The 56396-nt window shown below is 67.8% G+C and carries 51 protein-coding genes and 2 pseudogenes (1 of these 53 running past the window's edge); 26 read left to right on the plus strand and 27 right to left on the minus strand.

The window, feature by feature from the left end:
* Window positions 1–799: 799 nt before the first annotated feature.
* The 3 genes and pseudogenes from AB4Z47_RS01485 to uppS all read right to left on the minus strand — a co-directional run.
* Window positions 800–916, minus strand: a pseudogene (locus tag AB4Z47_RS01485) (IS5/IS1182 family transposase); the annotation flags it as partial.
* Window positions 917–923: 7 nt separating this feature from the next.
* Entirely contained in the window at window positions 924–1913 is a 990-nt protein-coding gene (locus tag AB4Z47_RS01490; RefSeq protein WP_441947346.1) for a terpene synthase family protein, read from the minus strand.
* 50 nt (window positions 1914–1963) lie between these two features.
* A complete protein-coding gene (gene uppS / locus AB4Z47_RS01495; protein ID WP_441947347.1) occupies window positions 1964–2953 on the minus strand; it encodes a polyprenyl diphosphate synthase in 990 nt (329 codons plus the stop codon).
* Window positions 2954–3682: 729 nt separating this feature from the next.
* Here uppS and AB4Z47_RS01500 point away from each other — a divergent pair.
* A complete protein-coding gene (locus AB4Z47_RS01500) occupies window positions 3683–4246 on the plus strand; it encodes a hypothetical protein (RefSeq protein ID WP_441947348.1) in 564 nt (187 codons plus the stop codon).
* Window positions 4247–4350: 104 nt separating this feature from the next.
* On the opposite strand, the gene bla is transcribed toward AB4Z47_RS01500, so the two are convergent.
* Complete coding sequence (bla, locus tag AB4Z47_RS01505) at window positions 4351–5262, minus strand: class A beta-lactamase (RefSeq protein WP_441947524.1); 912 nt, start codon at window positions 5260–5262, stop codon at window positions 4351–4353.
* A 168-nt stretch (window positions 5263–5430) separates the two neighbouring features.
* On the opposite strand from bla, the gene AB4Z47_RS01510 reads away from it, so the two are divergent.
* Both AB4Z47_RS01510 and AB4Z47_RS01515 read left to right on the plus strand, forming a co-directional pair.
* Entirely contained in the window at window positions 5431–6306 is an 876-nt protein-coding gene (locus AB4Z47_RS01510; RefSeq protein ID WP_441947349.1) for a LysR family transcriptional regulator, read from the plus strand.
* A complete protein-coding gene (locus tag AB4Z47_RS01515) occupies window positions 6303–7256 on the plus strand; it encodes a serine hydrolase (RefSeq protein ID WP_441947350.1) in 954 nt (317 codons plus the stop codon). The genes AB4Z47_RS01510 and AB4Z47_RS01515 overlap by 4 nt, the downstream gene beginning before the upstream one ends.
* A gap of 233 nt (window positions 7257–7489) precedes the next feature.
* On the opposite strand, the gene AB4Z47_RS01520 is transcribed toward AB4Z47_RS01515, so the two are convergent.
* Together AB4Z47_RS01520 and lexA are read right to left on the minus strand one after the other, a co-directional pair.
* Window positions 7490–9511, minus strand: coding sequence for an ArnT family glycosyltransferase (locus AB4Z47_RS01520; RefSeq protein ID WP_441947351.1), 2022 nt, complete (start codon window positions 9509–9511; stop codon window positions 7490–7492).
* Window positions 9512–9646: 135 nt separating this feature from the next.
* Window positions 9647–10375, minus strand: coding sequence for a transcriptional repressor LexA (gene lexA / locus AB4Z47_RS01525; RefSeq protein ID WP_441947352.1), 729 nt, complete (start codon window positions 10373–10375; stop codon window positions 9647–9649).
* Window positions 10376–10652: 277 nt separating this feature from the next.
* On the opposite strand from lexA, the gene AB4Z47_RS01530 reads away from it, so the two are divergent.
* From AB4Z47_RS01530 to nrdR, 3 genes are all read left to right on the plus strand, one after another.
* The gene (locus tag AB4Z47_RS01530) at window positions 10653–11114 is read left to right on the plus strand and encodes a hypothetical protein (RefSeq protein ID WP_441947353.1); all 462 of its coding nucleotides are present in this window, start codon (window positions 10653–10655) and stop codon (window positions 11112–11114) included.
* A 263-nt stretch (window positions 11115–11377) separates the two neighbouring features.
* Window positions 11378–11530, plus strand: a complete 153-nt coding sequence (locus AB4Z47_RS01535; protein WP_441947354.1) for a hypothetical protein — start codon at window positions 11378–11380, stop codon at window positions 11528–11530.
* A gap of 209 nt (window positions 11531–11739) precedes the next feature.
* Entirely contained in the window at window positions 11740–12210 is a 471-nt protein-coding gene (gene nrdR, locus AB4Z47_RS01540) for a transcriptional regulator NrdR (protein WP_327119445.1), read from the plus strand.
* On the opposite strand, the gene hrpA is transcribed toward nrdR, so the two are convergent.
* Window positions 12211–16398, minus strand: coding sequence for an ATP-dependent RNA helicase HrpA (gene hrpA, locus AB4Z47_RS01545; protein WP_441947355.1), 4188 nt, complete (start codon window positions 16396–16398; stop codon window positions 12211–12213). It lies immediately after the preceding gene.
* 340 nt (window positions 16399–16738) lie between these two features.
* On the opposite strand from hrpA, the gene AB4Z47_RS01550 reads away from it, so the two are divergent.
* From AB4Z47_RS01550 to AB4Z47_RS01565, 4 genes are all read left to right on the plus strand, one after another.
* Window positions 16739–17962, plus strand: coding sequence for an aminotransferase family protein (locus AB4Z47_RS01550; RefSeq protein ID WP_441947356.1), 1224 nt, complete (start codon window positions 16739–16741; stop codon window positions 17960–17962).
* Between the two features lie 421 nt (window positions 17963–18383).
* Window positions 18384–19076, plus strand: coding sequence for a DUF5134 domain-containing protein (locus AB4Z47_RS01555; RefSeq protein ID WP_441947357.1), 693 nt, complete (start codon window positions 18384–18386; stop codon window positions 19074–19076).
* A 119-nt stretch (window positions 19077–19195) separates the two neighbouring features.
* Window positions 19196–19831 carry an ECF RNA polymerase sigma factor SigK gene (gene sigK / locus AB4Z47_RS01560; protein WP_441947358.1) on the plus strand — a complete coding sequence of 212 codons (636 nt, stop codon included), beginning with the start codon at window positions 19196–19198 and terminating at the stop codon, window positions 19829–19831.
* Window positions 19824–20558 carry an anti-sigma factor gene (locus AB4Z47_RS01565; protein WP_441947359.1) on the plus strand — a complete coding sequence of 245 codons (735 nt, stop codon included), beginning with the start codon at window positions 19824–19826 and terminating at the stop codon, window positions 20556–20558. Before sigK ends, AB4Z47_RS01565 begins: the two co-directional genes overlap by 8 nt.
* Window positions 20559–20568: 10 nt before the next feature.
* Here the strand turns inward: AB4Z47_RS01565 and AB4Z47_RS01570 are convergent, their stop codons facing one another.
* The 3 genes from AB4Z47_RS01570 to AB4Z47_RS01580 all read right to left on the minus strand — a co-directional run bounded on the left by AB4Z47_RS01570 (window position 20569) and on the right by AB4Z47_RS01580 (window position 22580).
* Window positions 20569–21243 (minus strand): PhzF family phenazine biosynthesis protein, encoded by a 675-nt coding sequence (locus tag AB4Z47_RS01570; protein ID WP_441947360.1) that lies wholly within the window; start codon window positions 21241–21243, stop codon window positions 20569–20571.
* 103 nt (window positions 21244–21346) lie between these two features.
* Window positions 21347–21886: a carboxymuconolactone decarboxylase family protein gene (locus AB4Z47_RS01575; RefSeq protein WP_441947361.1), complete on the minus strand. Its 540-nt coding sequence runs from the start codon at window positions 21884–21886 to the stop codon at window positions 21347–21349.
* Window positions 21887–21992: 106 nt separating this feature from the next.
* Window positions 21993–22580: a peroxiredoxin gene (locus AB4Z47_RS01580; protein WP_327119429.1), complete on the minus strand. Its 588-nt coding sequence runs from the start codon at window positions 22578–22580 to the stop codon at window positions 21993–21995.
* Window positions 22581–22751: 171 nt separating this feature from the next.
* On the opposite strand from AB4Z47_RS01580, the gene AB4Z47_RS01585 reads away from it, so the two are divergent.
* From AB4Z47_RS01585 to AB4Z47_RS01610, 6 genes are all read left to right on the plus strand, one after another.
* A complete protein-coding gene (locus tag AB4Z47_RS01585; RefSeq protein WP_441947362.1) occupies window positions 22752–23660 on the plus strand; it encodes a hydrogen peroxide-inducible genes activator in 909 nt (302 codons plus the stop codon).
* 83 nt (window positions 23661–23743) lie between these two features.
* Window positions 23744–24247 carry a gamma-glutamylcyclotransferase family protein gene (locus AB4Z47_RS01590; RefSeq protein WP_441947363.1) on the plus strand — a complete coding sequence of 168 codons (504 nt, stop codon included), beginning with the start codon at window positions 23744–23746 and terminating at the stop codon, window positions 24245–24247.
* 65 nt (window positions 24248–24312) lie between these two features.
* Window positions 24313–24903 (plus strand): TetR family transcriptional regulator C-terminal domain-containing protein, encoded by a 591-nt coding sequence (locus AB4Z47_RS01595; RefSeq protein ID WP_441947364.1) that lies wholly within the window; start codon window positions 24313–24315, stop codon window positions 24901–24903.
* 77 nt (window positions 24904–24980) lie between these two features.
* Complete coding sequence (locus tag AB4Z47_RS01600; RefSeq protein WP_441947365.1) at window positions 24981–25400, plus strand: SDR family NAD(P)-dependent oxidoreductase; 420 nt, start codon at window positions 24981–24983, stop codon at window positions 25398–25400.
* Window positions 25340–25714 carry an SDR family NAD(P)-dependent oxidoreductase gene (locus tag AB4Z47_RS01605; protein ID WP_441947366.1) on the plus strand — a complete coding sequence of 125 codons (375 nt, stop codon included), beginning with the start codon at window positions 25340–25342 and terminating at the stop codon, window positions 25712–25714. The genes AB4Z47_RS01600 and AB4Z47_RS01605 overlap by 61 nt, the downstream gene beginning before the upstream one ends.
* Complete coding sequence (locus AB4Z47_RS01610) at window positions 25714–25875, plus strand: tautomerase family protein (RefSeq protein WP_441947367.1); 162 nt, start codon at window positions 25714–25716, stop codon at window positions 25873–25875. The genes AB4Z47_RS01605 and AB4Z47_RS01610 overlap by 1 nt, the downstream gene beginning before the upstream one ends.
* Before the next feature lie 136 nt (window positions 25876–26011).
* On the opposite strand, the gene speD is transcribed toward AB4Z47_RS01610, so the two are convergent.
* From speD to AB4Z47_RS01630, 4 genes are all read right to left on the minus strand, one after another.
* Complete coding sequence (gene speD / locus AB4Z47_RS01615; protein WP_441947368.1) at window positions 26012–27214, minus strand: adenosylmethionine decarboxylase; 1203 nt, start codon at window positions 27212–27214, stop codon at window positions 26012–26014.
* Window positions 27215–27222: 8 nt separating this feature from the next.
* Window positions 27223–28338 (minus strand): type III PLP-dependent enzyme, encoded by a 1116-nt coding sequence (locus AB4Z47_RS01620; RefSeq protein WP_441947369.1) that lies wholly within the window; start codon window positions 28336–28338, stop codon window positions 27223–27225.
* 163 nt (window positions 28339–28501) lie between these two features.
* Window positions 28502–31000, minus strand: a complete 2499-nt coding sequence (locus AB4Z47_RS01625; RefSeq protein ID WP_441947525.1) for a DEAD/DEAH box helicase — start codon at window positions 30998–31000, stop codon at window positions 28502–28504.
* 71 nt (window positions 31001–31071) lie between these two features.
* Window positions 31072–32016, minus strand: a complete 945-nt coding sequence (locus AB4Z47_RS01630; protein ID WP_441947370.1) for a proteasome assembly chaperone family protein — start codon at window positions 32014–32016, stop codon at window positions 31072–31074.
* A gap of 277 nt (window positions 32017–32293) precedes the next feature.
* On the opposite strand from AB4Z47_RS01630, the gene AB4Z47_RS01635 reads away from it, so the two are divergent.
* Complete coding sequence (locus AB4Z47_RS01635) at window positions 32294–32998, plus strand: sensor domain-containing protein (RefSeq protein ID WP_441947371.1); 705 nt, start codon at window positions 32294–32296, stop codon at window positions 32996–32998.
* A gap of 461 nt (window positions 32999–33459) precedes the next feature.
* On the plus strand, window positions 33460–34545 hold the full coding sequence (locus AB4Z47_RS01640) for a DUF4192 domain-containing protein (RefSeq protein ID WP_441947372.1): 1086 nt from the start codon (window positions 33460–33462) through the stop codon (window positions 34543–34545).
* A gap of 212 nt (window positions 34546–34757) precedes the next feature.
* Here the strand turns inward: AB4Z47_RS01640 and galE are convergent, their stop codons facing one another.
* Together galE and AB4Z47_RS01650 are read right to left on the minus strand one after the other, a co-directional pair.
* Window positions 34758–35738 carry a UDP-glucose 4-epimerase GalE gene (gene galE / locus AB4Z47_RS01645; RefSeq protein WP_441947373.1) on the minus strand — a complete coding sequence of 327 codons (981 nt, stop codon included), beginning with the start codon at window positions 35736–35738 and terminating at the stop codon, window positions 34758–34760.
* Window positions 35739–35741: 3 nt separating this feature from the next.
* A complete protein-coding gene (locus AB4Z47_RS01650; RefSeq protein ID WP_441947374.1) occupies window positions 35742–36428 on the minus strand; it encodes an iron dependent repressor, metal binding and dimerization domain protein in 687 nt (228 codons plus the stop codon).
* Window positions 36429–36634: 206 nt separating this feature from the next.
* On the opposite strand from AB4Z47_RS01650, the gene AB4Z47_RS01655 reads away from it, so the two are divergent.
* Window positions 36635–37906: an acetoin utilization protein AcuC gene (locus tag AB4Z47_RS01655; protein ID WP_441947375.1), complete on the plus strand. Its 1272-nt coding sequence runs from the start codon at window positions 36635–36637 to the stop codon at window positions 37904–37906.
* Window positions 37899–40574, plus strand: a complete 2676-nt coding sequence (locus AB4Z47_RS01660; RefSeq protein WP_441947376.1) for a bifunctional acetate--CoA ligase family protein/GNAT family N-acetyltransferase — start codon at window positions 37899–37901, stop codon at window positions 40572–40574. Before AB4Z47_RS01655 ends, AB4Z47_RS01660 begins: the two co-directional genes overlap by 8 nt.
* A gap of 149 nt (window positions 40575–40723) precedes the next feature.
* On the opposite strand, the gene AB4Z47_RS01665 is transcribed toward AB4Z47_RS01660, so the two are convergent.
* From AB4Z47_RS01665 to AB4Z47_RS01675, 3 genes are all read right to left on the minus strand, one after another.
* Window positions 40724–41692 carry a sigma-70 family RNA polymerase sigma factor gene (locus AB4Z47_RS01665; RefSeq protein WP_441947377.1) on the minus strand — a complete coding sequence of 323 codons (969 nt, stop codon included), beginning with the start codon at window positions 41690–41692 and terminating at the stop codon, window positions 40724–40726.
* A gap of 198 nt (window positions 41693–41890) precedes the next feature.
* On the minus strand, window positions 41891–43411 hold the full coding sequence (locus AB4Z47_RS01670) for a DUF7782 domain-containing protein (RefSeq protein WP_441947378.1): 1521 nt from the start codon (window positions 43409–43411) through the stop codon (window positions 41891–41893).
* Between the two features lie 147 nt (window positions 43412–43558).
* Entirely contained in the window at window positions 43559–44299 is a 741-nt protein-coding gene (locus tag AB4Z47_RS01675) for a VOC family protein (protein WP_441947379.1), read from the minus strand.
* 206 nt (window positions 44300–44505) lie between these two features.
* Here AB4Z47_RS01675 and AB4Z47_RS01680 point away from each other — a divergent pair, with 206 nt between their 5' ends.
* Window positions 44506–45741 (plus strand): MFS transporter, encoded by a 1236-nt coding sequence (locus AB4Z47_RS01680; protein ID WP_441947526.1) that lies wholly within the window; start codon window positions 44506–44508, stop codon window positions 45739–45741.
* A gap of 41 nt (window positions 45742–45782) precedes the next feature.
* Here the strand turns inward: AB4Z47_RS01680 and AB4Z47_RS01685 are convergent, their stop codons facing one another.
* Entirely contained in the window at window positions 45783–46136 is a 354-nt protein-coding gene (locus AB4Z47_RS01685; RefSeq protein WP_441947527.1) for a DUF3099 domain-containing protein, read from the minus strand.
* A gap of 138 nt (window positions 46137–46274) precedes the next feature.
* Between AB4Z47_RS01685 and AB4Z47_RS01690 the strand changes: the two genes are divergently transcribed.
* A complete protein-coding gene (locus AB4Z47_RS01690) occupies window positions 46275–46520 on the plus strand; it encodes a DUF3039 domain-containing protein (RefSeq protein ID WP_406279822.1) in 246 nt (81 codons plus the stop codon).
* A 68-nt stretch (window positions 46521–46588) separates the two neighbouring features.
* Here the strand turns inward: AB4Z47_RS01690 and AB4Z47_RS01695 are convergent, their stop codons facing one another.
* Window positions 46589–47626 (minus strand): YihY/virulence factor BrkB family protein, encoded by a 1038-nt coding sequence (locus AB4Z47_RS01695; protein ID WP_441947528.1) that lies wholly within the window; start codon window positions 47624–47626, stop codon window positions 46589–46591.
* Window positions 47627–47916: 290 nt separating this feature from the next.
* Between AB4Z47_RS01695 and AB4Z47_RS01700 the strand changes: the two genes are divergently transcribed.
* Entirely contained in the window at window positions 47917–49668 is a 1752-nt protein-coding gene (locus AB4Z47_RS01700) for a DEAD/DEAH box helicase (RefSeq protein WP_441947529.1), read from the plus strand.
* Window positions 49669–49691: 23 nt separating this feature from the next.
* Here AB4Z47_RS01700 and AB4Z47_RS01705 read toward each other — a convergent pair whose 3' ends face one another.
* Window positions 49692–50294, minus strand: a complete 603-nt coding sequence (locus tag AB4Z47_RS01705) for a TetR/AcrR family transcriptional regulator (protein WP_441947380.1) — start codon at window positions 50292–50294, stop codon at window positions 49692–49694.
* A gap of 107 nt (window positions 50295–50401) precedes the next feature.
* Between AB4Z47_RS01705 and AB4Z47_RS01710 the strand changes: the two genes are divergently transcribed.
* The gene (locus tag AB4Z47_RS01710; RefSeq protein ID WP_441947381.1) at window positions 50402–51142 is read left to right on the plus strand and encodes an SDR family NAD(P)-dependent oxidoreductase; all 741 of its coding nucleotides are present in this window, start codon (window positions 50402–50404) and stop codon (window positions 51140–51142) included.
* Here the strand turns inward: AB4Z47_RS01710 and AB4Z47_RS01715 are convergent, their stop codons facing one another.
* Entirely contained in the window at window positions 51143–51433 is a 291-nt protein-coding gene (locus tag AB4Z47_RS01715) for a helix-turn-helix domain-containing protein (protein WP_441947382.1), read from the minus strand. It lies immediately after the preceding gene.
* 136 nt (window positions 51434–51569) lie between these two features.
* Window positions 51570–51854, minus strand: a pseudogene (locus tag AB4Z47_RS01720) (AraC family ligand binding domain-containing protein); the annotation flags it as partial.
* A 179-nt stretch (window positions 51855–52033) separates the two neighbouring features.
* On the opposite strand from AB4Z47_RS01720, the gene AB4Z47_RS01725 reads away from it, so the two are divergent.
* On the plus strand, window positions 52034–52531 hold the full coding sequence (locus AB4Z47_RS01725) for a class I SAM-dependent methyltransferase (protein ID WP_441947383.1): 498 nt from the start codon (window positions 52034–52036) through the stop codon (window positions 52529–52531).
* Between the two features lie 531 nt (window positions 52532–53062).
* On the opposite strand, the gene AB4Z47_RS01730 is transcribed toward AB4Z47_RS01725, so the two are convergent.
* Both AB4Z47_RS01730 and AB4Z47_RS01735 read right to left on the minus strand, forming a co-directional pair.
* Window positions 53063–53617 (minus strand): hypothetical protein, encoded by a 555-nt coding sequence (locus tag AB4Z47_RS01730; RefSeq protein WP_441947384.1) that lies wholly within the window; start codon window positions 53615–53617, stop codon window positions 53063–53065.
* Window positions 53617–55374, minus strand: coding sequence for a DEAD/DEAH box helicase (locus AB4Z47_RS01735; protein WP_441947385.1), 1758 nt, complete (start codon window positions 55372–55374; stop codon window positions 53617–53619). The genes AB4Z47_RS01730 and AB4Z47_RS01735 overlap by 1 nt, the downstream gene beginning before the upstream one ends.
* Window positions 55375–55531: 157 nt before the next feature.
* Between AB4Z47_RS01735 and AB4Z47_RS01740 the strand changes: the two genes are divergently transcribed.
* Entirely contained in the window at window positions 55532–56248 is a 717-nt protein-coding gene (locus AB4Z47_RS01740) for a TetR/AcrR family transcriptional regulator C-terminal domain-containing protein (RefSeq protein ID WP_441947530.1), read from the plus strand.
* Window positions 56249–56352: 104 nt separating this feature from the next.
* Here the strand turns inward: AB4Z47_RS01740 and AB4Z47_RS01745 are convergent, their stop codons facing one another.
* On the minus strand, window positions 56353–56396 hold the 3' end of the coding sequence (locus AB4Z47_RS01745; RefSeq protein ID WP_036538000.1) for a DUF7455 domain-containing protein. The gene runs 151 nt beyond the window's last position; only the last 44 of its 195 coding nucleotides appear in the window; the start codon falls outside the window, past its right edge; it ends in the stop codon at window positions 56353–56355.

Consider the following 56396-nt stretch of genomic DNA (forward strand, 5'->3'; position numbering starts at 1 on the left):
GGCGATTCCTACCGGCTCCGCGATCACCAAGCCACCGCCGACAACCTCCGCCGCGCCACCACCGGCAACCGTGAACCCCTATAATCGACACCGCTCACGGGTGGGGAATTTCGGCGAGTACGGGTGGGGCGTTTCGGCGAGCACAGTCATCAGCCACGACTTCAGTTGTGCTCGTTCGGGTTCTCCTGTCGGCGGTGAGTGCCAGCCGTTGCGTCATCTCGCGCATGTGCGCAGGTTGATGCCGACGATTCGGCAGGCTTCTCGGCTGTTGTGTAGCCCTGACGCATGAGCTGGAAGTATGCCTCCCCGCTCACGCGTCAACCGGCGAACTCTTCCCCACTGCGGTCATCCAGGATCCGGGGCTCCATCCCACCCTCGCGCTGGGGTGTTGCGACGACCACTAGAATTCGAGTGCTCAGAGGGGCTTTCTAGCCTGTGGGGCTGACAGGCGTCGAACCCGCGGCCACTTGACCCCCAGCTATCCCGGTCCAGTGCCTGCGCATGTCAATCACAATGCGCACCATGCGGATTCGCTGACTTCACCTGCTCTGTGCAGGGCCGCTCACAGCGTGCGGCCCAAGTTGGCCCCAGATTGCGCGGCCACGGAGCCCTTGAGCATAGAGCAGGATTGCGGTGTCTGCGACTGAGATTGGAAGCCACCCAGAACGAACGATGCGACCTCGAGAGGCTGCGAATCGCTGTGACGGAGGGTCGCAATGTATCCCCGACCGCTATGGGCCCACCCGCATGCGTCTCCGCGCCTGATTCGGAACTCGTTCTTGTCCTTGCCTTTCCAGTGCGTGGGACCAGGTTCGGACACCCGGTCGGTGTAGATCAGGATGCCGTCGAGCATCACGAGCTCGTAGCCGGCGGCTTTCGCCGCCAGCAGAGCCGAGTGCAGGCCCGGGGCCTGCGTTCGCGAGTCACACCGTGCTGTCCTGATTCGCATATCTCGGTGATTCCCGGTGTAGTCGCACGTACATTCCCAACCCGTTCCGTACTGTTTGCACCACAATGTCGACCGCATCGCGCTCACTGTCGGTGCCATTTCGATATGCGGCACTATCTTTCAAAGAGCGCTCGGCCTCAATCAAATCGGTGACACGAGATTCGATCATGTCGGCCACTTCGTCGAATGCCGCGTCGAGTGACAGATTTTTCTCTGCTCGAACGACGTGTATCAAGTTCACTTCACCGGCTGCGTCTTCCTTATGATATGACGCCATGTCGTTCACCCAGGCCGTAATGTCGACCCAGCTTTCGCGAAGATCACACATTTCGCTGCTGTCGTACAGTGTGTCCGATAATTCGATGCGGTGCATGAATTCTGCGAAATCCAGAAGAAGATATAAGGCGACGGTATTTCGGCGCATCGAAATATACTCTTGGAGGCCCGGAAAATGTCCTTCTCGCCGGTTGTCCAGTTCGATTCCCATGGCAAAAATGCTGTCGAGAAAATTTTGCCGCATTCGTCTCCGCCAGCTGTGCGATTGCCTGGGGTAAATCTTCTGCATGCACTCGGCGAGGGCGGTTTCGAGCCCGAGGTCGGGCGTTTCGGCCTGCCCTGTTTCGAGTATGTGGTCGAGGCGCGTGATATGGTTTTGTAAGTCCTCCGGTGAGTCGTATTCATCGAATCCGATTCGATCGTCGATCAGGAAGCTGCATTCGCAAAGTATCGTAAATATGGCCAGGTCTTCGGGATCGGAGTCCGGAAACAGCTGACACGCGATCTTTGCGCCGTCTATTCCGCGCAACCGCTCTTCTTCGGTAGCGGTGAGCGGCCCCACCCATTTCGTACGCAATGACCGTACTTTCTCATCGACCTGCTCCCAGAAGGGGCTGATGTGAGAACTTTCGATATAGGGATCCTCGAACGGTAGGTTCGGGATCTTAGTTGTCCAATCTATGCTCATGAATACCTCCAAATGATCAGCTGAGGGTGGTGTGGGTTTCATCCGGGGGCCTATTGTAGCTGCGTATCCAATTCTCTATTGCCGTCGTCGATGCTTCCGAATTTTCGATCGCGTCGCTGATAATCGCGGATTGCATCCAACAGGTGATCAACGGTGAAATCCGGCCAGAGAGCAGGTGTGAACACCAGTTCGCTGTAAGCGAGCTGCCAGAGCAGGAAGTTGGAGATCCTGCTCTCGCCTGATGTGCGGATAACGAGATCTGGATCGGGCATATCCGGTGCGTACAGATATCTACTCACCAGCTCGCTATTCAGATCCGCGGCATCTACGCCGTCCTCGATTATTTTGCGGATAGCATCGAGGATTTCATCCCGGCCGCCGTAATTGAAGGCGATAGTGAATGTCATTCCGGTATTGTTCTTTGTCGTCGATATCGCATAGTCGATCGCCCTGCGCAGAGCGCGGGGTATGCGCATCTCCGCGCGCCCGATCCATCGGATCCGTATATTGTGCCGACCGAAATCGTCGAGCCACCGGTAGATGGCTCGTTCGATCGTACTTGCAATGAATCTGACCTCGAGCTCGGGACGTTGCCAGTTCTCCGTGGAGAACGCGTATACCGTGAACCATTCGATTCCCAAATCGGATGCGCCTATTACGAGATTGCGAATTACTCGTGCGCCCTGGTTGTGTCCTCCGATCCGGGAGCCATTTCGCAGCTGGGACCACCTTCCATTTCCATCCGGAATACATGCGATATGCCGGGGAATATTGTCGGGGTCGAGAGGTGATTTATTCTGCAATATGGACTCCGTGTGTAATCGGGGGCGTCGATGCGGATGCGCCGCGGCACAAACTCGCGGCCTCTTTGTATGTTTGCCGGTGCTCAGGGGATGCTGGATGTGGTTCGGGTGCGGATGTGGAAGGCGAACAATGCCACCCGTAGAACCCGACGAACCACAGTAGATGGATAGCGAGATGGGGATCGCCAGCAGTGTAAAGCCACCGTCATACCCAGGTCTCGACCCAATCAGGTTCACGACCGATACAGACCTTCTGCCGCAGACCTTGCGCGGTCAAGCCTGGCCTGACGTTCCGTGGCGGCTGCAGTGTCCATCTGATCAGGGGTGCTCAGGACAGTTCTCCAGTAGCGTTCTGCGGCAGCGTAGAACGTGCTGTAGGCCTCCAGCTGGCGGTCTCGCCAGTGGCGTCGCTCGTCGCACGCCGTTTCCTTGTTCCACCGCCGGTCTTCGCGACACACGTTGACGAGCTGACCAGCTACCGCACCGATGATTCCAAGCTCGCCAGCTACCACAGGCGCCCGAACTGAAACCTGTCCAGAACTCATGCGGTGGAACGCACCTCCCCCTGGCCAGCGCTCATTGTGTGTCGAAGCGATCCGTAGTGACTGTTTCAGAGTAGCCGTCACACCTCCAGTCGGAAGCACCAATTCGACAGGCGCACACCCACTCTGGGTGCGGGCTGCCGGGGACGGACAGTGGTCCGTGGGGAACAGTCCATCTGTTCACCCCTACCACCAGCGGTTTTCGAGTGTGGCCACCTGCCCCGTGCAGGGACACTAAACACACCCTGCGGGCGCATCAGAGGTCGCGCAAATTGGTTCCGAGTCGATCTGGGGTGCGGTGCAGGCGCGGGCTTGGTGATCACGAAGTTGCTTCCAGCCGAACCGCTCCATTGAGCCTGCATCTGCCTGACCGACCTGGTCGAATTCATTGGTGCTTCTGCGCGGAGCCGGCGATGATTGGTGGGTGGATGTCACCACCTCGAATGGCAGTTCCTGGCGAATCGGAACCGAGGCGGAGACCGCATGGATCGTGGATGGTACGTCGGTCGGCCTGACCATCGTCTCGGCGATCCCGCCGGTCTTCGACAGGTACGCCACGATCGTCGTGCCGGAGGACGACGATGTGGCCTGGGAAGCGCTGGACCGAGCGCTGGTGTCGGTCTTGCGCGTCGAGTCGGCGAACCAGCGTTGGTGGTTGGGATACCTCGATAACGGCGCCGACGACATCGTCTTCCCTGAAGCTCCCCGGGTGACCTTGTACGCCGATTGGCACTACGTGTTGGTCGAGGCGGGGCCGGAGCAGGCGCTCACCTGGCGCACGCTGACTTGGCGTCAACGCCGTAGCCTGCCCGACCTAATTTTTCCGACCGACCGCCGCTGGCTGGTATCGCGGCTGTTCGACGACGACTGGATCTGTGTCGGCGGGCCTGCCGGACTGGTGCTCGAGCTTCTTCGCCATCCCGACCTCGACACACGTCGAGTGGAACTCGGGCAGGACGCGACTCCCCCCGGCCACATCGCCACGTAGCCGGATTCGGGGTTCGCGGTCGCGCGGATTGGTGACCTTCATGGGCGTTTCCGGGGTCGGGTGTCCCAACGGTAGAGGGTCCAGGCTTTGCGGATCAGCGTGCTTTACTCGAGCGCCCCGACGGCAGCGCGGGTGGCGTCGGCGACCAGCGGGTTGTCGGCCTTGGCTTGCTGCTCGAATTTCGTTGTCAGTACGGCTATGACGAGCGGGGCGCGTCCGGGCGGCCACGCGATGGCGACGTCGTTGGCGCCGCCGTAGGCGGGGCTGCCGGTCTTGTCTGCGACGGTCCAGCCCTCGGGCAGTCCTGCGCGGATGCGCTCGCCGCCGGTCTTGCTGGCCATCAGCCACGACTTCAGTTGCGCTCGTTCGGGTTCGGCGAGCGTGTCGCCGAGGACGAGGGTGCGGTAGTCGGCGGCGAGCGCGGCGGGCGTGGTGGTGTCGCGCTGGTCGCCGGGGATGGCGGTGTTCAACTCGGTTTCCCAGCGGTCCAGGCGCGTGATGTTGTCGCCGATGGACCGCAGGAACGCGGTGAAACCTTCCGGGCCACCGAGGAGTTTCAGCAGCTGGTTGCCTGCCGTGTTGTCGGACACGGTGATCGCGGCATCGCACAGTTCAGCAACGGTCATACCGCTGTCGACGCGCTTCTCGGTCACCGGTGAGTTCTCGACGAGATCGGTACGGGGATAGTGGATCACCTGATCGAAGTAGCCCGTCGACAGCGGATGATCGCGTAGGAGTGCGCCGCAGGCGAGCCCCTTGAACGTGGAGGCGATCGGGAACCGCTCGCTGTCTCGATGGGCGACGGTGTGCCCGGACGCGGTGTCGATCGCGTACACGCCCAGTCGGGCGGCGTGGTCGGTCTCCATCTCGGTGAAGGACAGGGTCGCGGCGGGTGTCGAATTCGAGGCCGCCGTGTCGGTGCCGGACCCGCAGGCGGCGGCGACCGACAGAGCGGACACCGCCGCTGCGGCGAGGGCTTGGCGAAGCAGGACACGGTGGGCACAAGCTGAGAGGATCACCGCCGCACCACACCATCGCCGCGGCGGCGGGCGCAAATATCCGACCCGGGGACGGATGAGTCGATTTCGATATCGTCGCAGGTTCGCCCGCATGATCCGGCTCCGGTGCGGACCACGGCCGGGCAAGAACGCCGGGGCCGGCGCACCCGCTGGTTCAATGACCGCATGGACCTGATCCGCCACCTTCGCTACTTCGTCTCTGTCGCGGACGAAGGACACTTCGGCAGGGCGGCGGCCGCGCTGGACATGACCCAGCCACCGCTGTCGCAAGGACTTCGGCGGCTGGAGCGGCATCTCGGTGTCGACCTCATCCACCGCACTCGGCAGGGCGCCGTCCTCACCGCGGCCGGGCTCCAACTGCTCCCTCGCGCCCGGCTGCTCGTCGATGACGCCGAGCGTCTGCTCGCCGAATCGCACCGCATCGCGGACGCCCACGGCGTCGTGCACTGGGCGGCGATCACCGCGCTGCCCGACCGGGTGGTCACGGCCTGCGTCGGCGCGCTGCGCACCGTGATCGCACCGGATGCCACGGTGTCCACGATAGGGGGGACCACCGTCGATCTGGTCGCCGATGTGCGCGCCGGGCTGTGCGATGTCGCGGTGATCGAGCATCCGGCCCTCGTCGACGGTGTCGAGGCCCGCCCGGTCGTCAAACTGCCACGCTGGCTCGTGGTGCCGTCGGATCACCGCAGCGTCGCCGCCGAACGCCGCACCTTCCCGATGCTCGTCGGACTGAGTTTCGCCGGTCCACCGCGCGCCGCCAACCCGCCCGCCTTCGACACCGTGCTGGATCTGCTGCGCGAGCGCGGACTGGACGCACCGACCGTGCCGGCGCCAGACGATCGCGCCGTACTCGCCGCGGTGGCGGCCGGAACATGCTTCGGGCTCACCGCGATTCCCCCGTCGTCCACGCCGGGCGTGACGTGGCTGCGCATCGCGCCGCAGGCGGTGGCACTACGGGTCCGCGTCATCCACCGTCCCGGCGCCGATATCCACGCCCACGCGGTGGACCGCGTGTTGTACCGGGAGCGGCTGCGATGAGCAGCACGTCCCACGGCGACACGACACGCGGTGGCGGCCGGACGCCGGGTGGGCACAGCGTTGCGGAGAGGATCCGTGCCGTGTTCGCCGATGCGGGCTGCACCGGCTGGCTGCACGCCCGCCGCTGTGACGACTCCGCCGCCGAGATCTCGATCGGCGGTCACGAACGTGTGGTCGTCGCGTCGGTGTACAAGCTGCCGCTGTTCGTCGCGTTCTGCCGCCTCGTCGACGCCGGGCGTATCGACCCCACCGCCAGGCTCACGGTGACCCCGTCCGAGTGCACGCCCGGTCCGACCGGCATCGCCGTGCTGCGCGATCCGGTGACCATGAGCCTGCGCGACCTCGCGGCGTCGATGATGACCGTCTCCGACAACGCCGCGGCCGACATCCTGCTCGGCGAAACCGGTCTCGGCGCGGTCGAGGACCTGCTCGATCATCTCGGCCTCACCCAGACCCGGATCGTCGGCGGCACCGTCGATCTGCACCGCAGCCTGGTCCGCGACACAGACACCCACACCACCGCCGAGGCGTTCGCGGCACTCGCGGAGAACGACGACGCCTGGACGGTCTCGGCGTACGACCCGTCCTATGCGAGCGCGACCACCCCGCAGGAGATGACCCGCTTCCTGCGCTCTCTCTGGGGCGGTACGGTGCTGTCGGCCGAGCAGACCGAGTTCGTCCGGACCGTCATGCGTCACCAGGTGTGGCCTCATCGCATCGCCGCCGCGTTCCCGCACCGCAGCGTGTCGGTCGCGGGTAAGACCGGAACCATCGGGGTGATCCGCAACGAGGTCGCTGTGGTGGAGTTTCCCGGCGAATCCCCTGTCGCCGTGGCGGTTTTCACCCGCGCGGCACGCTCGGATCCGGAACTCCCCGTTGTCGACGCCGCCATCGCCGAATCGGCCCGCATCGCCGTCACCGAATTGCGCCGCCCCCTGCCGCAATACTGACGACACGACAGAACCCCGCCTCCAACAAGCGACGCAAGTGACAGCTCTCGCGTCGAAACGACAGGACGGCGGCGGTTGCACCCACGGCATTCTTGGAGGTGCCAACAGTCCGGGTGGGTAGTGCTGCGCACCGTGCTGTGATGCGCTGCGTCGCGTGAGTATCCAAGGGTGGGAATGGACTGACATCAGGGTTCTGTTATCCCTGTCCAGGGCAATCGCGCGTCGCGGCCCCGTCAGTGAGCCGGGATGGTGAGGTCGTAGACGGCGACGTTGCCGAGACGCACCGGGGTGTAGTGCGCCGAGACCCAGTCGGCGATGTCCTTGTGCCCGGCCGGACGCCACAACCCGTTGTCCGGGGCGCTCGCCTGCCCCGCGCCGGGGGGAACGCCCGGTTGGTTGCGCACGCGCCATGAGTCGGGGAGTTTCACCTCCTGCGCGAGGTAATACGTCACCTGGTGGGAGCGGACCATGGTCTGGAAATCATCGAGGGTGGGCACCGGGTCGTCGGAGGTGAAGCCGCCGATCGCGATGACCGAGGTGTGGCTGGCGAGCTCGAGGGATGCGGCGACCGAGGAACGATCCACTGCCGCCGACCAGGTCGTTGTCGTGTTGCGTAGCAGCGTGGCGACTTGCGGCTCGGTGTCGCCGTTCACGAACGACATCACCTCGCTGCGCATATCGTTCGCCGGCGTCGGCCGCTCGGGCTTCGCAGGGCCGACCGTCGGCCCGCCCCCGGTATGCGCCTGCGGGAGGGTGGCCGCGGCGTATGCCGTCGATCCGCCGATCCCGGCGAGAACACCCACGACGACCAGCACCGACACCGACCTGGCACGCACCCGTCGCGATACGGCCGGGAACGCGGCGGCGATCAGGCCCAGCGCCACCGCCACAGAGACCACCGCAAGCGCCCAGCGCAACCACGGCAGCCATTCGGCGTTGCGGCTCAGCAGCACGAACGCCCACAGTCCCGAGGTGAGCACCAATGCGGCAGCACCGATTCGGCCGAATTTCTCATCGCGCCGACGCCACATCTCGGCGACGCCGATCGCGAACATCCCGGCCACGGCGGGACCGATGGCCAACGTGTAGTAAGCGTGCATGCCGCCGCGCATCGTGGTGAATGCGATGCCGTCGATGATCAGCCACAGTCCGAAGACCAGCGCGGCCCCGCGCAGGAGGTCGGTGCGCGGAGCACGCCCGCGCGATGCGAGGACCAGTACGAAGGCGAGCAGGGCGGCGGGAAGCAGCCAGGAGATCTCGAACCCGATCTCGCCGGTGAACAGCCGGGTCGGACCCGACCCGCCGCCGAATCCGCCGAACCCACCACGGCCCTGCCCCAAGTCGCCTGGCATCTCGTACCCGGGCGGTAGTGCGAATCGGTTGCCGCCGCGGTGGTTGTGGCCGAGGAAGCGGGCGAATCCGTTGTAGCCCAGCACCAGATCCATGAACGTGTTGTTCGTCGACCCGGCCAGATACGGCCGCGACGATGCGGGCCACAGGATCGTCAGCAGCACGTACCAGCCGGATGAAACGACCAACGCCGCCGCGGCGGCGAGCAAGTGCAGCAGTCGTTTTCGCACCGAGGTCGGCGCCACGATCAGGTAGGTGAGCGCCAGCGCGGGCAACACCATGAGCCCTTCGAGCATCTTCGCCAGGAACGCGAATCCGAGCGCGACACCGGCCAGCATCAGCCAGCGCGCGCTCGCCCGCCGCAATGACCTGATCGTGCAGTACGCGCCCGAGGTCATCAGCAGCACCATCACCGCGTCCGGGTTGTTGAACCGGAACATCAACGCCACCACCGGTGTCACTGCCAGCACCGCCCCGGCCAGCAGGCCCGCGCCCCGGCTGCTGGTCGCCGTGGCGATTGTCGCGTACAGCAGTGCCACGGCCGCGACGGCCATCAACGCCTGCGGCACCAGCATGCTCGCGCTGCTGAATCCGAACAGCTGTCCCGACAGTCCCATCACCCACTGCGAGACCGGCGGTTTGTCGACGGTGATGAAGTTGCCCGGATCCAGCGAGCCGAACAGTAGTGCCTTCCAGTCCCGCGCACCGGACCAGGCCGCCGCGGCGTAGAAACCGTTGGCCATGCCGTTGACCGTGATGTGCCACAGATACGCGACGGCCGTCCCGGTCAGCAGCACCGCCAGAATCGCTCGCTCCCACCGACGAGCAGGCGGTAGCCCGAGTGGATCGGGATCGAGAGTCGTGGTTGCATCGGGCAGGGCCGCGTCGGCGCTGATCGCTGTCACTGCGGAAGTCTCGCAAGTGGCCTGGTGGATTCCCTGCGCGCTTGCTGTCAATCAGCTGTGAACGTGGGGGCGAACTCGGTTGTGTGTTGCGGTACATGTCCGCGCGGCCGACGCGGGTTGCCGTCCCTTCCGTCGTCAGATCTTGCGGATGACCGTGACGACCTTGCCGAGGATCTGGGCGTCGTTGCCGGGGATCGGTTCGAACACCGGATTGTGCGGCATCAGCCACACGTCCTTGCCGGTGCGCTTGAACGTCTTCACCGTGGCCTCGCCGTCGATCATCGCGGCGACGATGTCGCCGTTGTCGGCGACGTTCTGCTGCCGGACGACCACCCAGTCGCCGTCGCAGATCGCCGCGTCGATCATGGACTGGCCGACAACCTTCAGCAGGAACAGCGAACCCTCGCCGACCAGCTCGCGGGGGAGCGGGAAGACGTCTTCGACGGCCTGCTCCGCCAGAATCGGACCACCGGCGGCAATGCGCCCGAGCACCGGCACGAAGGTGGGCACCGGGCGGTCGGTGTCGACGGCGGCATCGGAGCCGTCCACCGCGGCGACCGGCAGACTGGTCACCGAACGCACCACCTCGTCCAGGCCTCTGACGTCCACCGCGCGTGGACGATTCGGATCGCGGCGAAGGTAGCCCTTGCGCTCCAGAGCGCGCAACTGATGGGCGACCGAGGAGGTCGACGTCAGCCCGACCGCGTCACCGATCTCCCGGATGCTCGGCGGGTAGCCGCGTTCGCTCACCGAGGTGCGGATCACCTCCAGCACTTTGCGCTGACGCACGGTGAGATCCGCCCCGGTACTCGCCGCGTCGGCGCCGCTTTCGGTCTCGTCACCCGTGTCGTCTGTGTGCCTCACCGCAACCGCCCTTTCCTGCTGTGCCCGGCCGATCCCCGCTGGGCGTCTGTCGTCATGGCCTGTCATGCATTTGGTAGTTCGAATCTAGTCCGGTCGCGTCGATGTATCAAACATCTGTTCGACGCATGTCGGGCGTTTCTGCTGACTTTGCCACTCCGTCGTGGTAGAAATCGAACACAGATTCTTCGAACATCTGATCGAATGCGTTGGGAACATGTGTTCGAATATGGACACCGGCTCGAACGGCGACGGAGCACCCACCACGGAGGTTTGTCCGATGAGTACTGCGATCAGCGACATCACCACATCGATCGATGTGACAGGTGTGGAGTTCGATCACCGCGCCGCCGCTGCGGCGGCGATCGATCTCGGTGGCGACACGGGTCCTCGCACGCGGCGCGGCGGCGCGCGCGCCAGGGCGTTGGTGCCCGCGCATCGCTCCGCGGTCGATCGGTGCCCCCGCGACGCTCGCCCTGGCGGCGCTGCGCTCGTATATGGCCGTAGCGCACGGAATTCCGCGCTCCGGCGGATGCGTGGCTCGCACCCGATGGAGCGGGTAGAGCGGGCGCAGGTCGGGTTCGCCGTGCTTGCCGTGACCGCGCTGCTGACCGCCCTCATGGTGGCGGGACTGATCGCGTTGGCGCACGTGCGGGCGGGAGACTGGGGCGGCGAGTCCGGCGGGTCGGTGCCCGCCGTGGTCGACGGCCGAGGTGGCGCGGGCTCGCCACCGCCGCGCTGACCGGTGGGATCGGCCACCTATTGTGGCCGGAATTGTTGATCGAAAATCTGCTGGAAATGTGATCTGGGCAACACTGCTCGAGCGATGTCTGGGAGCACGGTCGCGGGCAAGCCCGCCGTCCCAGGGTCCGTGCGCCCGGCGTCTTCGCCCCGGCCACGGTCCGCGCCGACGTCGCGGGCCGTAGTCTCGCGCTGCGTGTCCCGCTGCCCGACTTCGACTGGGCCGACCGAGACACGAGGTGGACATACATCACCGGTGACCTGGTGCCACGTCACATCGATCCGGAGACCGACCCGGTCCTGGCCGACGCCGTCCTCGGCGAGCCGTTCTGGACCGAACTGGCCCGCGGCCACCTCGTTCCGCGGCTGCCGGACCTCCTCGCGGATCTGACCGCGCACTGGCAGATCGTCGAATGATCGAGGTGGCGCGCCGGTAGCCGTGGGTGTGTGCGACGACTCGGCTAGTCGGACGGGTATCCTCGAACTGTTATGCAGGTTTTTCCAGATTCGAGTGGGGAATACCTGGTGCCGGGGTATAGACCTCTGTACATGTGCTCGCCGGACCGATCGTTACGATCGGCGGCCGGTCCGGACGCGAGCACACGCATCGACGAAGGATTTCTCGGATGCATTGCCCGTACTGCCGACACCCCGACTCCCGGGTGGTGGACTCGCGCGAGGCCGACGAGGGCGCGGCCATTCGCCGCCGTCGCGCCTGCCCGCAGTGTGGGCGGCGGTTCACCACGGTAGAGACCGCCATCCTGTCCGTAGTCAAGCGCAGCGGAGTCACCGAGCCGTTCAGCCGCGAGAAGGTCATTCGCGGCGTGCGGCGCGCCTGCCAAGGCCGCGAAGTCGACGACGACGCGCTGAACCTGCTCGCGCAGCAGGTCGAGGACGCGGTGCGCGCCAAGGGTTCCCCGGAGGTGCCCAGCCACGAGGTCGGCCTGGCCATCCTGGGGCCGCTGCGCGACCTCGATGAGGTCGCCTATCTTCGGTTCGCCTCGGTCTACCGATCATTCACCTCCGCCGACGATTTCGAACGCGAGATCCGGGAGATGCGGCAGGCGCGCGCCGAGGCGTTGTCGACCGCCGACTGACTAGCGTCGGGCCGCGGCGATCGCCTTCTCGATCCGCTTGGCGGACACCGGGAACGGCGTGCCGAGCTTCTGGGCGAACAGGCTGACCCGGAATTCCTCGATCATCCACCAGATCTCGGCCGCCGCGGGCGCATGCCTGCGATGCTCCGGCAGGGCCCCGACCAGGCGGTCGTAGGTGGCCAGTACCCGATCGAGTTCGACCATGCCCTGACGATCGCGAACCGCCGAGCCCGGCAACGCTTCCAGACGCATCACCGCCGCCCGCAGATAGCGGGGCAGCTCGCGCAGCCGGGAGGCACCCCACTCGGAGACGAAGCCGCGGAACACCAGGTTGTCGAGCTGGTCGCGAACGTCGTCGGCGATGTCGCGTTCGCTCCTTTCCGCGAGCGCGACCGAAACCTGGTGGGCCCCCGCGAGAACCGGCACGACCAGGCGTACGAGACGGGTGACGGCGGCGGCGAGTTCGGGACGGATTCGGGCGACGAGCGCGTCGAAGTTCTCCGGTGTGTGCATCGGACCGCCCGCGGCGGCGATGAGTTCATCGACAGCCGCCGCGCGGCAGTCTTCGATCAGCGCCTCCAGCGAGCCATACGGATTCTGGCTCAACGCAAGGCGATCCGTGGGCGACAGCCCTGCGGTGACGGACCGGACCGAGGTAGGCAGCGCGTGCAGCACCAGCGCCCGGGTGCCCAGCCGCATCGCGGCGGCCTGCTCGGCTGGGGAGCTGAGCACGCGGACCGCCACACCGTCGCCCTCGGCGACCAGCGCGGGATATCCGGTCACGGTCTGTCCGGCCACTTGGCGGCGCACCGTCGGCGCGACGATCCCGAGTGACTCGGAGGTCCACACCGTGGCGGGCGGGCGTTCCACGCCCGCGGCGGCGCGGGCGACCGAGGCGGAAACCTGTTCGGCCAGCTGCGTTTTCAGATCTGTGAGGCTTTTCCCACGGGCGAGCGCAGTGCCGTCGCCACCGATGGCGGCGAAGGTCATGCGTAGGTGGTCGGGCAGCGCGGACGGATCGAAGTCGGAGGGTGCGATCGGAACCGAACCAAGCCGGGACAACTCGCGCGCCAGCCCGGTGCGCAGCGGCTCCGCGCGCGGGGTCAGTGCGGCCAGCGCCGCCGCGGCGAAATCCGCTGCGGGAACCACACTGCGGCGCAACGCCTTCGGCAGTGACTTGATCAGCGCGGCGGCCAGTTCGTCGCGCATGCCGGGCACCAGCCAGTCGAAGCCGACGGCGCGGACGTGGGCGAGCTGTTCGACCGGGATACGCACGGTGACGCCGTCTTCCTCGGTGCCCGGCTCGAATTGGTATGTGAGCGGAAAGCTGAGCTCGCCTTGACGCCAGGAATCGGGAAAGCCGGACGGGTCGAGCGCGGCGGCGCCCTCGTTGACCACGGTGGCAGTCGAGAAGTCCAGTAGCGCAGGGGCTTTGCGTTGCGCAGTGCGCCACCAGTTGTCGAAGTGACGCACCGAGACGACGTCGGCGGGCAGGCGTTTGTCGTAGAACTCGAACAGCACCTCGTCATCGACCAGGATGTCGCGGCGGCGCGCGCGGTGCTCAAGATCGGCGACGTCGTCGAGCAATTCGCGATTGCGGTGAAAGAACACGTGCCTGGTCTGCCATTCGCCCTGTACCAGCGCATGTCTGATGAACAGCTCGCGCGAAAGCTCTGGATCGATCCGGCCGTAGTCGACGGGTCTTCCGGTCACCAGTGGGATGCCGTAGAGGGTGACGCGCTCATAGGCGCGTGCGGCGCCCCGCTTGGCCGACCAGTGCGGCTCGGAGTAGGTGCGTTTGACCAGATCGCCTGCGAGCCGCTCGGCCCAGTCCGGCTCGATCTTCGCGGCCATCCGGCCCCAGAGCCGCGAGGTCTCGACCAGCTCGGCGGCCATCACCCAGCGCGGCGGCTTCTTCGCCAGCGACGAGCCGGGGAAGATCACGAACTTGGCGTTGCGTGCGCCGAGGAACTCGCGCGATTCCGCTTCACGCACCCCGATGTGCGACAGCATGCCCGCCAGCAACGCCTGATGGATCGCGGTGGAATCCCAAGGGGCGCTGTCATTCTCGACAATCACACGGTCCGCTGCCGCTGACGCGCCGGATCGTCTGCGCCGGGAGCCCGATCGTGGCCGTCCTCCGGATTGTGTGGCCGAGCGTTCGGAGCCACGTGATCCATTGTCGGCCTTGCCATCCGGCGACCCTGATCCGGCGACACTGTCCGCGTGCGCCGACCAGCCCAGGCCCCTGGTGATCGTACGCAGCTGCCCGTGCAGATCCTGCCACTCTCTGATCCGCAGGTAGTGCAGGAACTCCTCACGGCACATACGCCGGAACTGATTGGAGGACAGCGACTTGCGCTGCCCACCGAGGTACTCCCACAGTCGCAGATAGGCCAGGAAGTCCGAGCCATCGACGGCGAACCGCGCGTGTTTGCTGTCGGCGGCCTGCTGATGCTCGGCGGGCCGCTCCCGCACATCCTGGATCGACAGTGCCGCGACGATGACCAGCACTTCGGCCAGACAGCCGTTGCGCTGCGCCTCTACCAGCATCCGCGCCATCCTGGGATCGACAGGAAGCTGGGCCATCTCGCGACCGATCGGCGTGAGCGACAGGGCGTCGTCGTCGCGGGTACTCGCCCTCGGACGACTTGTCATGTCGACGGCGCCACGCCGTCGCGTGTCCTCTTGTGCCGGCGTGGTATCCGACCGAGGCCCTGGCTTGCCGATGCGCCGCGCGAGTGCCCCGAGCTCCTCGAGCAGGGCGACGCCGTCGCGTATGGCGCGGCGGTCCGGCGCCTCGACGAACGGGAAGTCGTCGACGTCGCCGAGCCCGAGAGCGGTCATCTGCAGGATGACCGCGGCCAGGTTGGTGCGCAGGATCTCGGGTTCGGTGAAGGAGGGCCGGGATTCGAAGTCGTCTTCGGAGTACAGCCGGATACAGATGCCGTCGGCGACCCGTCCGCAGCGCCCGGATCGCTGCCGGGCCGACGCCTGCGACACCGGTTCGATCGGCAGCCGCTGCACCTTGGTCCGCATCGAGTACCGCGAGATCCGTGCGGTCCCCGGGTCGACGACATACCGGATTCCCGGAACCGTCAGCGAGGTCTCCGCGACGTTGGTTGCCAGCACCACCCGCCGACCGCTGTGCGGAGCGAACACTCGGTGCTGCTCGGCCGCGGACAGCCGCGCGTACAGCGGCAGGATCTCGGTGCGCGGCAGCTTCAGATCGCGCAGTGCGTCGGCGGTGTCCCGGATCTCGCGTTCGCCGGACAGGAACACCAGCACGTCACCGTCGCCCGCGGCGAACAGCTCTGTGACCGCGTCGCCGATCGCGTCCACCGGGTCCCGGTCGACGATGCGGGTGTTCTCGTCCTCTTCGTCGTCGGCGACCGGGAGTTCCAGCGCGAGCGGCCGATACCGGATCTCCACCGGGTAGGAGCGGCCGGAGACCTCGACAATCGGTGCGGGAGTTCCGTTGTCGTCGGCGAAGTGCCTGGCGAACAGTTCCGGGTCGATGGTCGCCGAGGTGATGATCACCTTGAGATCGGGACGCCGTGGCAGCAGTTGCTGGAGGTAGCCGAGCAGGAAGTCGATATTGAGGCTGCGTTCGTGCGCCTCGTCGATGATGATCGTGTCGTAGCGGCGCAGCAGCCGGTCGCGTTGGATCTCGGCTAGCAGGATGCCGTCGGTCATCAACTTGACCAGCGTCTGCTCGGAGGCATGGTCGGTGAAGCGCACCGTATAGCCGACGACGTCGCCCAGCTCGGTGTCGAGTTCCTCCGCGATGCGCTCGGCGACGGTGCGTGCGGCCAGCCTGCGCGGTTGGGTGTGCCCGATGGTGCCGCGGACGCCGCGGCCGAGCTCGAGACAGATCTTGGGAATCTGGGTGGTCTTGCCCGAACCGGTCTCGCCCGCGACGATCACGACCTGGTGCGCGGCGATGGCCGCGGCGATGTCCTCGCGGCGGGCGGTGACCGGCAGCTGCGGCGGGTAGCGGATCTCCGGCACCGCGGCGCGGCGGGCCTCGACACGGAGTTCGGCCGCCGCGATCTCGGCTTCGACCTCGCCGAGGTCGCCATCGCGCGCCCGGTCCAGCCGGCGCCGCAGCCGATGCTCGTCGCGGAGGGAGAGATTCGCCAGGCGGGTGCGGAGGTCGCGGGGATCGGTGGCAGCTGTCCTGGTCATTGCATCGACAAGCCTAGCGAAACCCGCCACCGGATATTTCCGCGAGGAGGCTGGGCAGTGGTTGCCGCGGTCGCCGCCGTCGTCGACGGCCCGCTCCGGTGACGCACCGACAACAGCGGTGCGGGCGGCGGTGCTCGGCGGTTGCTGCGCTACCGTCCCTGTCGCGTGTGTAGGGAGTAGTCGACAGATGGGATGTCTCTCACCCTCTACTCCCGGCGGTGTGACGGTGACCATAGGGCATCGTGGGTGGCGGCGTTTACGCTGGTCGTGATGCCGTAGCGGTCTTCCGCGGCTCGGACGCTCGCGAGTCGGCGCCCGATTTCGGGTAAACGTGGATGACATGAGCTCGCTATGGCATGGATTTGCCGACATGGGTGCCGTCGAACGGGACGGCGCGTTCGTGGTCACCCGTGGCGAGGGTGCCTACATCTTCGACCAGGCGGGCAACCGCTACCTGGACGCGACCGCAGGGTTATGGTTCACCAACATCGGGCACGGCCGCGGTGAGATCGCCGACGCGGTGGCCGCGCAGCTGCGCACGATCGCGCACTACTCGAATTTCGGCGACTTCACCGAACCGGCCACCCAGGAGCTGGCCGAGCGGCTCTCGACGCTGGCTCCGGTGCCGGGTAGCAAGATCTTCTTCACCTCCGGCGGCTCCGATTCCGTCGACACCGCGGCCAAGCTCGCCCGGCGCTATTGGCACGAACTCGGGCGTCCACGCAAGACCGTCGTCGTCGGGCGGCGGATGGCCTATCACGGCATGCACGTCGCGGGCACCGCGCTGGCGGGTATCCCCGGGAACCGGGAAGGCTACGGCCAGCTGATGCCCGATGCGCGCACCGTCGAGTGGGACGACGCGAAGGCGCTGCTGGCCCTGATCGAGGAGATCGGCGCCGAGCGTATCGCCGCGTTCTTCTGCGAACCCATCATCGGCGCGGGCGGCGTCTATCTGCCGCCGGAGGGTTACCTCGCCGAGGTTCGCCGCGTCTGCCGCGACCACGAGATCCTCTTTGTCGCCGACGAGGTCGTGACCGGCTTCGGCCGGATCGGCGGGGCCTGGTTCGCTTCGTCCCGATTCGGCCTCGAACCCGACCTTATGACCACTGCGAAGGGCCTGACCTCTGGATACCTTCCGATGGGCGCGGTCTTCGTCGCCCCGCACATCGCGGAGCCGTTCTTCGCGGGCGGCGTCTGGTGGCGGCACGGCTACACCTACGGCGGTCACGCGGGTGCCGCCGCGGCCGCGCTGGCGAACCTCGACATCATCGAGCGCGAGGGCCTGCTCGACGCCGCCCTTCGCCTGGAATCCAGCCTGCACGATCAGCTTTCGGCGCTGGCCGACCATCCCAGGGTTGCTGAGGTGCGCAGTGGGCTAGGCGCCGTGGCGGCGATCCAGCTGGCCGACCCGGCCGGAGCTCTTCCGCTGGTCAAAACCCTGCGCGCCCATGGGATCTCCAGCCGCGCCGCAGGCCAGGGTGCCATGCAGATCTCCCCGGCGTTCGTCATGACGGACGACCAGCTCGTCGAACTCGTCGACGGATTCACCTGTGCGCTCGGCTGAGACCGGTCGGCCGCGTGGGCATCTCGCAACGTCCGCGTCGTGAATAGGCTGTGCGGGGTCCGTGCGGTAGTCGCCGAACGGTGCGCAGTAGTCGAAGCCGTATGCCGCGTAAGGCCGCCGGGCGGGTAGGAAGAAGTCGGTGACGCCAGGCTCACGCAGCCGTAGCCGCGCGTGGTGGCCTCGGCGATGTAAGTGCGCCGCGACGCTTGTGAACGCGTCATGGGCCCGCGCCTGCGCGGCGGCACGAGGCTCTCCCCGCTAGCCAGCGCCTCTTCCGCTGCGCTATGTGCGCGGCGGCCGAATTGTGTTGCCGCGCTGCCTCCTATGCCTCGCCAGTGCCGAAAAGGACACCCTTGTCATCGGGGGGATGCGAGCATGGGAGGGCGGCGACCATGGTCGCCGTGACGGGAGGTGGTGGGGTGTGGCGCAGTTCATGCAGGAGTACGCCGTGTTGCGGTGGCTGGCGGTCGCTGCGTTCCTGATCGCGGCGGCGATTGTGTTGGCGCGGTTGGTGGTGCCTGCGGCACCGCCGGGCCGGGCCGCCGGTCCCACCGCCGCCGAACCGCCTCGGCCGCAGGATGCTTCGATGATCATCGACCACCCCGAGTCCGACGCCGCGCATCTGTTGATGTGTCTGGTCATGCTCGGCATGCTGCTGTTCCCCTCGGGCGTGAGCCCGCACGCCCTGCGCGGTGTGCTGACGGCGATGACCGTCGTCTTCGCCGGACTGCTGGTGACGCGATTCCTGGCAGGTTCCACGCGGGCTCGGCCGCTTCCGATCGACCGGCTGGTCCCGCTCGGATACCACATCGCGGCCGCGGCGGCGATGCTCTACGCGATGTCCGGACACATGGCCTCCGGACACACCGGTGGCCCCGCGGCCGGGCCCGCGCTGGGTCTCGCCGGGCTGTTTCTGCTCGATGCCCTTCTCGTCGTACTGGCTGCCCGCCTCGGGGGTACGCACGCGCATCCGCGCGGACCGCTGGGTGTCCTGGTGCGCTCCGGTGGGTGCATCGCTGCCCTCACCGGCCCCGCTGTGCCGTGGGCGGCGCTGCCGCATGTGGTGATGGACGCGGGTACCGCCTACATGCTGGTGGCCGCGATCTCGGGTTGACCTGTTCACAGACCAATCCGCTTCGTGCTCCATACCGAACCCTGTTTATGCAGGCAGGGGATTCGGCCATGAGCAATGAGCACGGTTCTGCTTCAGCGCATCGGTCCGGCGATCCAGCGATGGATAGGGAGGACGACGATGACAAGGCATCCGTGTGCCCGCTTCCCGCCGGATACGACGGGAAGCGGGCCACCCTCGCGACCCGTCGGCTGGTCGGCTTGCTCGCGGCGGCAGGCGCGGGGGATCGTCGGGCGTTCACCGAGTTCTACCAGCTCACCAGCCCACGAGTGTTCGGGATAACGGTGCGCATCCTCCGGAGCCACGCCGCCGCCGAGGAGGTCACCCAGGAGGTCTACCTCCAGGTGTGGTCGATGGCCGATCGCTACGATGCCACGCTGGCCAGCCCGCTCGGCTGGATCCTGATGCTCGCGCACCGCCGCGCGGTGGACCGAGTTCGCGCGGAGAGTTCGGCATCGTCCCGGGACCTGGTCTACGCGCAGGCGCAGCTGGGTCGCGACCACGACGTCGTCGCCGAATCGGTGACGCAGCGCATCGAGGAGCAGCAGGTGGCAGGATGTCTGGCCACATTGACCCCCACGCAGCGCGAAGCGATCGCTCTCGCGTACTACAGCGGGCACACCTACCGTGAGGTGGCCGATCGTCTATCGGTACCGCTGCCCACCATCAAGACCCGTATCCGCGATGGGTTGAAAAGATTGGAGAAGTGCTTGTCCGGGGAAGGCGACGATGGTTGACACTCCACCGCGATCGGATGCGGAACTACTCGACCTCGCCTACCCGTGCGCGCTGGACGCGGTCGCCGATATCGAACGAAGGCATATCGATGCTCGACTGGCGGCCGCGGACCCGGCCGTGCGGCAAGAGTTCTCCGATACCGTATGGCAGCTGCGCGAGGTCATCGGGCGGCTGTCGGTGCTCGACGCGCTGGCGCCGCCGCCGGAATTGGAGGCGCGAATCCTGTCGGCGCTGCCCGGCACCGACCCAGGCGCCGGCCCGTCGGTGGTGCACGTCTCGCCATGGCGGCGGCTACGGTGGGCGGTCCCGATTGCCGCGGTCGCGTGTCTGGTGCTCGGCGGAAGCGTGGTCGCGGAGCGGCTCATCGGCCCGGCACCGAGCGCGCCCGCTGTGGAACAGGCGGACGGTCAGCGGGATGTGCGGACCGTGCAGGAGCCGGTCGCCGGCGGTGGCTCGCTCATGGTGGAGGCCTCGCTTCGGCTCGGGCGCGCGGTTGTCGCGTTCGACGGGGTCGCGCCCCCGCCCACGGACCGGGTGTATCAGGTGTGGCTCGTGTCCTCCGGAGGGCAGCCTCGGTCGGCCGGGGTGCTGACCGATTTGCCGTCTGCGACCCGGCCCTTCGTGACGCCGTTCCAGTCGGGCGAGTTGCTGGCGGTGAGTGTCGAACCGTCCGGTGGTTCGCACGCGCCCAGTACCGATCCGATCGTGGGTGTACTGCTGCCCTGAGTACGCGGGTCTAGATCTCCAACGGCTGGTCGGCGACGACGCGTCCGCCCAAGCGCACCCAGCCGTCGGAGTCCCATTCCGTGAACAGCTGGGACCCCTTGCCCTGGGTGATCACGAGGCCCTGCCGCAGCAGCGCCGTCAAAGCGACGGCCGCCGCACCGGTCGCCTCGTCCTCGGCGATACCCATGTTCGGCGCGAACATGCGTGATCGCAGCGCACCGCGATGTTCGTCGGACCATGTCCACAGATAGTGTGGGCCGCCCGGGAAATCGTCCGGTTGCACAGCCGCCAGCTCCTCGATGTCGGCGAGCTGGTGGAAGGTGAACGGCGGCGCCCATTCGCCGCGCGCGGTGATCCAGGTCAGTCCGTCGGCGAGCCGAACCGCCACCGGGCCTGCGGGCACGTCCAACGTGTGCACCGGGGTGCCCTGCGCCGCGAACCACCAGCCGGTACCCACCGAGGGGTGTCCGGCGAACGGGAGTTCCACCGTTGGCGTGTAGATCCGTACCCGGGCGATCTCGTCGACCGGCTCTTCGACCACGACGGTCTCGCTGTAACCGACCTTCGCCGCGAGCGCCTGCGGGTCGGCCGTGGCCAAGTCTGCTGACCGCGTGATCCCCAGCTCGTTGCCGAACCGCCCGGCGGCATCGGTGAACACCCGCACCACGTCAACCTGTGTGCTCATGGTTGCTGAGCCTACCTGGGCGTACCACGTCGAGTTGTCGTCTCCGGCACACCGAACGCGATGAGGGCCTTGTCCGCGGACGGGGCCCTCATCGGGTCGACGATCAGATCGCGGCCGTGGTCAGCGCTTCCGTCGACTGCACGGCCTGGCCGACTCCGGCCACGATGGCGGCGGCGCGCAGCGATTCGAAGATCACCTCGCGGGACACGCCCGCCTCGCGCAGCGTGTGCTCGTGCGCCTCGAGGCAGTGCGCGCAGCCGTTGATCGAGGAAACAGCGAACGACCAGAGTTCGAAGTCGGCCTTGTCCACGCCGGGGGTGCCGATGATCTGCATCCGCAGTCCGGCCCGCAGGTCGTCGTAGCGACCACCGAGGAACGCCTTGCCTCGATAGAACACGTTGTTCATGCCCATGATCGAGGCAGCGCCGAGGGCGGCGTCGTACGCCTCCGCCGACAGCACATCGGCGGCTTCCTCGGCGATCTCCCGCAGCGTGGTCGTCGACCGGGTCGCGGCCGCCGACGCCAGCAGGGTGCCCCACAGCTGCCGCTCGTTCAGCACCGTGGTGCGTGCGATCGATGACAGGTTGAGCTTGAGGTCCTTGGCGTACCCGGGAAGGGAGTTCTTCAGGTTCTCAATGCTCATTCGGCGATTCCTCTGTTCGGATCGGCCCCGTGTGTCGCGGGGGTAGGTAGTGTTCTCCGATGGACTGCGTGATGCCGCGCCCGAAAGCACGGGCGCGGCAAGGGTTTCAGACGCTGGCGGCGAGGAGCTCACCCGCGTTGATGGTCGGGTCGCCCTTCTTCCAGTTGCAGGCGCACAGCTCGTCGGACTGCAGTGCGTCGAGCACGCGCAGTACCTCGTCGACATTGCGGCCCACCGAACCCGCGGTGACCGAGACGAATTGGATCTCGTTGTCGGGGTCGACGATGAAGGTGGCGCGATCGGCGACACCGTCAGCGTTGAGCACGCCGGTGGCCGTGGCCAGTTCGCGCTTCAGATCCGACAGCAGGGGGAAGGGGAGGGTCTTGAGGTCCTCGTGCTGGGCCCTCCACTGGAAGTGCACGAACTCGTTGTCGACCGATGCGCCGAGCACCTGGGTGTCGCGGTCCGCGAACTCCTCGTTGAGCTTGCCGAACGCGGCGATCTCCGTGGGGCACACGAAGGTGAAGTCTTTGGGCCAGAAAAAGACGACCCGCCACTTGCCTGCGTGATCGTCGCTGGTGATCCTGGTGAAGTAGTCGTCTGGCTGCTGAGCGTCGACCTTCGACAGGTCACCGCCGATGACAGCGGTGAGATTGTATGCCGGGAATTGGTCGCCGATGGTCAGCAGGGCCATGCTTGTCTCCTCGTCATGTTGGTTTGCTGGTGCGGTGTTCGCTGGGACCTTCGTGGTTGGGCAAGCTGCCGCCTCCGTGCCGTCGCGCGCGCCGCGTGGGAAAGCTCACGAGCGATCTTGCCGAAGGGTCAGTAAAAGGTAAAGGTGATCAGTCGCACTACACTGATAGGCGTGACTGATCAGACTTATCAGCCCACCCTGTCACAGCTGCGTGCATTCGTGGCGATCGCGGAATACCGGCATTTCGGCACCGCGGCCGCCCGACTCGGTGTGAGTCAGCCCACGCTATCGCAGGCGCTGGCGGCGCTCGAAAACGGGCTCGGGCTCCAGCTGATCGAACGGAGTACCAGACGTGTGCTGGTGACCGCCGCCGGGATGCGGTTGCTGCCCAAGGCTATGGCGACGCTGGAGGCGGCCGACCGGTTCGTGGCTTCGGCGACCGGCGACGGGCTCGGCGGCACGCTGCGGATGGGCATCATCCCGACGGTCGCCCCCTACGTGCTGCCCGGCCTGTTGCCCGAGCTGCGCAAGAAACTTCCCGCGCTGCGTCCGCAGATCATCGAGGATCAGACTGCGCGGCTGCTGGACGGGCTGCGCACCGGCGTGCTGGACGTCGCGCTGCTCGCACTGCCCACCGAGATGCCCGGTCTGGTCGAGATCCCGCTCTACACCGAAGAATTCGTGCTGGTCACCCCGCGCGGCCATGAGCTCGGCGGGCGCAAGGACCTCTCGGCGTCGGTGCTGGACGCCCTGCCTCTGCTGCTGCTGGACGAGGGGCACTGCCTGCGCGACCAGACGCTGGATGTCTGCCGCTCGGCCGACGCCCACCCGGCCGCCGTCGGCGACACCAGGGCCGCTTCCCTGGCGACCGTGGTGCAGTGCGTCGCGGGCGGGCTCGGCGTGACCCTCATCCCGGAGATGGCGGTCACCGCCGAAACTGCTCGCGGCACACTGGAAACCGCTCACTTCACCGCGCCGGCCCCCGGTCGCACCATCGGCCTGGCGTTCCGTGCCTCGAGCGCCCGCGCCGACGACTACGAATATCTGGCCGCCATCATCCGTGTTCAGCGGCCGATCTAACCCAGCGCCCGAAACGGGTGGGTGCCCGCGCGCAGTTTGTGCAGAGCAGGCACAGTGGGAAGCACGAGTGAGGGGAGAGGTGAATGGAATCGCCGATCGGCACTGGACGGCTGAGCGGAATCGTTGGGCCGGATCATGCCTTGTTCGCCTACGGCACGCTGCAGTTTCCCGAGGTGCTGAAGGTATTGCTCGGGCGGGTTCCGTCGCTCGAACCGGCCGACCTGACCGGCTGGCGCGCGGCGGTGCTGCCGCGGCGGGTCTATCCGGGTTTGGTCCGCACTGCCGGCGGGCTGACCCGCGGCGCCGTGCTCACCGATCTCAGCGCGGCCGAGTGGATGATCCTCGACGCGTTCGAGGACGACGAATACGATCTGTGCCGGGTGCGCGTTGGTGGCCGGGCCGAACCGGTGTGGACCTACGTCTGGACGGCCGCCACCGATTCCGCTGATTGGCAGCGGGATCGGTTCGCCGCAGATCATCTGGCCCTTTTCGCTACTCGATCCGCGCGGGGGCGCCGCGCTCCCGGTCTGTCCTCCGATCCGGGAGCGCCGGTGTGGTTCGACTCGGCCGGGGGGCCGGTGGTGTGAGGTCCTGCCGTGCGGGAATCGAGGTCGGCTTGCCATTTCAAGACGACCGGTCGTATATTTCGCGCATGGCACGACCACGGCGCAGTGCGGACACGCGGCAGCTTCTGGTAGAGGAGGGCGCCGCGGGGTTCCTCGCGAACGGCTACCACGGCACCGGGATCAAGCAGATCCTCGACAAGGTCGGCGTGCCGAAGGGGTCGTTCTACAACTACTTCGACAGCAAGGAGAGCTTCGGTCACGCGATCATCGAGCACCATTCGCTCTGTGTGCAGCAGAATCTGACCGGGGCGTTCGATGGTGCGCCGGATCCGGTGAGCGGACTGCGGACGTTCTTCGAGCGGCTGATGGACGATTTCGCCGCGGCCGAATTCACGGGCGGCTGTCTGATCGCGAATCTGGGTGGCGAGCTGGAAGGCAGTGAGCTACTGCGGGAATCGCTGTCCGGTGCATGGGGTGCCTGGCGGGACCGCGTCGCCGATCAGCTCGCGCAGGGTCAGCGGCTCGGTATGATCCGCTCCGATATCGCGGCCATCGAATTGGCCGATATGTTGCTGGAATCGTGGGAGGGGGCGGTGATCAGGATGAAGATCGACCGGACCCTGGCACCGCTGCGCAAGTGTCTGGATCGCCTGCTCGGCGACTACTTCCGGCCCTGATTCGGGGCCCTCGCTTCCGGCGTCTTCGCATACTCATTACAAGACGACCGGTCGTATCGAATGAGAGAAGGAGAAAAATGGCGAAGACGATCATCGTGACCGGGTCCTCCAGCGGGATCGGGCGCGACATCGCGCGGGCGTTCGTGGAACGCGGTGACAACGTCGTGCTCAACGGGCGCGACGAGAGCAAGCTCGCGGACGTCGCGACAGGACTGGGTGTCCCCGACCGAGTGGTGACAGTCGCGGGCGATATCGGGGCACCCACCACGGGAACTGCGCTGGTGCGTGCCGCCGTCGAGCGATTCGGCGGGGTGGACGTGCTGGTCAACAACGCCGGCATTTTCGGAGCCAAGCCGTTCGTGGACGTCACCGAGCAGGACCTGGACAGCTATCTGAACGGAAACCTCAAAGGCACCACTTCACCACACAAGCCGTCGTGCGGCGGCTGCGCGAGCAGGCAAGAGGCGGAGCCATCGTCAACATCGGCACGGTGCTGATCAACCACGCCCTTGCCGGGCTGCCCGCCTCGGCGGCGCTGGTCAGCAAGGGTGGCGTGCACGCGCTGACCACCAGCCTCGCCGCGGAACTCGCCGCCGACGGCATCCGGGTCAACGCAGTCGCCCCCGGCATCATCCGCACCCCGCTGTTCGGCGACGGCGACGAGGACGCCTCCGGCAAGTTGGCGCTGTTGAACCGGATCGGCGAAGTCTCCGAGACCACAGCCGCGGTGCTGTACCTCGCGGACGCCGCGTTCACCACCGGTCACATCTTCCCCGTAGACGGTGGGTTCCTCTCCGGAAGGGCGGCCTGATGCCGTACGTGAACATCAAGGTCACCGACGAGGGCGTGACCCGCGAACAGAAGGCTCGGCTGATCAGGGGCGTCACCTACGTCGTCATCGACGAGGTCGCGCTCACCGACTGGGGTGTCGGCGGAGTGAACGTCGAGGAGTGGCGCAAGCAACACTCCTGATCCGCGGAATCCCTGCGCGGCCATGCTGTTCGGGCGTCTGCCCGCTCGTCGCCGCGGCGGCGCCCGAACTCGGTTATTGCGGAAAACGCCGAATGCACCGGTTCCGCGGTCGGAGCCGGTGCATTCAGACGTCTGCTTACACGCGCAGTGCGTGCGGTTCGATCGCGCCGCGCACCAAGGCCTGCGCGTCGATGGTCTCCGCCTTGTACGGCAGCAGGGCGAGGCGATCGGTCATCCCCTCGACCGGGTCATCGACCTTGTCGGCCAAGCCGAACAGGAACGACCATTCGTGCTCGTCGCTGCCGTAGTGCACGACGGTGCCGAACTGTTCGTGGAAACGCTGCCAGGACCGCTTCAGGGTTTCGTTGCGCCACATGGTCGCGCACCCGGCCTGGGCGCACAGCACACCGCCGGGCGCGAGCAGAGCACGACATCGGGACAGGAACTCCGCCTCGTACAGGCGGTTGTGCTGCGCGTCTTCGACGCGCTCGTCGGGCAGGTCGATCACGATGACGTCGTAGCGGGTGCCCGACTCGGCGGCGCCCGCGAGGAAATCCCAGCCGTCGGCGTAGTGCACCGTGATCGGTCCCTCGCCCTCGACCGCGGCGGCCAAGTCTGCGCTGGTGTAGCCGTAGGGCAGATACTCGGCACACAGCTCGACCTCGAGCTGATCGATGTCGACGTGGTCGACGTGCTCGGCGCCCGCCGCAACCGACATCTGGCTGGCCACACCTTCGCCGGAACCGATGATGAGCACGTTGTCCAACTTCTCGGCCAGCACGAAGGCGGGAACCATCATCGCCTCGTGGTAGGTCAGCTGGGAGAACTCGGTGGACTGGCGGTCATCGTCGGAGAACAAACTGATGCCCTGCTCGGTCCGCGCGATGACCATGTGCTGGAACGGGGTGTGGGTGTCGACGATCACCTCGTGTAGATCCCAGATCCGGGTCAGGCCCGCGCCCACCGGTTCCTCGATCCGCTGTCCGCCGTGACCCCTGCGGATGACCTGCATGCGAACATCCTTGGGGGACAACATGTCCCGGAGCGTTTCGACCGCCTTCGAGGCACCGGCGCCGATGCTGCCGCAGGTGAAGACGTCGACGAAGATGTCGCCGGACTCCGGATAGGTGTGAATCGAGGCGTGGGACTCCGACAACAGCGCGAGGACGGTCACCCCCTGCGGATCGAACTTCTTGTGTACGACATCGCAGATGGTGACGCCCGCCGCGAGCAGAGACTTACGCAACGCCGATTCGAGTCGTTCGAGATCGTCGCAGAGATCCGCGTCGACACCACCGAACTCGGCTAGCACATGCCAACCGGTGAATTCCGCCGTCATGGGCAAACTCACTCTCGCTCAGCGCCCGAGACATGAACGGTCAAGGGCGGAAAACCATTGAAGGACACCGACGAATAGCTCGCGGTATAGGCACCGGCGTCGAGGATTCGAACGCGATCACCGGCTCGCAACGTGGTCGGTAACAGGACTCGCGTGCGTTGATACAGTACATCGTCGCCGTCGCAGGTCGGACCGGCCACCACCGCCTCGTCGACGGGGTCGCCGTCTCGGTCCGTCGCGAACTTGTAGACGATGTACTCGTTCTCGGTCTCGGCCATTCCGTTGTACCGGCCGATGTCGAGATACACCCAGCGTCGTCCGTCCGGCGCGATGCGGACGCCGACGACCTGGGCGTGGATGGTGCCCGCCGAACCGACCAGTGCCCGGCCTGGTTCGACGACCAATCCGGTGTTCCCGGAAAGGAATTCGGCCGCAGAGTGGTTCACCACCGCGGCGATCTCACCCAGTGTGGGTGCGTCGTCGGCGTAGGAGATCGGCAGTCCGCCGCCGATGTTCACCGACGTGACCGGAATGTCCTTGTCCGCCAGTGCTGCCGATATCCGGCCCGCCTGCTCGATGCCGATCCGCCACGCGTCGGGGTCCAGTTGCTGCGAGCCGACGTGGAAGTACGGACCCGCGACGACGAGCCCCAGATCTCTCGCCCGAACCAGCAACCGGAACGCCTCGCCCGGGGTGCAGCCGAACTTGGTGCCGAATGGCGTGCGGGACTCCGGAGCCGAGGCGAGGAAGCGGCACTCCACCTCTGAGCCGGGGGCATGCTCGACGATGCGCACAAGGTCGTCTTCGGTGTCGAAGGCGAAGCGGCGCACGCCCAGTGCGAATGCGCGGGCGATATGGGTGGCCTTCTTGATCGGGTTGCCGTAGCAGAGGCGCTCCGGCGCCACCCCGAGCCCGAGGCACAGGTCGATCTCGCCGATGCTGGCGACGTCGAACTCCGCGCCCTGCACGTCGAGCAGGCGCACGATTTCCGGCACCGGACTGGCCTTGACCGCGAAGCGAATCCTCGTTGGTGTGCTCGCGCCCGAGGACAGGGCGGCATCGAGTGCGCGGTAGTTCTCGCGCACTCGCTCAGGATGGATGACCAGATACGGTGATTCGGGCATGGTTGATCTTTCGCTACGGCAGCGGGGGAGAGAGTATCAGCGGCCCTTACCCAGAAACGAATCCGTCAAACCTTGGATTCGCCGCTCGGTCGCCACGCTCTATCTCAATGGCATAGTTAGGCCTCTGAACTGCATGTCTGTGGAACTGGACAGCGTGAGTGGGTCAGCCGGAAGACACGGTGACGTCGTCGAAGACGACCTCGCCCGCGGCATCCGACTCGACGAGGTCCACCACCGCGTCGATCGACCAGCCATGGTCGCCCGCCGGGTCGTCGAGCACCTGCCGCACCCGCCAGAATCCCGGTCTTCGTTCCACCTGGAACAACTGAGGCCCTCGGGCATCGGGCCCGGTCCCGATCCGCTCGTATTCCGCGAAGTAGTCCGCGAGCGCGGCCGCCCAGTCCCGGCCCGGGCTCAGCTCGGCCAGCTCATCCCAGCGCCGCAGCGCGGCCAGCTCCACACGGCGGAACATGGCGTTGCGGACCAGAACCCGGAAGGCGCGCTCGTTCGCGGAAATCGGGCGCACCGTCTCCGCGCCGAACGCGATCTGATCGGCATCGGTCTCCGCACCCGGGTTGGTCAGTTGCTCCCATTCGTCCAGGAGGCTCGAATCCACCTGGCGGACAAGCTCACCGAGCCACTCCGTGATGTCGTCGAGTTCCTCGGTACGCGCCGATTCGGGCACCGTGCGCCGCAACGCACGGTAGGCGTCGGCGAGGTAACGCAGCACCACACCCTCGGAGCGGGCCAGCTCGTAGAAGGAGATCAGCTCCGCGAAGGTCATGGCACGTTCGATCATGTCGCGCACCACCGACTTCGGTGCCGGCGCGAACTCCGACACCCACGGGTGTCCGGCCCGGTACGTCTCGTAGGCCGGCTCGATCAGCTCGGCCATCGGTTTGGGCCAGGTCACCTCTTCGAGAAGTTCCATCCGTTCGTCGTAGTCGATGCCCTCGGCCTTCATCTCGGCGATCGCCTCGCCGCGCGCCTTGTGCTGCTGGGCCATCAGCAACTGGCGCGGGTCCTCCAGCGTGGATTCGATGAGCGACACCACGTCGAGGGTATAACTCGCGGACGCTTTGTCCAGCAGGTCGAGCGCGGCCAGCGCGAACGGTGACAGCGGCTGGTCGAGGGCGAAGTCGCGTTGCAGGTCGATGGTCAGGCGGGCGCGGCGGCCCTGTGCGTCGGGTTCTGACAGCTGCTGCACCACACCGGCATCGCGCAGCGCCCGGTAGAGACGTATGGCGCGCAGGATGTGTCTGCGTTGGGCGGGGCGTGGTTCGTGGTTGTCCTCGAGCAGGTGGCGCATGGCGTCGAAGCAATTACCCGGGCGGGCGATTACGTTCAGCAGCATGGCGTTGGTCACGGCGAAACGCGACACCATCGGTTCCGGTTGGGCCGAGACCAGGCGGTCGAAGGTCTCCTCACTCCAGGAGACGAAGCCCTCCGGCGGCTTGCGCCGCTGGATCTTGCGCTGCTTCTTCGGGTCGTCGCCGGCCTTGGCCAGCAGCCTGGTGTTCTCCACTTCGTGCTCTGGCGCCTGCACGACGACGGTGCCCATGGTGTCGTAGCCCGCCCGGCCCGCGCGGCCCGCGATCTGATGGAACTCACGGGCTTTCAGCCTGCGGGTGCGCACCCCGTCGAACTTGGTCAGGCCGGTCAACAGCACCGTGCGAATGGGCACGTTGATGCCGACGCCGAGGGTGTCGGTGCCGCACACCACCTTCAACAGGCCCTCCTGGGCGAGTCGTTCCACCAGGCGGCGGTATTTCGGCAGCATGCCCGCGTGATGCACGCCGATGCCGTGCCGGATCAGCCGGGACAGCGTCTTGCCGAAGCCCGCGGCGAACCGGAAATCGCCCAGCGCCTCGGCGATCGCGTCCTTCTCCGCGCGGGTGGCGAAGTTGACGCTGGTCAGCGCCTGCGCGCGCTCCAAGGCGGCGGCCTGCGTGAAGTGCACCACGTACACCGGGGCCTGGTGTGTGGTGACCAGTTCCTCCAGGGTCTCGGTGATGGGGGTACGGGCGTAGGAGAAGCTCAGCGGCACAGGGCGTTCGGTGCCCGCGACGATCGCGGTGGAGCGGCCGGTGCGGCGCTCCAGGTCGGTGGCGAAGAAGTCCACCTCGCCGAGCGTCGCCGACATGAGCAGGAACTGGGCGCCACACAGTTCCAGTAACGGCACCTGCCAGGCCCAGCCCCGGTCGGGGTCGGCGTAGAAATGGAATTCGTCCATCACGACCTGGCCGACGTCGGCGTCCGCGCCCTCGCGCAGGGCCATGTTCGCCAGGATTTCCGCGGTGGCGCAGATGATCGGCGCCTCGGGGTTCACCGCGGCGTCGCCGGTGACCATGCCGACGCGTTCGGCGCCGAATACCTCGCACAAAGCGAAGAATTTCTCGCTGACCAGCGCCTTGATCGGGGCGGTGTAGTAGGTGCGCTTGTCCTGGGTCAGCGCGAACAGGTGTGCGCCGACCGCGACGAGCGACTTTCCGGAACCGGTGGGAGTGGCGAGGATGACGTGGGATCCGGACGCCAGCTCCAGCAGCGCCTCGTCCTGCGCCGGGTACAGCGGGGTGCCCTGTGCGGCGGCCCACATCCCGAACGACTCGTACAGCGCGTCGGCGTCGGTGCCCGGGATGTCGAGCAGTTCGGTCAGATCCACTCCGACCACCATACGGCCTTGCTACCGGATGCCGATGCAGGGGCGATCGGCATACCGGGACCGCGGTGCGGTCAGTCCTGCTCGCCCTTGTTTTCGCCGTGGTAGCCGCCCTGCTCGGCGAGGAACCGTTCGAACTCGGCGCCCAGCTCGTCGCCGCTGGGTAGTTCGCCGTCACCGACCAGCAGGCTCGATTGCCGTTCCTGCGCGGTGACGAAGCTGTCGTACTGACGCTCCAAGGCGTGCACGACGGTCTCCACCTCGGAGTTGCCCGCGATGTGTTCGTTGACCTGCTCGCGCACCCGCGCCGCGGCCTCGCCCAGCGCGGCCAGCGGAATCGTCAGGCCCGCGTTGTCGGCGACGTTCTCCAGCAGGGTCTGCGCGGCCTCCGGGTAGGCGGTCTGCGCGAGGTAGTGCGGGACATGCACCGAGAAGCCGATCGACTCGTGTCCGTGCTGGGCCATGCGGAATTCCAGCAGCGACGACGCGCTGCCCGGCACCTGCAGTTCACCCGGCCAGCGCTGATGCTCGGAGATCAGGTCGCGGTCGGAGGAGTGCGCGGTAACCCCGAGCGGGCGGGTGTGCGGAATCGCCATCGGGATCGCGCTCAAGCCGATGCTGCGGCGCACGCCCAGCTGTTCGGCGAGCAGCCGCACCGCGGTCGTGAACTTCTCCCAGCGTAGATCCGGTTCCATACCCGCGAGCAGCAGGAACGGGGTGCCCGCGGTGTCGCGCAGTGCCCACAGGTTCAGCGTCGGCTCGGCGTAGTCGGAGAAGTGATCGGTCTTGAACGTCATGAGCGGGCGCCGCGATCGGTAGTCGAGCAGTTCGTCGACATCGAACGAGGCGACCAGTTCGCCTTCGAGGCTCTCGCGCAGGTGCGTCGTGGCCAGCCGCACCGCATGCCCGGCGTCGGTGAACCCTTCCAGTCCGTGCACCAGGACCGGACCCGAGCCGTCGACGGCCGACAGCTGCGGAGCGGGGAACTCCAGTTCGTACATTCGCGACTCGTAGTCCATCGCGTACTCCTTCCTGCGCGGTTCCTCCGGCCCGGGCGAGCGCCCTCGGCACACCAGGTGTGGTTGTCTGCTCGGTCGTCTACCACGACCGTGGTTACAGACAAGCAGTTGTCCGAGACGGGGGACCACTGTCCATTGTCCCCTATGGCGGTGACAGCCACCGCGCACGGCCGGACATCGCCCCATACGTCGAGGCAACAGCGTCGGCGCCCCGCGCATTCCCGGCCCGGCGGCGTGGCAGCGCGGGCGGCCACGGGGAGTTTGGCACAGTGGGTGTGTGACCGTGGCGGAGTCGACGCGCGCGCGGCTTGGCCGTGTGCTGCCCGTCGCGTGCGCGGTGCTGCTCGCCGGATGCGGGTCGACCATGTCCGGGCACCCGGTCTCGTTGTCGCCGACCGCGGTTGCCGCGCGCGGGAGCGCCGAACTGCCGAGGCTGCTGCCGGATCCGGCGCAATTCCCCGCGCCGTACGCAGCGGTGGTGTTGCCCTCGGAGGCAGCCGCCCAGGCCGCTGGGGATCTGGACGGGATGGGGCGCGGGGTGAGTGTGCAGCCGAGTGGTTGTGTGCCGCCGGAACAGAGATTCGGGCCCGATCAGACGGCGATCGCGGTAGGTACGGACAACGACACGCGCGCCACTATGACCGTCGAATTGACTCGCACCGACGAGCCATTGGCGTCGCTGCGTTCCCGGCTGACGAAATGCGGATCGGTGCGGGTGAGCCGCGCCGGCGCGGCGAGCACCGTGACGACGGAGCTGGATCCGCCTCCGCCGGTCGACGCCGACGACGCACTGGCGCTACGCAGGACGGTGGCGCCGGAGGTGGGCGGCGCGAGTCTGACCCAGTCCATGCGCACGCTCATCGGTCAGGTCGAGGGCGTGCGAATCTCCGTGACGTACATGTCGTTTTCCGGCGACAAGCCGGATACGGCGACGTTGGACGAATTGTTCACGGCAGCCGTGCGGAAGGTGCGGATGCGATAGCGCACTGCGGTCCAGCTCGGGCGCACGGTAGCAGGCGGCACCGACACGGACGCCGGTCGGGACGACCGTGAGCGTGAGCCATTCACAGCCGAAGCCACTTCCCCAACCCATCCGAAATGCCTGGTCGTCGTCGGCTGGACGGTGGGGTTGGATCGCAGGCTCGACACATGACCACTTCCGCGACCCCGTTTCCGACTTCCGAACCGGCCGACGCCGAGCACGCGGGCCGGGACAATACTTTCTGCTCGCGCCTTCGCAGCCGACGTGCGCTGCCATGTCCTGCCCCCTCTGGCGCCAGGACATGGACGGTGCGCGCCGAAACCGGTGCGTACTCGCCGTCTTCGAGCAAGGCGGCTTACACCGAGGGAGAAGGTGCGCGTCGTCCTGCTGAACGGACCCGGCGGGTCCGCTGTTCGGAGGATCCGCCGCCGTTCGTCCGAAACCCGGATCACACTGTGCGAGTGAATGATCCAGGCGAGCTGATCGCGGCCGTGCCCGCAATGATGGGGTTCACCCCGGAGCGGTCGATGGTTGTGCTCGTCCTGCGGCGGGGGGACGCCCACGGCGCGCTGGTCGACGCGGTGGTGCGGTTCGATCTGGAACAGCCGGATGGGCGACGGATGCGGCCCGGGACATTGGCGGGATGTGTGGCGCGAATCTGCGCGCACGACGAAGCGGTCGAGGTGCTCGCGGTCCTCGTCGACGATCGCGCCGAAGAGCCGAGACCACACGGGGGCACCGACCGCCCCCGCTGTGCCGCAGGGCGATTCGATGCGCTGGTCGGTGCGCTCGGCAGGCGGCTGGCCGCGTGCGACATCTCGCTCGGCAGTGTGTGGGCGGTGCGTGCGATCGCACCCGGGCAGCGCTGGTGGACGCTGTCGGGCCCGGATCGGCAGGGGGCGCTGCGGGATCCGGCCACTTCGGTGGTGGCCCTGACCCATGTGTTGGACGGCAGGCCGATTCGCGGCTCCCGATCCGAACTCACCGATCTGGTCGCCGAGGATCCTCGGGCGCATGCCGAGGTGGCGGCACAGCTGGGGGGCGCACTGGCGCTCGCGCGGGAGCGTTACGCGCGCGCCGCGCGCCGCGGCGATCCCAACGGATACAGCAGGCAGGCGCTCGACTACGTGCTGTGGCAGGTCGCCAATATCGCGTCGGGCGCCGCGCTGATGGCGCCCGAGCTCGCGAAACTGGCTGCTGCTCTGCGGGATCGCGCCGTACGGGACACCATGTTCGCCCTGTCCGTCGGCGACCACGCCGCCGCGGCCGAGGCGTTGTGGGCCGCGCTGGCCCGCGCCCTGTCCGGCGCGGATCGCGCCGAAGCTGCTGTTTTGCTCGGCTATAGCGCGTACGTCCGGGGCGATGGTCCGCTCGCGGGTATCGCCTTGGATGCGGCGTTGGACGCGGACCCGGATCATCCGATGGCTGTCCTGCTGGACACCGCGCTGCGGCTGGGTATGCGTCCGGAACAATTACGCCGCCTTGCCCATAGTGGCTATCACACCGCGGCAGGTCTGGGTGTCGACCTCGGCACGCCCGCTCCATGAAACATCTTGTGCGCGTAGGTGACACGACCGGGTCATCGGAGCGTCACACTGAAGCCCGCGATCGTGCGCGGGGTACACCGGCGGTGATCCCGCTGACCACTTCGGTGCGACCTGAAGGCTTCGGGTCGAGAACGCGGTGTCCGTCTTGGTGCGGCGGCGAGGTCACGCTCGCCCGATCCGGGAAACGACCGACGCGGGCGGAGCCGACGGCCCTAGCTCGCGCTGTGTGCGCGCGCTCCGAGCGACTGGAGGAAAGCCCAGGCGTCGGTGACGATCTCATCGAGGTCGTTGTGCTCAGGGTGCCAGCCGAGTTCGGCGATTGCGCGCTCGCTGGAGGCGATGAGCGTCGCGGGATCACCGGGGCGGCGCGGCGCGTCCTGCGCGGCGATCGGCAGGCCGGTGACGCGCTCACAGGCCGAGATCACTTCGCGGACGGAGAATCCGGTACCGCTGCCGAGATTGTAGACGCGGTGCGTGCCTGTTTCGGCGGTCGCCAGGGCCAGCAGATGGGCTTGCGCGAGGTCGCGGATGTGGATGTAGTCACGAACCGCGGTGCCGTCCGGGGTCGGCCAATCGGTGCCGAATACCGCGATTGCCTTGCGGTGCCCGGCCGCGACCTGCAGCACCAGCGGGATGAGATGGGTTTCGACCAGGCGGTTTTCGCCGAGACCGCCATAGGCGCCCGCGACATTGAAATACCGCAGGCTGGTCGCCGCCAGCCCATGCGCGATCGCGTAGGAGGTGATGGCGTGGTCGATCGCCAGCTTCGACGCGCCGTACGGGTTGGTTGGACTGGTCGGCGCGTCCTCGGTGATCGGCACCTGCTCCGGTTCGCCGTATACGGCCGCGGTGGAGGAGAACACCAGACGCGGCGTTCCCGCGCGCCGCATCGCCTCCAGCAGTTCGAACGTCTTCACCACATTGCCATGCCAGTACTTCTCCGGCTGCTGCACCGACTCGCCGACCAGCGACTGCGCCGCGAAATGCAGGACACCATCGAAAGATTCGGCCGCCAGCAGCGCGGGCGCGGCCAGCGCCACGTCACCCTCGACGAACCGGGCGCCGGAGGGTACGCCGTCGGCATTGCCGGTCGACAAATCATCGAGCACGACGACATCATGTCCGGCTTCGAGCAGAACCTGCGCGCAGACGCCGCCGACGTAGCCGGCACCACCCGTGACCAGAAGTCTCACGCGTCAGACCCGCTTCACCTGGACGGCATGGGCCATCTCGTCCGACAACTCGAAACCGCCGTGGCCCGGCACGGTGATGACCACCGAACCCGGCTTGGTCTCCACCGTCACTCGCGCGTCCGGCACCACGCCCGCCTCACGCAGCTGGCCGATGACCTCGGGGTCGGTCTGGATGTGCTCGGCGAGCCTGCGCACCACCACGGCGTGCATCTGGCCGTGCGGCAGGTCCGACAGCCGGACCAGTGTCTCTTCGGCGCTTGTCGCGGGTACCACACCGAGCTCGTCCAGGCCGGGAATGGGGTTGCCGTAGGGAGAGGTGGTCGGGTGGTTGAGTACCTCGACCAGACGCCGCTCGACGTCCTCGCTCATCACGTGCTCCCAGCGACAGGCCTCGGCGTGCACGTTCTGCCAGTCCAGCCCGATGATGTCGACGAGCAGCCGCTCGGCCAGCCGGTGCTTGCGCATCACCGCCACCGCCATGCTGCGACCCTTCTCGGTCAACTCCAGGTGACGGTCTCCGGCAACCAACAGCAAACCATCGCGCTCCATCCGCGCTACGGTCTGGCTCACCGTCGGTCCACTCTGCTCGAGGCGCTCGGCGATCCGGGCGCGCAAAGGCACCACGCCCTCCTCCTCGAGGTCGTAGATGGTACGGAGATACATCTCCGTGGTGTCGACCAGATCCTTCACCTGTTACCCCTTCGTCGGCACGAATTCTACCCACGCACGACGGCACCGCCGTGTACCGGATCGTGTCGCTCTACGCTGTGCGACCTCACAGCCGACACCGCGGGATGCGGCCGGCGCACGGCGGGCAGCCGCGATCGCACTTGCTTGTATTTGTACTGCATGGGAACGTTTCGCGGGGCCGCTTGCTTCCCGCTAGCGTTGCGAGTATGGACACTGCACCGCGCAGCGAACCTCCGGCGCCGACCTCGTCCGGTGCGGATCGGGCGGGAACCGTCGTCTGGACCGATCGGTTCCTCGACTACACCTGGACCGCGGAGCATCCGATGAAACCGGTGCGTCTGAAGTTCACCATGGCGCTGGCGGAAAGTCTCGGATTGCTCGACGGTGTCGAGCTGCTCGAGCCTGGCCCCGCCGGGCTCCCGGACCTGTTGCGCATCCACACGCCCGACTACATCGAGGCGGTCGAGCACGCGGTACCCCCGGTCGGTTCGCCCGTTGCGCCGCCGTACGGTCTGGGCTCGCCGGACAATCCGGTGTTTCCGCACATGCACGAGGCGGCGTCCACGATTGTGGGCGGCACCCTGTCCGCGGCGCGTGAGATCGCCGAGGGCCGCGCCGAGCGGGCGGTCAGCATCGGCGGCGGCATGCACCACGCGATGCCCGATTCAGCCAGCGGATTCTGCGTGTACAACGACCCGGCGGTGGCGATTTCCTGGCTGCTGGACCATGGTTTCGACCGCATCGCCTACATCGATGTCGACGTGCACCACGGAGACGGCGTGCAGCGGGCCTTCTATGGCGACCCCAGGGTGCTGACCATCTCGTTGCACCAGCACCCAGCGACCCTGTGGCCCAACACCGGGTGGCCGGAGGAGATCGGCACGGGTGCGGCGGAGGGCACCTCTATCAACTTGCCGCTGCTGCCCGGCACCAGGGATGCGCAGTGGCTGCGCGGTTTTCACGCTGTGGTGCCCGGCGCGGTCGCGGCATTCGGGCCGCAGATCGTAGTCAGCCAGTGCGGCGTGGACACCCATCGAGAGGACCCCCTGGCCGATCTGGCGCTTACTGTCGACGGCCAGCGCGCTGCCTTCCGCGCCATGCGCGAACTTGCCGATCGGCATGCCGAAGGGCGCTGGCTCGCCGTCGGCGGCGGCGGATATGGCCTGGTCCGGGTGGTGCCACGGGCCTGGACGCACCTCATGGCCACCGCGTTGGGCCGTTCCATCGACCCGGCGACGCCGATACCGCAGGGCTGGATCGATCGGATCCGCGTCGAAGCGCCGCAGGCGGATCCGCCGTGCACTATGGGAGACGGCGGAGACGTCGCCTACCGTCCGTGGGACGGACCCGGCGGCACAGGGGAGACTGGGGACGCACAGTTCGACCGCGCCCAACGTGCCGTCGACATGGCCGTGCTGGCTACCCGCCGAGCGACTTTCGGGTTGCTAGGTCTCGATCCGGAGGATCCCCGTGACTGACTTGCCCGATACTCCGGACGCCCCCGCCACGCCACCTCCCCCGCAACACTGGTTCGCCGACGTCCTGGCCTCCGACGGCGGCGTCGTGCGACTGCGCCCGATCACGCCCGACGATGGCGACCGGCTGCAGGAGTTCCACGGTGCGCTGTCCGACCGCACCCGGTATCTGCGGTACTTCGGCCCGTACCCGCGGATCTCGCCCAAGGACCTGTACCGAACCACCCATGTCGACTATCACGACCGGGTCGGGCTGGTGCTGGAGCTGGGCGAGGCGATCGTGGCAGTGGGCCGCTACGAGCTGCTGGACCGCGGTGGGCCGCGGGCCGCGGAGGTCGCGTTCGTCGTGGCCGACGGGCATCAGGGGCGCGGGCTCGGCTCGATCCTGCTGGAGCACCTGGCGGGTGCCGCCGCCGAGAACAAGATCGAGACCTTCGTCGCCGAGGTGCTCGCGGAGAACACCGTCATGGTGACGGTGTTCCGCGAGGCGGGCTACCAGGTCGAACGCAGCAGGGACGGGTCGGTGTTGCACCTGGAGTTCGCCATAGACCCCACCGAAGCGCTACTGTCCGTGCGGGATTCCCGCGAACGGGCCTCGGAGGCGCGCAGCGTCGGCAATCTGCTTGCCCCGCAGTCGGTCGCAGTCATCGGCGCCACCCCGGCGGCGGGCCGGGTCGGCGGGGCGGTGCTGGCGAACCTGCTGTCGGGCGTGTTCCAGGGACCTGTTTTCCCGGTGAACCCCCACCGCAAGTCGGTGCGCGGGGTGCGCGCCTACGCGACAGTCCGGGAGATACCGGACGAGGTCGATCTCGCGGTGATCGCGGTGCCACCCACGGCGATCGGATCGGTGCTCGACGACTGTATGGCCAAGGGCGTCAAAGGACTCGTTGTCCTGACCGCTGGCTTCGGCGAGACCGGCCAAGGCGGTGTGGCGGCCGAACACGAGCTGGTCGTGGCTGCCCGCGGCCACGGCATGCGTGTGGTCGGACCGAGCGCGCTGGGTATCGCGAACACCGACCCGGCGGTGACTTTGAACGCGACTCTGGCTCCGGTACTGCCCGCACGCGGACGGATCGGATTCTTCTGTCAATCCGGCCCGTTGGGGGCGGCGATCCTCGGTGAGGCCGCCGCGCGCAACCTGGGTCTGTCGACATTCGTGTCGGCCGGCAACCGCGCCGACGTCTCCGGCAACGACATGCTGCAGTACTGGGACAGCGATCCGGACACCGATGTGGTGCTGCTGTACCTGGAGAGCTTCGGCAATCCGCGCAAATTCTCCCGGATCGCGCGCCGGGTAGCCAGGACCAAACCGATCGTCGCGGTGAGCAGCGGCCGCTTGGCCGCCCGCACCCAGGCGGCCGGGGACATGGACCGGTCCATCGTGCGAGACCTGTTCGCGCAGGCGGGCATCGTCCAGGTCGACTCGATCTCCGAACTCTTCGACTGTGCCGCCCTGCTCGGCTACCAACCGCTGCCCCGCGGGTCGCGGCTCGGGGTGGTGGGCAACAGCGCGGCGTTGAACTGGCTGGCCGTCGACGCGGCCCAGGGCGAGGGCCTCGAGGTCGGCGATCCGGTGAACTTGGGGCCGCAGGCGACGCCCGGCGACTATCTCGACGCAATGGTCGCCGCCCTGCGGTCGGACGAGAACGATGCCGTGATCGTCGTTTTCGCGCCTCCGGTGCCGTTGCCGACCGGCGGGTTCGCCGATGCCATCCGCGCCGCGGCGGCCGCCGTGCCCGAAGCCGAGAAACCACTTCTCACCACGTTTGTTGCCGAGCAAGGGATTCCGAACCTACTGGCGGTGCGCGGCGCGGGCGCCACCGCGGTGCGGGGCTCGATACCTTCCTATCCCGACCCGGAACGCGCCGCGCGGGCACTGGCCCGGGTCCGTCGTTACGCCGAATGGCGAACCAGGCCCATTTCTCCGGTGGTGCGGCCGCAAGGAATCGACACCGACCGTGCCCGAAAGCTCATGGCGAAGTGGATGGCCGGATCGGGCGGTCGCTGGCTTACCGATCTGGAAGTCGTGGAACTGCTCGCCTGCTACGGCATCTCGGTTGTGGAGTTTCGTGAGGTGCACAACGCTGATGAGGCGATCGCGGCGGCAGAGGAACTCGGCTACCCGGTGGCGGCGAAGGCAACCGGCGAATTGTGGCGGCGCAGGCCGGATCTCACCGGCGTCCGGCTCGACCTGTGGCGTCCGGAAGCGGTTCGGCAGGCGTATACCGATCTGGCCGAGTTGTGCGGCGACCCCATGCTGCACATCCAGAAGATGGCCACCAAGGGCGTCGGCTGCATTCTGCGCGTGCAGGACGACCCGTCCTTCGGCTCGGTGATCGAGTTCGGCCTATCCGGTCTGATCATCGAACTACTCGGTGACCGTGCCTACCGGGCGCTTCCGCTGACCGCCGACGAGGCCACGGCTCTGATCGACGCGCCACGCGCCGCCCCGCTGCTGTCCGGCACACCGGCGAGTCCGCGCGTCGACAAGGCAGCCCTCGCCGCGCTGGCCCAGCGCATCTCGGCCCTCTTCGACGACCTGCCGGAAATGCGGGAGCTGTCCTTCGACCCGGTGCTGGCGTCGCCGACCTCGGCCGAGATCCTCTACGCACGCGGGCGCATCGGTCCGGAACCGAGCCGCTTCGACACCGGCCCGCGCAGGCTGGGCTGAGGTCCGCGTGGCCGGTGTGTGGAGCACACCGGCCAGTGTGGAAGGGCAGGAAAGCGCTGTGACCGGTCGGCGCGGAAGGGTGACGCCTGCGGGCGAGTCACCGATCTGGACTCCGGGCAGGTCTCGGAGTAGCCGGCAGTGGCGATCGATCAGCTGGCGTAGGCGCGGAGCCGGTCGGCGCGCTCGCCTTTGCGCAGCTTCGCCATGACTTCACGCTCGATCTGGCGCACCCGTTCGCGGGAGAGGCCGAAGAGCTTGCCGATCTGATCCAGGGTGCGCGGCTGGCCGTCGTCCAGGCCGAATCGCAGCCGGATGACCTGCTGCTCCCGCTCGTCCAGGGTAGCGAGGACACTGCGCACGTCGTGGTGCAGCAAACCGGCGATGACCGCGGACTCGGCCGAGGTGGCCTCGGAATCCTCGATGAAATCGCCGAGCGGGGCCTCTTCGTCGTTGCCGACCGGCATGTCCAGGCTCACCGGGTCGCGGCTGTGGTCGAGCAGATCGGAGATCTTGTCGACCGGAATGCCGGACTCGCTGGCCAGTTCCTGGTCGGTGGCCTCGCGGCCCAGCTGCTGGTGCAACTCCCGCTTGATCCGTGCCAGTTTGTTCACCTGCTCGACCAAGTGGACGGGCAGTCGGATGGTGCGGCTCTGGTCGGCCATGCCGCGGGTGATGGCCTGACGGATCCACCAGGTGGCGTAGGTGGAGAACTTGAAGCCCTTGGCGTAGTCGAACTTCTCCATGGCGCGGATCAGGCCGAGGTTGCCCTCCTGGATGAGGTCGAGCAGCGGCATGCCGCGGCCGGTGTAGCGCTTGGCCAGCGAGACAACGAGGCGAAGGTTGGCTTCGAGCAGATGCGAGCGGGCGGTCTGGCCTTCACGCACGACGAGGGCTAGATCGCGCTTGCGGGTGGCCGACAGCCGTTTGCCGGTCTCCAACAAATGCTGCGCATAGAGGCCCGCCTCGATGCGCTTGGCCAGCTCGACCTCGTCGGCAGCCGTGAGCAGCGCGGTGCGGCCGATCCCGTTCAGGTACACACGTACCAGGTCGGCGGCGGGGCTCTGGGCGTCGAGGTCCAAATCGCTGGTGCGCACTCGAGTGGTGGCGGGGCTTGTCATGACTTGCCTCCTGTCGGTGGTGTCTCACTCCGATCAACGGACCCGACAAAGAGAAAGTTCCCCGCTACTGCTTTCATAAACCGCTCTGAACTGCGGTTTTTGGCACTCTCGTCTGAGAAGTTCCTGAGAAACACCCGGTAGGGGGGCGATCCCTGCGCAGGACCTGCACACGACCTCCGCATAGCGATAGCCGTGTGGTTACACGGGCTCTATCAATCCGTGACGTACCAATCCGGCCACCACGGACAGCGCATCGGCCGCGAACTCGGCAGTCACCTGGTCGGATCCGTCGGCGAGCGCCAGTAGCTCGATCAGTTCGTACAACGGGAGGCCGTCCGGGCGCATTCCCGCCAGCAAGGCGACCGTGGTCTCGTCCACCTCGTGCTGCCAGCGCGGGCCGTCGCCGCGGTGCACCCGCGCTACCTCGGGCGCCCAGCCGTCGGGACCGGGCAGGTAGACGCGCTCCAGCGCAGTCGCCGGGTTGACCACGAAACGTGCGGACCAGGCGAGACCTTCGTCACCGGCGACGGCCCGTAGCCAGGACGAGCGCTCGAAGTAGCGGACGGCCTCGTCGCCGAGCGGGTCGTCGAAGCCGTGCGTGAGGTCTTCGGCGAGCAGTTCGGTCGGACCGTCGATGGCGCGCAGGTAGACGAAACCGAAGCCGATGCCCTCGACGTTCGCCGCGGCGAACGCGTTCAGCCATTCCTCGGCGCGGGCCTGCGCGGACGGGTCGCGCGGGTCGAGGCCCGCGTCGCGAAGCCAGGTGCCGACGTAGAGAGCAGGGTCCGCGACGTCGCGCTGCACCACCCAGGCGTCGACGCCGTGTGCGGGCAGCCAGGACGAGACCCGCCCGCGCCAGTCGTCGCCGTCGACGTGTACCCATGCCGCCAGCATTGCGGCGGTGCCTTCTGGCGCGAGCAGGTGGGCGGCCTGCGCGATCACTAATTCGCTTGCCCCGTCGAGGGCCAGGCCGGAATCGCGATAGGTGTGCTCGATGCGGGTGGGACCGACCACGAACGGCGGATTCGCCACCACTTGGTCGAAGCGTCTGCCCCGGACCGGCTCGAACCAGGAGCCTTCGACCAGCTCGATGTCGAGTTCGTTGAGCGCCGCGGTGGCTTCGGCCAGCCACAGCGCGCGGCCGTTGACATCGGTGGCGGTGATCCGCTGGGCGTAGGAGGCGGCGTGCACGGCCTGCACTCCGCAGCCGGTGCCGAGGTCGAGCACCGTGCCGACCGGGCGCGTCGGCGTGGCGCGCAGCAGCGAGAGGGAGGCATGGCCGACGCCGAGCACATGGTCCTCGGTCAGCGCGCGCCTGCGCATCGAGTCGTCGAGGTCGGACAGAATCCACCGGGTGCCTGCGCCTGCGTCCAGCGGGCGCAGATCCAGCGCCGCCCGGAGGGCGTTGCCGTCGCGGACGAGCAGGCCCGCGGCGACCGCTCGGCCGATGTCCACCGGCGCCAGCGCGGCGGCCACCTCCCGTTCGGGCAGGGCATCGCCGAGCAGCAGCAGACGGATGAGGGTGCCGAGTTCACCGGCATGGCGTGCCGCGCGGCGCACCGGAACCGGCTCCGAGCGGCCCAGTGCCGCGTGCGCGTCCGCCCCGAGCACTTCGAGCAGGGTATCGGCGTCGTAACCGACCCTGGTCAGCGCGGTGCGCAGGTCTGGGCAGAGCGCGGTGAGCAGCGATCCGGTGGTGGTCGATCGGTTCGTAGGCACATCAGTACTCTGCCACCGCAACCATCCAGCACCGACCAGGCGTTCGCCCGGTCGCCGCTCGGCACGCCAGGTACTGCCCGAGGGACTGGGTGCCGCGAGTTCCAGGCGCGAACAGCGCCGTGCCGGTACGCGATTCGTGAGCGGGATTCAGAGGCCGTTCGGGTCGCGGGCGGTGACGCAGTACGGTGCGTCGCCCGGATCGCTCAACACGATCCAGTGTTCGTGGCGGTGCACCACGGTCGCGCCGAGCGACTCGTGCCAGGCGGCGGTGGCGTCGATGTCCCCGGCGGACAGGTCGACGTGTGCGCTGGTCGGACGGCCCTCGCCGAGGCGCTGTAGCAGCAGTTGCACCGGCAGCTGCTGCTCGGGGCACAGCCGGGCGAACTCCGGCAGTCTGCCGTGCCGGAGCTCCCACCCTGTCAACGACTTCCAGAACCGGGTCTCGGCGTCGTAGTCGGCGGGGCCGATGTCCAAGCACACCTGGTCCAGGCGCGAGAGCGTGCCGTCGGGCGCATGCACGGCGGGGGCGGGCCTGCCCTTGACACGGCCGCTGGGGGTGAAGCAGAACGTCTGGCCGCCGGGGGAGCGCAGCACGGCGTAGTCCGGGTGGTTCGCGACCAGCTCGGCGCCCAGCTCGAGGGCGATGCGGGCGGCGGCCGCGATGTCGTCGACGTCCAGGTCGAGGTGCACACCGCCGAGACCGGTCACCGCCTGCATCTTGATGCCTGCCGCGGCGAACAACGCGGGATCGGGCAAGAGGGTCAGGAACTCGTCGTTCTCGCCGCGGCGAGGGGAGGGCTGGGTGTCGGTGACCGTGGACCAGAACTTCGCGCAGTCGTCGAAGCGCTGTGCCGGCCGGTCCAGGAAAGCCCAGATCCACCGAATCATGTTCACTCCTGTCTTGTTGCCCCGCCACACCCTAGGTACACCTCCCCGGGTTGTCGAAGCGCGGCGGGTGCCACGTTGGCACGAATTTGGTGTTTTGTGGCGTTCCGGCCACTCGCTAGGGAGGTAACTTCCGGCACGCTCAGCGGGTGACCGAACTGCAGACGCCGCCGACCCCGGTTCCCGTCGACACCGCGCGCCAGCCGCGCATGCACCCCGCATGGCTGGTCGCGGGGGTCGGGTTCGTCGCGCTACTGGGCGCCGCCGCCTTTCGGTCGGTGCCGAGCGTGCTCATGGACCCGCTGCACGAGGAGTTCGGCTGGTCGCACGGCACCATCGGCACGGCCGTCTCGCTGAATCTCCTGCTGTACGGTCTGATCTCGCCGTTCGCGGCGGCGCTGATGGACCGGTTCGGCATCCGCAGGGTGGTGACCTGCGCGCTGGTGCTGGTCGCCGCAGGCAGCGGGCTGACAGTGTTCATGTCCGCGCCCTGGCATCTGATCCTGACCTGGGGCCTGCTTGTCGGCGTCGGGGTCGGGTCGATGTCGATGCCGTTCGTGGCGACCATCACCGGCCGCTGGTTCGTGCGGCAGCGCGGTCTGGTCACCGGCGTGCTCACTGCGGCGGGCGCGACCGGGCAGCTGATCTTCCTGCCGCTGGTATCGGCGCTGGCGCATGCGCACGGCTGGCGGTTGCCGTCGCTGATCGTGGCGGGTGCGGCGCTGGCCGTGGCGCCGCTGGTGCTGCTCTTCATCCGGGATTATCCGAGCGATGTCGGCGCGACCGCTTACGGTGCCGAGCCGGGCAGCTCGATCGGAGTACGTGTGCGAGCCGCCGGTGGCGCATCCCGCGCGCTGACCGTGCTCGGCCGGATCGCGCGCAGGCCCGGATTCTGGCTGCTGGCCGGGGGATTCGCTGTCTGTGGCGCGTCGACCAACGGCCTGGTCGGCACCCATTTCGTCAGCGCGGCGCACGATCACGGCATGCCCCCGACCACCGCGGCGAGCCTGCTCGCGGTCGTCGGCATCTTCGACGTCGCGGGAACCATCGCTTCGGGCTGGCTGACCGACCGTGTCGACCCGCGCTACCTACTGATCGGCTACTACACGTTGCGCGGCTTGTCGCTGCTGATCCTGCCCTCGCTGCTCGGTCCGGACACGCAGCCGAGCCTGTGGGTTTTCATCATCTTCTACGGCCTGGACTGGGTCGCCACGGTGCCACCGACGGTCACGCTGTGCGGGGAACTGTTCGGCAACGATGGCCCCGTCGCGTTCGGCTGGGTCTTCGCCTCCCATCAGATCGGCTCGGCCGTCGCGGCCACCGGCGCGGGCGTCATCCGTGACATGCAAGGCAGCTACAACCTGGCCTGGTACCTCGCGGGCGCGCTCTGTGGCGCCGCCGCGGTGATGTCGGCTGTCATCCGTCGCGCTCCGCAACTGTCCTGACGCCGGGATCTCCTCGGCGCCGTGGATTCAGTGCGCCGAGCTCAGCTGTCGATGGCGTTGTGCGGGCGCGACTCGATGGCGGTGCGGGGCCGGTCCCAGCGGCTGGGCTCGTCCTTGCGCCGCGGCGGGCGGTCGTTGGCGATGAGGACCGCGATCCATGGCAGGGGGATGGAGGCGACGATGATCAGGATGGACAGCAGGGGATTGCCGAAGGCGCTGTAGGCGGCCGCGGCCAGGATCAGGCACGGGATGCGGAACGCCATGATGATGGTGTACCGGCGGACGCGTGCGCGGTGCTGGTCCTCCAGCGACGGCGCGGCCTCGGTGATCAGCACCGGGTGTTTGTCGTCACTTCCTGGAAAGTATCCGGAGGAGCGGCGGGGCTGCGTCGGCATCGTCACGTCGGGGTGCTCTTCGCGGTCGCGGCCGTCGGCGGAGGGGGGATCGCCGTTCTGCTGCATACACCGAGTCTTCCACTAGCGGTCCGTCCACGCACACACCATGGTCAGCCTCTGATCCCGCGATGCGGCATCATGGAATGCGTGAGCACCGACACCATGGTTCGCCCGGATACGACGACCGACGAGACGACGGGCGACGACACCCCGAAGTTCTTCCACTACGTCAAAAAGGACAGGATCGCCGAGAGCGCCGTCATGGGCACTCACGTGGTCGCGCTGTGCGGAGAGGTCTTTCCGGTGACCCGTTCGGCCAAGCCCGGCTCGCCGGTGTGCCCGGAGTGCAAGAAGGTCTACGACGGCCTTCGCAAGGGTGACTGAGTGTCGTCGCCCCCATGCGGCATCGACGGCCGCGGCGATGGCGCGCGCAACGGTGAGACTGTCACGAATTAGGGATCGGTCGAGGACGGTGCCGGCCCGCCGGTCGAGGGCGGCGCGGCGCGGCGCGGGTCCGGCGTGGTCGGGGCTGGCGGAGATTCGTCCTCGGTCGGCGCTTCGGCGTTCGCGCCGCTGTCGCCACGCACCTGATTGGCGATCCACTCCTTCACCTGCTCCATACGCGTCGCGCGGGCGGGCCAGAATTCCTGCACTGCGGCGTTGAACTCGGCGCCGAGGATCACCGCGAAGCCGAGGAAGTACGTGAACAGCAGAAACGCGATCGGGGTGGCCAGCGCGCCGTAGGTGACGCCGGTCCTGCTGACCCACGCCAGGTAGCGTCGCAGCACCTCGCTGGCCGTCATGAAGAACACCCCGGCCACCATCGCCCCGCCGAAGAGCCGGTGCCAGGGCAGCGATGTGTGCAGCGCCAGCTTGTACAGGGTGGTGAGCCCGATGATCAGGAGCAGGCCGACGCCCGGGTAGTAGAAGAAATCCAGCAGCTGCAATCCGGTCGCCCGCCAGGCCGAGGGCAGTACCCGCCCGATCAGCGTCGGCCCCAGCGCCACCAGCGGCAGGATGAACACCGCCGCCACCAGGAACAGCACATACAGCAGCAGAGCGAAGATGCGCTGCCACACCGGATGCCGCGCGTCCTGCTGGTCGTGCGCCTCGACGATCGCGTCGACGAACGTGGCCATCGCCGACGACCCGGCCCACAGCGACAGCACGAATCCCACCGACACCACCGCGCCCCGCCCGCGTCCGAGCACGTCCTGCACTGTCGGCTGGATCAGATCCGACACCACGGTGGCGCTGAACAGGTCGCGGCTGAAAACGATGATTTTGGACTCGACGATCTCCACCGTGTCCGGGCCGAACCACCCCCCGACGTACCCGAGGCTGCCGAGCACCCCGAGCAGCAGCGGCGCGAGCGAGAGCGTCTGCCAGAACGCCGCCGCGGCCGACTTGGCGAAGATCGAGTCCTCCCATGCCTTCTCCGCCACCCGCACGACCAGCGTGACCGTCTTCCTGCCCGCGTGCGCCGCCATCGCGCCCGTTCGGTCGGCCCACGTCCTGGTGCGCACCGCGGCGGAGTGCGAGGATGCGCCGGTCCGCGGCGGATCGCTGGTGAGGGCAGTGTCGTCGGTCATCGTGCCTACAGCATCGCGTACTTCGCGTGTTCGCATCGGTTTGTCGGTGCGACGTGTCGGTGGGCGTCGGAACCTCCATTGTCCTGGCAGGTGACGTGTGATGCCCATCGCGCACACCGCGTCGGTTTGGCGACACGCCGTGCCGGGCCGCTATGGTCGTCTGCGTGACTGGGTCGGGTGGCGCCGCTGTGGCGGGAGAAGCGGAGACGCCGAGCGATTCGGGAGTAGCGAGCACGGGCGTCGGTGGCGCCCTACGCGCCTGGCAGCGACGTGCGCTGACGAAATATCTGGCCACGGCACCCCGGGACTTCCTCGCGGTGGCTACCCCGGGCGCGGGAAAGACCACCTTCGCGCTGCGCATCGCCGCGGAGTTGCTGTCCGACCGCACCGTGGACCAGGTCACAGTGGTCGCGCCGACCGAGCATCTCAAGCACCAGTGGGCGCAGTCCGCGGCCCGCGTCGGGATCGCGCTGGACTCGCGGTTCTCCAACTCCACCGGCGCAACCTCGGGTGACTATCACGGCGTCGTGGTCACCTACGCGCAGGTCGCCGCGCATCCCTTCCGGCATCGGGTGCGCACCGAAAACCGCAGGACCCTGGTTGTTCTGGACGAGATCCACCACGCGGGCGATGCGAAGAGTTGGGGTGACGCGACGGCCGAGGCATTCGGGGACGCGACCCGCCGCCTCGCGCTGACCGGGACCCCGTTTCGCAGCGACGACAGCCAGATCCCGTTCGTCGTCTACGAACCCGACGAGTCCGGCTTCCCGAAGTCTCGCGCCGACCACACCTACGGCTACGCCGAGGCCCTTGCCGACGGTGTCGTGCGCCCGGTGGTTTTCCTCGCCTACTCCGGTGAGGCGCACTGGCGCGACAGCGCGGGCGAGGAGTACTCCGCCCGTCTCGGCGAACCACTGAACGCCGAGCAGACCGCCCGAGCTTGGCGCACCGCGCTGGACCCGGCGGGCGACTGGATATCCGCGGTGCTGCGCGCCGCCGACATCCGGCTGCGCCAGAAGCGCGCCTCCGGCATGCCCGATGCGGGCGGGCTGGTGATCGCCACCGACCAGGAACGCGCCCGCGACTACGCCGAACTGCTGGAACATATCTCGGGTGAGAAGCCGGCGCTGGTGTTGTCCGACGACCCGGCCTCCTCGAACCGGATCGCGGAGTTCAGCACCAACACCCAGCCGTGGATGGTCGCGGTGCGCATGGTGTCGGAGGGCGTCGACGTGCCGCGCCTGGCGGTCGGCGTGTATGCGACCAGCGCTGCCACCCCGCTGTACTTCGCGCAGGCGATCGGCCGCTTCGTGCGCGCCCGCAAGTCTGGGGAGACCGCGAGTGTGTTCCTGCCTTCGGTGCCGGTGCTGCTGGATCTGGCCGCTCAGCTGGAGTTGCAGCGCGACCACGTCATCGGTAAGCCGCACCGGGAGAAGAACGGCCTCGACGACGAGCTGCTGGTAGACGCCAACAAGCAGAAGGACGAGCCGGGCGAGGACGAGAAACCCTTCGTCGCGCTGGCGGCCGACGCCGAACTCGATCAGGTGATCTACGACGGATCGTCCTTCGGTACCGCCACCTTCGCAGGCAGCGACGAAGAGGCGGACTACCTGGGTATTCCCGGGTTGCTCGATGTCGAGCAGATGCGCGCGCTGCTGCGCGACCGGCAGGCCCGTCAGATCGCCGACCGTGGCGGGGCAACGGCCGCCCCTGAGCCCGGCCCGCAGGTGGCCAGCGCCGCTGAACGCGTCGCCACTGCCGACCGGCTCGGCGAACTGCGCCGGGAACTCAACAGTCTGGTGGCCATGCACCACCACCGCACCGGCAAGCCGCACGGCGTGATCCACGGCGAACTGCGCCGCGAATGCGGTGGTCCGCCCACCGCGCTGGCCACTGCCGAACAACTGGGCGAGCGTATCGCCGCCCTGCGGCGGAAGTAGATGCCGCCCGCGCGACTGTCGCGTCAGGTCATCGGGACGGGCCAGGCGGCCATGGCGCAGTCGATGGAAGCGGTGAGGTCCGCCAGAGAGGCTCCGTCGCGGGCCTGGATGGACAGGCCGTAGAGGACCGTGGTGTAGAAGCTCGCCAGGGCGGCGGTGTTCGTCCCCGCCGGCAGATCACCCTCGACGACGCCGCGGGCGAGGCGCTTGCGGATGTCTTCGGTTGTCTCGCGGCGCTTTTCGATCAGAAAGTCGCGGATGCTCGTGCTGCGGGTGGTATAGGTGGAGCCCGCGAGTACCACCATGCAGCCGTGCGGCTTGTTCTCCTCGGTGTAGGCGGCGGCGTTGTCCCGCAGCATCGACTCGATGCCGGCCCGCGCGGTCGGCGCTGCCCGTAGCGCGCGGTCGGTGTAGCCGCCGTCGGTTCGCCCATACAGGCCGATGGCCTCGCGGAACAGCGCCTCCTTGCCGCCGAATGCGGCGTACAGACTGGGGGAGTTGATGCCCATCGCGGTGGTGAGGTCGCTCATCGAGGAGCCCTCGTAGCCGTGCTCCCAGAACACCTCCATGGCACGGCGCAATGCGGCTGCGCGATCGAATGCGCGCGGCCGTCCCCGTTCCGCCATAACGAAATCCTTTCTGTGCCGATCGTTAAATATACCCATTGACACCGACGCCTCCGATGCGGTTGGCTATTTATGTACTGATCGACACAAAATAGGGAGAAGCTCCGATGTCGGACCTCACGGGCAAAGTGGCACTGGTGACCGGCGGTAGCCGCGGGATCGGGGCGGCGATCGCCCGCCGCCTCGCCCAGGCGGGCGCGGATATCGCCCTGACCTACCAGAACGCCCAGGGGCAGGCGAAAACCGTAGCCGGTGAAGTCGAGGCACTCGGCCGCCGCGCGATCGCGATCCAGGCCGACAGCGCCGACGCTGCCGCGGTACGCACCGCGGTGGATCGGGCCGCCTCCGAACTCGGCGGGCTGGACATCCTGGTCAACAACGCGGGCATCTTCCCGGCCAAGCCCTTCGAGAAGTTCACCGTGGCCGAGATCGACAACGCGCTCAACGTGCACGCCCGCGCCGCGTTCGTCGGCGCACAAGCGGCGGTCCCGCACATGACGGATGGCGGCCGGATCATCAGCATCGGCACCAATCTGTCCGAGCACGCGCCTTTCGGCGGCCTCGCGCTCTACAACCTGAGCAAGTCCGCGCTCAACGGCTTCACCAAGGCGCTGGCCCGCGAACTCGGCCCGCGCGCGATTACCGTGAACCTGGTGCAGCCCGGGTCCACCGACACAGACATGAACCCCCAGGACGGCGACCATGCGCCGCTGCAGCGCGACCTCACCGCGCTCGGCCGCTTCGGTGCCGCCGACGACGTCGCGGCCACGGTGGCCTTCCTGGCTGGCCCGTCCGGCCGCAGCGTCACCGGCGCGTTTTTCACCGTGGACAGCGGCACCAACGCCTGATCATCCGGTGAAGTACCGCCCCGGCGACACACCGACCGCACGTCGAAACGCCGCGACGTACGCGCTCGGCGTCGCGTAGCCGACCCGGCCCGCGATCCTGGCGATCGGCAGCCCGGCCGCGAGCAACGGCAGCGAGGCGGCCAGCCGGATCTGGGTGCGCCACTGGCCGAAGCTGATTCCGGTCTCCGCCACGAACAGCCGGGCGAGCGTGCGCGGGCTGGCGGCAACGTCGGCGGCGAACTCGGCGAGGGTTCGTGTGTCGGCCGGATCGGCGACGAGCGCGTCGACCACCTGCCGCGCGGGGGTCGGTGGGCTGTTGCGCGCCGATCGGGATCACCTCGACCGGTTCCAGCAGATCGAACACCACAGCCTCGGCGCGCGCCCGGCGGGCCGGGGCGGTGTCGGGTGTGGTGAGCAGGTCGAACAGCTCGTGCAGGAGACGGGTCACGCGCAGCATGGTCGGGTGTTCGAAGGATACCGAGCACCGGTCGGGTTCGACGTAGATGCCGCGCATCGCGGCGCCGTCGGAGGTGCCGGTACGGTGCGCGGTGCCGCCGGGGATCCACAGCGCCCTGGTCGGTGGCAGCACCCAGCGATTGTCGCGCACCTCGACAGCGATGGCTCCCCGTGACGCCCAGGCGATCTGGTGCTGGGGATGTTCGTGCAGCTCGAACCAATGCCCGGCCGGGAGCACCCCGGCGCCGAACACCATGGCTGTCGCCCCAGGTGGGGCGGGCTGAACTACAGCGTGGCCGTTCTGCGACACAGTCTGTCACCGTAGCCTGTCGTCCCCGGCACGATCCGTTCCTAGCGTTGGCGTCATGGCGATGAACATTTTCCACCGGCTGCTGTGCCGCTCGTCGATGTGGGAGCGGACCAGCGCGACGCGTATTGTGCCGTGGGCTGTCCGGTCTCGATCTCGGGGACGAGGCCCTCGAGATCGGCCCCGGTTACGGCGCCAATGTGTCCGCGCTGCTGGACCGGACCGCGACCCTCACCGGCGTCGAGATCGACCCGGCACTGGCCGCACGGCTGCGCGCCAGGCACGGCGGCGTGATGACCGTGATCGACGGCGACGGCACCGACATGCCCTTGCCGCCAGGGGAGTTCGACTCCGTGGTGTGCTTCACCATGCTGCACCACGTGCCGACGGCAGGGCAGCAGGACGCGCTGTTCGCCGAGGCCCTGCGGGTGTTGCGGCCTAGCGGGGTGTTCGCTGGTAGTGACGGTCTCGACGGGCGCCTGTTCCGGCTGATGCACCTGGGCGACACCTGCGTGCCGGTTCCACCGGAGACCGCCGCCGACCGGTTGCGCAGGATCGGCTTCACCGACGTCGAGGTCGACACCGGGACATCGAGTTTCCGCTTTCGGGCCAGACGGCCGGACTGAGTTGCCGTACTAGACCGACCGACCTGTCCCGGCCTCGGCCCAGTCCGGCCCGGCCTGAGATGGGTTCGGCTCGCTCTCGGCTCTCGGCTCTCGGCTCTCGGCTCTCGGCTCTCGGCTCTCGGCTCTCGGCTCTCGGCTCCGGCGTCCGGCCCGGACCCGCCTGGAGTCGTCCCGGTCCGGCTCCGCGGGTCCCGGCCTAGGCCGGTCTGAGGAGTTACCTGAAATGTGAGTGTTTGTATGACCACTCCCAGTTCAGACAGCCATTCCTTACGAAATGGCGTCCCGCCCTGCTGGTCGGAGGGCCGTGGGGGTAGACGCTTCCACGCCACCTGCCTTCCCCGCCTCGGTAGCGGGGCGGACTTCCGGTCGGCTCCACGTCCTTCCCCAGCCCGATGACTGGCGGCCGGGCTATTCCCGGTGCCGGTCCCCGATTCACCGTCGGCGACGGCATCGCCCAGGGAGTGGACAAACCAACACCCGAAAACCATTTGTCCTGCGGCAGATCGGTTTTCGCCCCCACAGACCGATGGCTCAGCTCGGCACCGTCCCGAAGAAATCTGCCGGGTCGAGCGCGCTGATCGGTGTCCAGCGTGCCGAGAGTGCGGATACTGCCGAATCGCGCGGCGCCACATCGAAATAGCCTTGGACCTCCAGGGCGAGCCGCGGGTTCTCATCAATCCGGCGCGCCATCTCGTAGTACACGGCGAGCACGTGCAGACAGCGCGAGGTACGCGCCGGGCACGAGCAGTCGGTGCCCGCGAGAACCGGTGTGAGCGCGATCCCGGCCGCGACGACCGCCCGATGCATGTCATCGGTCAGCACGGTCGTATCCGGAACGATCTGCGCGATGGCGGTGATCACCGTCCTGGTAAGCGGCGCGATCTCCAGCTGGGTCACCGAGGCCTGGCCGCCACGATGGATGGTGGCGCGCACGATCCGGCCCTCGACGGTGACCCGCACGCCGTTGTTCCGTGCGATGCTGCGGGCGCGGGGAAGCAGGGGATCGGGCCTGGTCTGCCGTAGCGGCTCGGCGAGGCGGACCCAGTCCATCCCCCATGCGGTGTAGCCGAATTCGTTGTCCGCCATCAGCTCTCCCTCTTGCGGCGCAGGATTTCGATCAGCTGGTCGTCGCCGAGCCCCGCCAGCGCGGCGATCCCCGCCGCGTCGCTGAGGTCGGTCAGCGCCGCCTTGCGGTCGTGCATGCCCGCGATGTGCTCCTCGACGGTGGTGGTCGATGTGAGCGTGGTGACGGTGACCGTGCGGGTCTGGCCGATCCGGTGCACCCGGTCGGAGGCCTGCGCCTCCACCGCGGGGTTCCACCAGCGGTCGAAGTGGATGACGTCGGCGGCGCGGGTCAGCGTGAGACCGGTGCCTGCCGCGCGCAGGCTCAGCACCAGCACCGACGAACCTTCCTCCGTCTGGAACCGGGACACGATCTCGCCGCGTTCGGTCTGGCTCAGCCCGCCGTGGAAGAACGGCGCGGCTACCCGGAGCTGTTCGGCGAGGTGGCGCACGAGCAGCTCGCCGGTTTGCCGGTACTGGGTGAAGACCAATGTCGGACTGGCGGTTTCGAGGTTGGTGGCCAAAATATCGGTGCACAGGTCGAGCTTTCCGGACCGGCCGGCCAGTTCGCCGAGGTCGCCGGTGACCAACCCGGGGTGGTTGCAGACCTGCTTGAGCGAGGTCAACGCCGCGAGCACGCGGCCGTGGCGCTCGATGCCGGAACCGAATCCATCATCGATGGCCTGCGCGAGCACCAGATCGTAGAGCTCCTCCTGCTCGGCGGTCAGGTCGCAGAGCAGGTCGCTGTGGATCTTCGCGGGCAGCGCCGCGGCGACCTGGATCTTCCTGCGCGCAAGCACGACCGGTTCGATGGTGTCGCGCAACCGCGCCGCGGCGGCCGCCGACCCGTCCTGGATCGGCCGAACGAACCGCCGCCGAAACTGCGTCCTATGCCCGAACAGCCGGGGCGCCACCAGGTGCAACAGCGCCCACAGCTCGTCGAGATGGTTCTCCACCGGCGTACCGGTCAGCGCGACCGCCGCGGCGGCGTCGACCGCACGGGCAGCTTTGGCGACCTGGGTGCGCGGATTCTTCAGTGCCTGCGCCTCATCGAACACCGCCGTCGCCCAGCGCCGCCCGGCGAGCAGCCCTCCGTGCAGTCGCAGGGTCGGGTACCCGGTGACCACAACGGTCCCCGCGTCGGCGGCGATCGCGCCGCCACGCCAGACGATCGCCCGCAGTCCCGGCGCGAACCGTTCGATCTCGTGCACCCAGTTTCCGACCAGCGAGGTCGGGCAGACCACGAGCTGCGGCCCCGCATCGGCCCGTCCGAGCAGGAAGCCGATGGCCTGCACCGTCTTGCCCAGGCCCATCTCGTCGGCGAGCACCGCGCCGCCGTGCGCGTCCGTGGTCTCGCGCAACCAACCGACTCCACGCGCCTGATAGGGCCGCAACTGCGTTTTCAGCGCGGAGCGCAGCTCCGTCGTCACGGCTTCGGTCTCCCGCAAGACCCGCAGTGCGCGCTCGGCCGACACGATCGCGGTGCCGCAGGCGTCCGGCACCGCGTGGGCCGCTACCGGCAGAGGTGGTCCTGTGCTCCCCGTCGCGGCGTCCGCATCGGCGGCGTGCAGTGCGTCCTGCCAGAGCAGGAGCGACCGACCCGGGTATTCGATCGACAGGTCCGCGAAGGTCTCGGGATCCACGAGCGTGGTGTCGACGTCCACGACCTCGATCGCCTCGCTCGCGCCGACCGGGACGGCCAGCGCGAGGGTTTCGCGGTCGCCGTCACCGTTCGGTGCGGGTCCGGTGCCGCGTCCCGTCCACGTCCAGAGCGCGAACATGTGCCGATCCGGCAGGTAGGTGGCCTGTGTGCTGCGCAGAACGAACCCCTTAAATCAACGTATGGCGTACGGAGTACCGTACAACGTACAGCGTACTGGATTTGTTCCGAGGAGCCCCTTGAGCGAGGAAAACGACGTCGAACAGGCGAGACGGCTGATGAGCCTGCTGTGGCGGCACGAGCTTCCGCCGCGCCCCACGGGCCGCGGGCCGAAGCAGACGGTCAGCCTGGACGCGGTGGTCGCCGCCGCGATCGCGCTCGCCGACCGGGAGGACTACGCGAAGGTCTCCATTCGCGCGGTCGCCGCCGAGCTGGGATTGCGCCCGATGAGCCTGTACACATACGTGCCGAGCAAGGACGCCCTCACGGTCCTCATGGTCGACGCGGTCGCCGACGAGGACGTCCCCATTCCCGGAGATCTCTCGCCTCGCGAGCGAATGGCCGCCCTCGCCCGCCAGGTCCGCGCCGAACTGATCGCGCATCCCTGGCTGCTGGAGGTCTCACCCTGGCGGCTCGTGCTCGGTCCCGGACGCATGCGCCGCTACGAACGGCAGCTCGCCGCCATCGAGGACATCGGTCTGTCGGATGTCGGCATGGACCGGGTGATCGCCGTGCTGTCGGAATTCGCCACCGGCAACGCCCGGGTGGCTGTCGCCGCTGCCCGTGACACGCGGCGGATGAGTGACGCCCGGTGGTGGGAGGTGCACGGCCCGTTGCTCGGCGAGGTCATGCCGTCGAGTCTGTTCCCGCTGTCGTCGCGAGTCGGCGCCGCAGTCGGCGAGCTGTACCAGGCACCGGCCGACCCCGACGGCGGATTCGAATACGGACTCGCCAGGCTGCTGGATGGCATTCTGCCCGAGGTTTCCGTGGACTGACCGGTCCCGGACATGCTGACGGCGGGCGACCTGTTGGTCGCCCGCCGTCGACGGAAACGATGTTCTGTTGTTCGATGCTGTTGTGTCAGGACGCGAGGAGCAGATCAGAGGGCGGGAGCGGACTCCGTGTCGATCACGGCATCGAGCT

Origin of the sequence: Nocardia sp. 2TAF39 (assembly GCF_052114905.1) — a bacterium.
Lineage (GTDB): Bacteria > Actinomycetota > Actinomycetes > Mycobacteriales > Mycobacteriaceae > Nocardia.

What these genes read in the sequence shown, in the direction of transcription:
- AB4Z47_RS01665 (WP_441947377.1), bottom strand. Translation starts at nt 41,692, where the DNA reads ATGACAAGCCCCGCCACCACTCGAGTGCGCACCAGCGATTTGGACCTC.
- AB4Z47_RS01590 (WP_441947363.1), top strand. Translation starts at nt 23,744, where the DNA reads ATGGAATCGCCGATCGGCACTGGACGGCTGAGCGGAATCGTTGGGCCG.
- AB4Z47_RS01490 (WP_441947346.1), bottom strand. Translation starts at nt 1,913, where the DNA reads ATGAGCATAGATTGGACAACTAAGATCCCGAACCTACCGTTCGAGGAT.
- AB4Z47_RS01680 (WP_441947526.1), top strand. Translation starts at nt 44,506, where the DNA reads ATGCACCCCGCATGGCTGGTCGCGGGGGTCGGGTTCGTCGCGCTACTG.
- AB4Z47_RS01690 (WP_406279822.1), top strand. Translation starts at nt 46,275, where the DNA reads ATGGAATGCGTGAGCACCGACACCATGGTTCGCCCGGATACGACGACC.
- AB4Z47_RS01610 (WP_441947367.1), top strand. Translation starts at nt 25,714, where the DNA reads ATGCCGTACGTGAACATCAAGGTCACCGACGAGGGCGTGACCCGCGAA.
- sigK (WP_441947358.1), top strand. Translation starts at nt 19,196, where the DNA reads ATGGATAGGGAGGACGACGATGACAAGGCATCCGTGTGCCCGCTTCCC.
- AB4Z47_RS01740 (WP_441947530.1), top strand. Translation starts at nt 55,532, where the DNA reads ATGAGCCTGCTGTGGCGGCACGAGCTTCCGCCGCGCCCCACGGGCCGC.
- AB4Z47_RS01655 (WP_441947375.1), top strand. Translation starts at nt 36,635, where the DNA reads ATGGACACTGCACCGCGCAGCGAACCTCCGGCGCCGACCTCGTCCGGT.
- AB4Z47_RS01600 (WP_441947365.1), top strand. Translation starts at nt 24,981, where the DNA reads ATGGCGAAGACGATCATCGTGACCGGGTCCTCCAGCGGGATCGGGCGC.
- AB4Z47_RS01565 (WP_441947359.1), top strand. Translation starts at nt 19,824, where the DNA reads ATGGTTGACACTCCACCGCGATCGGATGCGGAACTACTCGACCTCGCC.
- AB4Z47_RS01620 (WP_441947369.1), bottom strand. Translation starts at nt 28,338, where the DNA reads ATGCCCGAATCACCGTATCTGGTCATCCATCCTGAGCGAGTGCGCGAG.
- AB4Z47_RS01510 (WP_441947349.1), top strand. Translation starts at nt 5,431, where the DNA reads ATGGACCTGATCCGCCACCTTCGCTACTTCGTCTCTGTCGCGGACGAA.
- AB4Z47_RS01685 (WP_441947527.1), bottom strand. Translation starts at nt 46,136, where the DNA reads ATGCCGACGCAGCCCCGCCGCTCCTCCGGATACTTTCCAGGAAGTGAC.
- hrpA (WP_441947355.1), bottom strand. Translation starts at nt 16,398, where the DNA reads ATGACCAGGACAGCTGCCACCGATCCCCGCGACCTCCGCACCCGCCTG.
- AB4Z47_RS01550 (WP_441947356.1), top strand. Translation starts at nt 16,739, where the DNA reads ATGAGCTCGCTATGGCATGGATTTGCCGACATGGGTGCCGTCGAACGG.
- AB4Z47_RS01595 (WP_441947364.1), top strand. Translation starts at nt 24,313, where the DNA reads ATGGCACGACCACGGCGCAGTGCGGACACGCGGCAGCTTCTGGTAGAG.
- AB4Z47_RS01730 (WP_441947384.1), bottom strand. Translation starts at nt 53,617, where the DNA reads ATGGCGGACAACGAATTCGGCTACACCGCATGGGGGATGGACTGGGTC.
- AB4Z47_RS01705 (WP_441947380.1), bottom strand. Translation starts at nt 50,294, where the DNA reads ATGGCGGAACGGGGACGGCCGCGCGCATTCGATCGCGCAGCCGCATTG.
- AB4Z47_RS01695 (WP_441947528.1), bottom strand. Translation starts at nt 47,626, where the DNA reads ATGGCGGCGCACGCGGGCAGGAAGACGGTCACGCTGGTCGTGCGGGTG.
- speD (WP_441947368.1), bottom strand. Translation starts at nt 27,214, where the DNA reads ATGACGGCGGAATTCACCGGTTGGCATGTGCTAGCCGAGTTCGGTGGT.
- AB4Z47_RS01575 (WP_441947361.1), bottom strand. Translation starts at nt 21,886, where the DNA reads ATGAGCATTGAGAACCTGAAGAACTCCCTTCCCGGGTACGCCAAGGAC.
- AB4Z47_RS01570 (WP_441947360.1), bottom strand. Translation starts at nt 21,243, where the DNA reads ATGAGCACACAGGTTGACGTGGTGCGGGTGTTCACCGATGCCGCCGGG.
- AB4Z47_RS01530 (WP_441947353.1), top strand. Translation starts at nt 10,653, where the DNA reads ATGAGTACTGCGATCAGCGACATCACCACATCGATCGATGTGACAGGT.
- AB4Z47_RS01710 (WP_441947381.1), top strand. Translation starts at nt 50,402, where the DNA reads ATGTCGGACCTCACGGGCAAAGTGGCACTGGTGACCGGCGGTAGCCGC.
- nrdR (WP_327119445.1), top strand. Translation starts at nt 11,740, where the DNA reads ATGCATTGCCCGTACTGCCGACACCCCGACTCCCGGGTGGTGGACTCG.
- AB4Z47_RS01675 (WP_441947379.1), bottom strand. Translation starts at nt 44,299, where the DNA reads ATGATTCGGTGGATCTGGGCTTTCCTGGACCGGCCGGCACAGCGCTTC.
- AB4Z47_RS01735 (WP_441947385.1), bottom strand. Translation starts at nt 55,374, where the DNA reads ATGTTCGCGCTCTGGACGTGGACGGGACGCGGCACCGGACCCGCACCG.
- AB4Z47_RS01630 (WP_441947370.1), bottom strand. Translation starts at nt 32,016, where the DNA reads ATGGACTACGAGTCGCGAATGTACGAACTGGAGTTCCCCGCTCCGCAG.
- AB4Z47_RS01580 (WP_327119429.1), bottom strand. Translation starts at nt 22,580, where the DNA reads ATGGCCCTGCTGACCATCGGCGACCAATTCCCGGCATACAATCTCACC.
- AB4Z47_RS01515 (WP_441947350.1), top strand. Translation starts at nt 6,303, where the DNA reads ATGAGCAGCACGTCCCACGGCGACACGACACGCGGTGGCGGCCGGACG.